We start from the raw sequence: 55,245 nt of genomic DNA, 5'->3' as shown, positions 1-55,245 counted from the left end.
TCCGCGAAGGCGGCCGCACCGTCGGCGCCGGCACCATCAGCGAGATCCTCGCTTAAGCAAGTGATTCAGCGCGCCGTGAGGCGTGAGCAGGTCAGCAAGTCAGCCGGAAAGGGTCATCTCTTTCCGGCCGGCTTGCAAAGCAGTACAGCAGTAGATTTCAGAAGCGGGAAGCCTGAAAAGATGCTTCCTGGATAGATTGCCGGGAGGAATGGCCCGGGAATCGGTTAGGATAAAAAGATGCGTGAAATCGTTACTCTCCAGTGCCCCGTGTGCAAGGAGCGGAACTACACGACGACGAAGAACAAGAAGACGACCACCGGCCGCCTCGAGTTCTCGAAGTTCTGCAACCGTTGCCGCAAGCACACCGACCACAAGGAAACGAAGTAACCCGCACCTCGCCCGGTCGTGCGAAAATAGGAGGAACGGCATCGGTCCCGCCGCCTCCTTTCAAGGCCTTAACAGGCCGCAGACTGGATGAAGTGCCGTACACAGGGGCGTAAGCTCAACGGTTAAACTGTCGGTCTCCAAAACCGAACTTCTCGGTTCGAATCCGAGCGCCCCTGCCAGATTTTTTGTAAGAGATAGAGAAGCGTAGCGCCAGGCGTAGTCTGCAGGTGGTCCCCAGCTGGTCGACCCCGCCCGGGCTCAAGAAGGTTCTAATGGCTAAGGCAATTACCGCTCCCGAGCAGAAGGACGGCAACGCGGCGTCTCAGGGTCTCCATCAGGTTGGTGGATTCGTGACCCGCAGCCGCAGCTTCCTGCAGGATGTTCGCAATGAGATGCGCAAGGTCGTCACCCCCTCGTCCGTCGAGGTGCGCACCACGACCACCGTCGTCATCGTGACCGTCTTCGCCTTTGCCGGCTTCTTTTATGTCGTGGACACCGTCCTTGACCACGCCCTGCGCGCTCTCCTGCACTCCCTGGGTGGCCAGTAAGAGCCGAATCGAGGAATTGAATGGCAGACGAACTCCAGCACGATAGCTCCGCGGAACCGACGTTCGAACCGTCGGCCGAAGCCGTGTCCGCAGAAGTGGCTTCCGGCGCGGCCGTTGAGGCTGCCGCGGAAGGCCAGGCTGCCGAGCAGCTCGAGCCGCCAGCCAACGAGAGCTTCAAGTGGTACATCATTCACGCCTACTCGGGATTCGAGCGCAAGGTGCGCGAATCGCTCGAGAGCCGCGTGCAGGCCTTCGGTCTGCAGAACCGCATCGGCCGCGTAATGATCCCCACCGAGCCCGTAACTGAGATTGTGAACGGCAAGAAGCGCACGGTAGAGCGCGTCTTCCTGCCCGGCTACGTGCTTGTCGAGATGGATCTCGACAACGATCTCTGGCACGTGATCAAGAACACGCCGCGCGTGACCGGCTTCCTTGGCACCGGCGACAAGCCGGTAGCCCTGAGCGAGCAGGAAGTCAGTTCGATCCTGTTCCGCAACGAGACTTCGAAGGAAAAGCCGCGCCTCAAGATCAAGTTCGAGAAGAACGAATCGGTGCGCATTACCGAGGGCCCGTTCGCGAACTTCAACGGCATCGTCGACGAAATCAACGAAGACCGCGAGACCCTCAAGGTCATGGTCACGATCTTCGGACGTTCGACCCCGGTCGAGCTCGAGTTCGGCAAGGTCGAAAAGGTCGTTTAAGGTTTGCCGCGGCGCTCTTCGTGAGCGACGCGGAAAAGAAGTACCGGGGCGAGGCTTCTACCGTCCCGACAAAGCGGCTTAAAGCCGCTTGGAGAAGCCGGACCGGAAACCGGATTCCCCGAAGAATTCAGAGCTATTAGCTAGAAGCTGGTAGCTGTCGTTAAGAGGAAAACATCATGGCAGCATCGACCAAGAAGATCACGACCTACGTCAAGCTCCAGATCGAAGCCGGCAAGGCGACTCCGGCTCCCCCGGTCGGCCCCGCGCTCGGCCAGGCCCAGGTCAACATCATGGAGTTCTGCAAGCAGTTCAATGCCCGCACGCAGAACAAGGAGATGGCCGGACTCATCATCCCGATCGTCATCACCGTTTACGCCGACCGCAGCTTCACCTTCATCACCAAGACGCCGCCCGCGGCTGTTCTGCTGAAGAAGGCCGCCGGCCTGGCGAAGGGCTCCGGCACCCCGAACAAGACCAAGGTCGGTACCGTGACCGAGGCCCAGGTAAAGGAAATCGCCACCCAGAAGATGCCCGATCTGAACGCCGCCTCGATCGAGACCGCGATCAAGAGCATCAAGGGTACGGCCCGCTCGATGGGCATCGACGTCGTCGCGTAAACTCCGCTCCGGCCTTCGGCCGCAGGTGTCAGAAAGGGTGTGAACCTCGTGTTCGCACCCTTTCGTGTTTCTGCGGGCAATGAAGCTGGCTTGTGAGTATGAAATTTCGCTGGGTTTCTTGCAATTCTGCCTGGACCTGTGGATAATCAAAAGACGTGCCCATATCCCTATGGGCGCATACACCACGGCCGGCATGCGGTAGCGTCCGCGCGGTGGGAGACAGAGGAAGCATGTCGAGAAAAATCAGCAAGAACGTCGCCAAGGCGCGCGCGGCCGTTGAGGCCCGCCCGTATACGCTTCAGGACGCAGTGCCGCTCCTGCAGCAGGTAAAGTTTGCAAAGTTTGATGAGACCGTTGATCTCACCCTTCGCCTGGGTGTCGATCCCCGTCACGCCGACCAGATGGTCCGCGGCACGGTGGTTCTGCCCCACGGCCTCGGCAAGACCAAGCGTGTAGCCGTAATCACCTCCGGCGACCGCCTGAAGGAAGCCGAAGCAGCCGGCGCCGAGTTTGTCGGTGGTGAGGATCTGGTCGAAAAGATCCAGAAGGAAAGCTGGACGGACTTCGATGCCCTGATCGCTACCCCGGACATGATGCGTTCGGTTGGCCGTCTCGGTAAGGTGCTCGGCCCCCGCGGCCTGATGCCGAACCCGAAGACCGGTACGGTGACCGCCGATGTGGCCGCCGCCGTGAAGGAAATCAAGGCCGGTAAGATCGAGTTCCGCACCGACAAGACTGCCCTGGTTCACGTTCCGGTGGGCAAGCTTTCGTTCCCGGTGGAGAAGCTGGTCGATAACGCCATAACGGTGATCAACAGCATCGTCCGTGCGAAGCCTTCGGCCGCCAAGGGCAAGTACATCAAGGGCATTACCCTGAGCTCGACGATGGGCCCCGGCATCCAGCTCGACAGCGCTGTCGCCGACCAGGCCGCCAAGGCTTAAGATCAAGCTCCTAGCTGCTAGCTACTAGCCACTAGCAGGTCAATAGGAGCGACGAAGGTTTTCGATTTTTCAGCTAAAGGCTAGTAGCTAGAAGCTAGAGGCTTACCATGGCATTGACCAAAGCAAAGAAGCAGGAGAAGGTCGCGGCGCTGACCGCGGAGCTCGAGAGCTCCACCAGCGCCATCATCGGCACCTTCGCCAAGCTCACCGTTGCGCAGGATTTCGAGCTGCGCAAGACTGTTCGTGCGGCCGGCGGCCGCTACCGCGTGCTGAAGAACAAGCTCGCGGCCCGCGCCTCCAAGGGCAGCAAGATCGAAGACGCTCTGCAGGGTCTGAAGGGTGTTTCGTCCGTGGCCTACACCAGCGGCGACCCGGTCGCGCTGGCCAAGGCTCTCGCAACCTTCGTTGAAGACAACGCACAGTTCACCTTCAAGCTCGGCATCGTTGACGGCAAGGTCATCAATGTCGAAGAGGTGAAGGCTCTGGCCACCATGCCGGGCAAAGAAGAGATCTTCGCGAAGCTGCTCTACCTCATCAACGCTCCGGCGCAGCGCCTGGCCACGGTCATCAACGCGACCGGCCGCGATCTCGCCGTCGTTCTTGGACAGGGCGTCGAGAAGGAAAAGTTTGCAAGCTAGTGTTTAGCTTTTAGCTGCCAGCTCCGAGCTTTTAGCTTCGGTCCTGTCACTGCCCAGCGCGGTGCTTGGGTGGGCTAAAAGCTAGAGACTAAAGGCTTCAGGCTCACTTTTAAGTGTTTTAAAGCTTTTACTTCCTCCGAAGCTGCAACAGAATGAAGCGGCTCTAAAGAAGCTAAAAGCCAGCAGCTAGAAGCTGATAGCTGCATTTCAGGATTCGCCGCAGCGTTTCTTCGGGGTGTGTCGGTCTGGGCACATCGGAAACCCCGGGGCGGTGCGAGCGGCAACCGGCAGGGTAAGACCCTCCGGCGCAGTACAAAAATTCGATTCAAAAGTGGAGAAACCATCATGGCCGATTTACAGCAGTTGGAAGATCAGATTGTCAGCCTGAGCCTGCTCGACGCAGCCGCTCTGGTCAAGAAGCTTGAAGAGCGCCTGGGCGTCTCGGCTGCGGCCGCTGCTCCGGTCGTCGTCGCGGGTGCCGGTGCTGGCGCCGCTGCTCCGGCAGCTGCCGAGCAGACCGAGTTCACCGTCATCCTGAAGGATGCCGGCGCGAACAAGATCAACACCATCAAGGCCGTTCGCGAAGTCACCGCCCTCGGTCTGAAGGAAGCCAAGGACCTCGTTGACGGCGCTCCCAAGCCGCTCAAGGAGAACGTCAGCAAGGAAGACGCCGAGGCGATCAAGAAGAAGTTTGACGGCGTCGCCACCGTCGAGATCAAGTAGTTCTAAGGGCTCAGAGCACAGGGTTCAGGCCTCAGCAGCCGCAAGGCGAAACTGAGCACTGAGCTTCGAGCCCGGATTACTGCTCTCATGCAAGTTGCATGCCAAAGCGGAACGCGCTATGCTGGAAAAGGTGCGTTCCGCTTGGCTGTCTTTTTTCTGTGGGCTTTCGGCGGCAGGGAACGCAGGTTTTGCGCTCTTCTTGGGCAATCTGGCAGGTAGAAATTCCGGACTGAGCAGGTGAGACGTCCGGCTGTCCGTGCGCGCAGGAGATTGGCGCTCAGAAATTTGCACCGGTGGAATCGTCCATCGGCCATCCATAGGATACTCGGCGGCCCTGTGGATCGGAATCGGAATCGGAAGTCAGGCGGCGAGCACGAAGTATCGGCATCAAGCGGGAAACGATAATTCTGTCAGGTTTGAGTGAACAAGTCGGTTGTTGCGCTCGTGGGACGTGCTGTCTCTACGAGCCTATTGCCGTTTTGTCGACAGAATTCCGGTCTTCCGCGAGTGCATCGCGCCTTCTGCCTTCTCTTCCCGCCCAGCCTTAACGGTTTTTGACCCTCTTGGGACGTTTCTTCGTCCCCGCAGGTTGTCCGTAGAAAACGGAAGGTTACGCCCACCGTCGCCTCCCGTGCAAGCACACCGGCCACGCCCGCTCCCCGCTGGGCACGCTGGATGAGAAACAAACGCGGCGTCTCCTCCGGACGGGGCGGAGCAGACAGATTTCGCGTGCAGTGGCAAGACAGGTCTCACCGCATGACTCGAGCGGTGCCGGCCTTTCCAGAACATCGGAACCTCGTGTCGACGAGTCTTGAGGAGTGAAGCATGTCCAACGAGAATCGCGCCCTACGCAGCCGTCTCGACTTTTCTAAGATTCCTACAGCTATCCAGATCCCTAACCTGATTGAAGTGCAGCGTCGCTCCTATGAGCGTTTCCTGCAGATGGACAAGCTGCCCTCGGAACGCGAAGACAACGGCCTTCAGTCCGTCTTCACTTCCGTGTTTCCGATTACCGACTTCCGCAATATCTCGCAGCTCGATTTCGTCGACTACTCCATCGGCAACTGGGAGTGCAAGTGCGGACACCTGAAGGGCCTGCATCACCTGCGCACCGCCTGCGTGCACTGCGGAAACATGGTCATCACCGACCCGTTCCATCCCGGCGATGTGCTCTGCTCGAAGTGCGGCACCTACAACAAGAACACCCCCGACTTCTGCAACAAGTGCGGTGACCCTGTCGGTCTGCAGCTGAAGTACGACCAGGCCGAGTGCGAAGAGCGCGGCATGACCTACTCCGCTCCGCTCAAGGTGACGGTCCGGCTCACCATCTACGACAAGGACGCCGAAACCGGCGCGAAGACGATCCGCGACATCAAGGAGCAGGAAGTCTTCTTCGGCGACATCCCGCTCATGACGCAGAACGGCACGTTCATCGTGAACGGCACCGAGCGCGTCATCGTGTCGCAGCTGCACCGTTCGCCCGGCGTCTTCTTCGAGACGGCGAACAACCGTACCTACTTCCTGGGCAAGATCATCCCCTACCGCGGCTCGTGGGTGGAGTTCGAGTACGACCAGAAGAACACGCTGTATGTCCGCATCGACCGCAAGCGTAAGTTCCTCGGCACCATCTTCCTTCGCGCGCTCGGCCTGAAGGCCGACGACGAGATCCTCAAGACCTTCTATACGGTCGACAAGATCAACGTGAAGGACGGCAAGCTGTTCTGGGCCGTCGAAGAGAACCCCGAGAAGGCGACGCACCTGCTGGGTGTGAAGCCGGCGCATGCCGTCGTGCATAACGGCGAAGAGATCGCCCATGCCGGCCGCAAGGTCAGCCCGTCTGTGCTGCGCGCGCTGCGCAACAACAAGATCGCCGAAGTCGAAGTGGAGACCACCGAGCTCGACAGCGCGGTGACCGCCTCGGACGTGATCGACACCACCACCGGCGAGGTCTTCCTCGAGGCCAACCAGGAGCTGACCGCCGACAAGCTGCACAAGATCATCGAGAGCGGCGTCACCTCGCTGGAAGTCTTCTTCCCCGAGCGCGACGACGTAGGCAACATCATCACGAACACGCTTCGCCGTGACTCGGTGCGCAAGCCGGAAGAGGCGCTCATCGAGATTTACCGCAAGCTGCGTCCGGGTGACCCGCCGACCCTCGACACCGCGACCGCCCTGTTCGAAGGCATGTTCTTCGATCCGCGCAAGTATGACTTCTCGCGCGTGGGCCGTCTCAAGTTCAACATCAAGCTCTACGAGAATGGCGAGCACACTCCTCTCGACCGTCGCACGCTGACGCCCGAGGACTTCTACTCGACCATCAAGTACCTGCTGAAGCTGCGCAAGAACATCGGCGTGGTGGACGACATCGATCACCTTGGCAACCGCCGCGTCCGCGCGGTCGGTGAGCTCATGGAGAACCAGTTCCGCATCGGTCTGGTCCGCATGGAGCGCGCCATCAAGGAAAAGATGAGCGTCTACCAGGAGATGTCGACGGCGATGCCGCACGACCTCATCAACGCCAAGCCCGTCATGGCCGCCATCCGCGAGTTCTTCGGCTCCTCGCAGCTCTCGCAGTTCATGGACCAGACCAACCCGCTGTCGGAGATCACGCACAAGCGCCGTCTCTCCGCCCTTGGGCCTGGTGGTCTGTCGCGTGAGCGCGCCGGCTTTGAAGTCCGCGACGTGCACCCGACGCACTACGGCCGTATCTGCCCGATCGAGACGCCGGAAGGCCCGAACATCGGTCTGATCAGCTCGCTGTCCTGCTTCGCGCGCATCAACGAGTACGGCTTCATCGAGTCGCCGTATCGCCGCGTGGCCGATGGCCGCGTGCTGGACTTCGTCCAGATCACCAATGCCGGTGAGAGCGGTCTGCGTGTGGGCGACCACATCGAGAAGTCCGAGGCCCGCAAGCTGAACGACAAGCTGAAGGCGGAGAAGAAGCGCTCGATCGAGTTCGATCCCTTCTCCTTCTACCTCTCGGCGTGGGAAGAAGACCGCCACACCATCGCCCAGGCCAACGTGACCATGGACGATGAGGGCAACATCACCGAAGAGCTGGTCAACGCTCGTCGTCAGGGCAACTTCGTCCTCGTCGATCGCGCTGAAGTCGACTACGTCGACGTCAGCCCCAAGCAGCTGGTTTCCGTCGCCGCCTCGCTCGTTCCGTTCCTCGAGCATGACGACGCGAACCGCGCGCTGATGGGTGCGAACATGCAGCGCCAGTCGGTGCCGCTGCTCGTTTCTGAGGCTCCGCTGGTCGGTACAGGTATGGAAGGCGTCACCGCCCGCGACTCGGGCGCTGTCATCCTTGCCCGCCGTAACGGCGTGGTCGATTCGGTCGACTCCGAGCGCATCATCATCCGCGTCGAGGGCGAGCATCACCCCACGCAGATGTCGCGTGAGGTCGGTTCCGACATCTACCAGCTGACGAAGTTCAAGCGCTCGAACCAGAACACCTGCATCAACCAGAAGCCGATCGTTCGTCACGGCGACCGTGTAGTGAAGGGTCAGGTCATCGCCGACGGTCCCTGCACGGAGCAGGGCGAGCTTGGCCTCGGCCGCAACGTGCTGGTGGCCTTCATGCCGTGGCGCGGTTACAACTTCGAGGACGCGATCCTGATCTCCGAGAAGCTGGTGCGTGAGGATTACTACACCTCCGTCCACATCGAGGAGTACGAGATCGAAGCCCGCGACACCAAGCTCGGGCCGGAAGAAATCACCCGCGACATCCCCAACGTCAGCGAGCATGCGCTGCGCGATCTCGACGAGAGCGGCATCATCCGCATCGGCGCCAAGATCAAGCACAACGACATCCTCGTTGGTAAGGTGACGCCGAAGGGCGAGACCCAGCTGACGCCGGAAGAGAAGCTGCTCCGCGCGATCTTCGGCGAAAAGGCCGGCGATGTGCGCGACGCTTCGCTGACGTGCCCTCCGGGTATCGAAGGGACCATCGTCGACGTCCGCATCTTCTCCCGCAAGGGTCAGGAGAAGGACGAGCGCGCCAAGCAGATCGAAGCCGAGCAGGTTGCCGGTCTCGAGAAGAACCTGGCCGACGAAATCCGCATTCTTACCGACGAGCGCCTCAAGCGTCTCGAAGCCATCCTCGGTGGCAAGGTTGTCCTGGCTGACCTGCACGATGAGCGCACCAACAAGCGCCTCCTCGTGAAGGATGCCGTGCTCGACCGCGACACCATCGAGCGGCTCTCGACCAAGAACCTCAAGCGCATCCGTTACAACGACAAGGATCCGCGCGTCAACGAGCAGATCGACGAGATCGAAGAGATGACCTCGCGTCAGATCGACGTTCTCCGCAAGATCACCAACGAGAAGATCAACAAGCTGCAGAAGGGTGATGAACTGGCCCCCGGCGTCATCAAGCTGGTCAAGGTCTACATCGCCATGAAGCGTAAGCTCTCGGTGGGCGACAAGATGGCCGGCCGTCACGGTAACAAGGGTGTGATCGCGCGCATTCTTCCTGAGGAAGACATGCCGTATCTGCCCGACGGTACCCCGGTTGAGATCGTGCTCAACCCGCTCGGCGTGCCTTCGCGTATGAACGTGGGTCAGATTCTCGAGACTCACCTCGGATGGGCGGCTCATGAGCTCGGCGCGCAGGTGGCCGAGATTGTGAAGACGCACCAGGACGCGAATGCCATCCGTGAGGTCTTCAAGGAGCGCTTTGCCGGCACCGCCGCCCTGCGCCAGCTGCTCGAGCTCGACGACGAACAGGTTCGTCGCGTCGGCCTCGGCATGCAGCGTGGTGTGTGGTTCGGCACCGCGGTGTTTGACGGCGCCAAGGAAACCGAGATCAAGGCGCTGCTGACGGCTGCGGGTCTTCCGACCTCCGGCAAGACGCACCTCTTTGACGGCATGACGGGTGACCAGTTCGAGCAGCCGGTAACGGTCGGTTACATCTACATGCTCAAGCTGTCGCACCTTGTCGACGACAAGATCCACGCGCGCTCCATCGGGCCGTACTCGCTCATCACCCAGCAGCCGCTGGGCGGCAAGGCGCAGTTCGGTGGCCAGCGCTTCGGAGAAATGGAAGTCTGGGCGCTGGAAGCTTACGGCGCGGCTTACATCCTCCAGGAGCTGCTCACCGCCAAGTCCGACGACGTGTATGGCCGTACGAAGATCTACGAGGCCATCGTTAAGGGCGAAGCTGCGATCGAGCCGGGCGTGCCCGAGTCGTTCAACGTGCTCATCCGCGAGCTGCAGTCGCTCTGCCTTGACGTAGAGCTGATCAAGATGACCGGCACCGGTGAAGCGAAGAAGCTTCCCCTGCCGACTCTCGCGGCCGCCGACTAAGCAAGGCAGCCGTTAGCGAGTAGCTTCCAGCTCCTAGCTAACGGCTCGCCAGCCAGGATTTACGTGGCTCATCTCGTAAGTGAGCCACGAGCAAAGAACTGAAGCAAACCGCAGCTAGCAGCTAAAAGCTAGTAGCTAGTAGCTGCAAGGAGGAACACCTTGTACCGTTCCAGCCCATTTGAACTGACAAGCCCGATCACCGACTTCGACGCGATCCGCATTCAGCTCGCCTCGCCCGAGAAGATCCGCAGCTGGTCGCACGGTGAAGTCACCAAGCCGGAAACCATCAACTACCGCACCTTCAAGCCTGAACGTGACGGTCTCTTCTGCGCCCGCATCTTTGGCCCCGTCACCGACTGGGAGTGCCTCTGCGGTAAGTACAAGCGCATGAAGCACCGTGGCGTTATCTGCGACAAGTGCGGCGTCGAAGTCACGGTCTCGAAGGTTCGCCGTGAGCGCCTCGGCCACATCGAGCTGGCTTCGCCCTGCTCGCACGTGTGGTTCTTCAAGGGACTGCCCTCGCGTATCGGTCACCTGCTCGACATCTCGCTGCGCGACCTCGAGTCGGTCCTCTACTTCGAGTCGTACGTCGTCGTCGATCCGGGCGACTCGCCCACGCGCGAGCGCGAAATCATCAAGGACGAGACCCGCTTCCGCGAGCTCGATGCCCAGTATCGCCCCACCGGTTTCAAGGGCATGATGGGCGCCGAGGCGATCAAGGAACTGCTCAAGCGCGTGGAAGTCAACGAGCTCTCGATCGAACTGCGCGAGCGCATGAAGACCGAGACCTCGCTGCAGAAGCGCCTCAAGTACTCCAAGCGCCTCAAGGTCGTCGAAGCTTTCCGCAAGTCGGGCAACAAGCCGCAGTGGATGATTCTCGACGTGATCCCGGTCATTCCGCCCGAGCTTCGCCCGCTGGTGCCGCTCGACGGTGGCCGCTTCGCGACGTCGGATCTGAACGACCTGTATCGCCGCGTGATCAACCGTAACAACCGCCTCAAGAAGCTCATGGACCTCCATGCGCCTGAGGTGATCGTGCGTAACGAAAAGCGCATGCTGCAGGAGGCCGTCGACGCACTGTTCGACAACGGCCGCCGTGGCCGCGTGCTGCGTGGCGCCAACAACCGTCCGCTCAAGTCGCTCTCCGACACGCTCAAGGGCAAGCAGGGCCGCTTCCGCCAGAACCTGCTCGGTAAGCGCGTCGACTACTCCGGCCGTTCGGTCATCGTCGTCGGTCCCGAGCTGAAGCTGAACCAGTGCGGTCTTCCCAAGAAGATGGCGCTCGAGCTCTTCAAGCCGTTCATCTATCACCGCCTCGAGCAGACCGGCCACTGCACCACCATCAAGCAGGCCAAGGAAATGGTGGAACTGCAGGAGCCCGTGGTCTGGGACATCCTCGAAGAGGTCATCAAGGATCATCCGGTTCTGCTGAACCGCGCTCCTACCCTGCACCGTCTCGGTATCCAGGCGTTTGAGCCCGTGCTCGTCGAAGGCAAGGCCATCAAGATCCATCCGCTGGTCTGCACCGCGTTCAACGCGGACTTCGACGGCGACCAGATGGCCGTGCACATCCCGCTCTCGCCCGAAGCGCAGGTGGAGGCCAGCGTGCTGATGCTCGCTGCGCACAACATCCTGTCGCCGGCCTCCGGTCAGCCGATCACCGTGCCTACCCAGGACATGGTTCTCGGTCTCTACTACCTGACCAAGGCCAAGAAGGGCACCAGGGGCGAAGGCCGTGTCTTCGCGAACATCGAGGAAGTCCTCATGGCTCTCGATGCGAAGGAAGTCGAGACCCTCACCCCGATCCGTCTGCGCTACTCCGGCTCTGTCCTCGACATGACCGTGGCGTATGACGATCAGGACATCACGCACACCGAAGCCGTGCAGTACGAGAAGCAGTACATCTCGACGACGGTCGGCCGCGCCATCCTGAACGATGCGCTGCCTGAAGGTATGCCTTACATCAACGGCCTGCTCAAGAAGAAGGGCATTGGCCAGCTGGTGAACTACTGCTACCTGAATCTCGGTCTCGAGATCACCGTGAAGATGCTCGATCGCATCAAGGAGCTGGGCTTCCAGTTCGCAACGCGCTCGGGTCTCTCCGTCGGCCTCGACGACATGGTCATTCCGGACACCAAGTACCCGGTTGTCCGCGATGCCGAGAAGCAGCGTTTCGCCGTGCAGCAGCAGTACCTCGACGGTGCGATCACCAACGGTGAGCGCAACAACAAGGTCATTCAGCTCTGGTCGACCGTGACCGAGCGCGTTGCCGACGAAATGTTCAACAACATGAAGAACGCGGACAAGGAAGGAGCCATGAACCCGATCTACATCATGGCCGACTCCGGTGCCCGTGGTTCGAAGCAGCAGATTCGTCAGCTCTCCGGCATGCGCGGCCTGATGGCCAAGCCGTCCGGTGAAATCATCGAAACACCGATCACCGCGAACTTCCGCGAAGGCCTCACCGTGCTCGAGTACTTCATCTCGACCCACGGCGCCCGTAAGGGTCTGGCTGATACCGCTCTGAAGACCGCCGACTCGGGCTACCTGACCCGCCGTCTCGTCGACGTGGCCCAGGACGTCATCGTCAGCGAGCTCGATTGCGGCACGGTGGAAGGCATCTACGTGACCCCGATCATCGAATCCGGCGAGATCATCGAGCCGCTGCGTGACCGTATCATCGGCCGCGTGACGCTCGAGAAGCTCAAGGACTTCGAGGGCAACATCATCGTTGACGTGAACCAGGAGATCAACGAAGACTCCGCTTCGGCCATCCAGGCTGCGGGTATCGAGCGCGTCAAGATCCGCTCGGTGCTCACCTGCGAATCGAAGCGCGGCGTCTGCATCCGCTGCTACGGCCGTAACCTCGGTTCGGGCCGCATGGTCGAGCTCGGTGAAGCCGTCGGCGTCATCGCAGCGCAGTCCATCGGCGAGCCGGGAACGCAGCTCACCATGCGTACCTTCCACGTCGGTGGTACCGCATCGCGAGTCTCCGATCAGTCGCGCCTCGATGCCAAGAACAACGGTACGGTCCGCTTCATCAACCTCGTCACCGTCCGCTCCAAGCAGGGTGACCTGGTCTCGATGACCCGCTCCGGCTCGATCGCCGTTGTCGATGACCGCGGCCGTGAGAAGGAGCGTTACCAGATCGTTTACGGTGCCAAGCTCAAGGTCGAAGACGGCGCTGCCGTCGAACTCGGCCAGGAGCTTGCCGAGTGGGATCCTTACACCTTCGCCATCCTTACCGAGATCGGTGGCACGGTGCAGTTCAAGGACCTGCAGGAAGGCATCACGCTCAACGAAGAAGTCGACGAAGTCACGGGCCTGTCGCGTCTGGTGGTCGCCGAGGCTCCCGATGAAAAGCGCCAGCCGGCGATCATCATCAAGGGTGCCAAGGGCAACAAGCGTTACCTGATGCCCTCGCGCGCTCACCTGATGATCCAGGACGGCGAAGAGGTCTTCCCCGGCGATATCCTTGCCAAGATCCCGCGTGACACCACGCGTACCAAGGACATCACCGGTGGTCTGCCCCGCGTCGTCGAGCTCTTCGAAGCCCGTAAGCCGCGCGAAACCGCCATCATCAGCGAGATCGATGGTGTGGTGAAGTTCGGTGAAGTCACCAAGGGTCAGCGCCGTATCTACGTCACTGCCGACAACGGAGAAGAGAAGGAATACTCCGTGCCGCGCGGTATCCACGTCAACGTCCAGGAAGGCGAGCGTCTGCGCGCAGGCGATCCGCTGATGGATGGTCCGCTCAACCCGCACGACATTCTCGCCGTTCTCGGTGAGAAGGAACTGCAGGGCTACCTGGTGAACGAAATCCAGGAAGTCTACCGGTTGCAGGGTGTGGCCATCTCGGATAAGCACATCGAGACGATCGTTCGTCAGATGCTGCGCTGGGTGAAGATCGAGGAAGTGGGCGATACGAACTTCCTGCTCGAGCAGCAGGTGGACAAGTTCCGCTTCCGCATGGAGAACGAGCGTGCGATCGCGGAAGGTGGCCGTCCGGCTATCGGCCGTCCGCTGCTGCTGGGCATCACCAAGGCCTCGCTCTCGACCGACAGCTTCATCTCCGCGGCTTCGTTCCAGGAGACCACGCGCGTACTGACCGAGGCGTCCATCAACGGCGCTATCGACAACCTGCGCGGTCTCAAGGAAAACGTCATCGTCGGCCGCCTCATCCCCGCCGGCACCGGCATGGAGTACTACCGCAACATCCAGCTCTCTCCCGAGCTCGAGGAAGCGGCAGAGCGCGTCCAGGCCGAAGTCCAGACTGCCTTCGAAGAGGCCGAGCGCGAGCTCGAACTCATGCGGCAGGAAGGCGAAGCCGAGGAAATGGCAGCTTCCGAATAGGACTGCCGTCCAGGCAATCGCGCCTTGCGGCGCACAACCAAAAAGCCCGGCCGAAAGGCCGGGCTTTTATTTGTCCGTATTCGCTGTGGCCGTAATGTATTCGCTGTGGCCGTAATGTATTCGCTGTGGCCGTAATGTATTCGCTGGGGCCGCAATGCATCGTGGTCCAAGTTATGGATGTAGTAACATTGCTACATGTAGGGCGGAATGCCCGAAGGAGGCCCGCATGGCGATTACGACTCTCTCAAGCCGGGAATTCAATCAGGACACCAGCCGGGCGAAAAAGGCATCGTTCGAGGGGCCCGTATTCATTACGGATCGAGGCAAGCCCGCTCACGTGTTACTGAGCATCGAGGAATACCGGCGGATCACCGGCCAGCGGCTGAATATCGCGGAGCTGCTTGGCATGCCGGAAGACATTGAGCTGGAGATCCCGCAGCGCACCGAGCGTGCTGTGGCGGTTGATCTGCCCTGATGTTTCTTCTGGATACCAATGTGGTCTCGGAGCTACGCAAGATCCGCGTGGGGAAGGCTGACTCTCATGTGGTGCGCTGGGCTGAGGGGCAGGACACGGCCAGCCTCTTCCTTTCCGCGATCACGATTCACGAGCTTGAGATCGGCGTCTCGCTTGCGGAACGGCGCGATAGTCAGAAGGGCGCAGCCCTGCGAACATGGCTTGAGGCGCAGGTGCTTCCAGTCTTCGAGGGGCGCATTCTGCCGGTGGATATTGCCGTGGGCCGGCGCGCCGCCCAGCTGCACATCCCCAACCCGCGCCCTATCAATGACGCCTTCTTGGCCGCAACCGCCATTGTGCATGGCATGGTTCTGGTGTCTCGCAACACCGCGGACTTTCAGGGATGCGGGGTCTCTCTTTTCAATCCGTGGCTTTAACAAGGGTTTTTATGAGGGCCATGAGCGTTGAAAATCCGCGTAGCTGGAGCTACGACTTCGCCAGTTCTCGCAGCAGATCACGCCGTTTGCGCATGACGATGCGTGCCAACTCCAGATCCTTCTCGAACTCGGCGTCATAAGGTGTGATGCGGTGGCTCATGCGTAGGCTCTCATCTGGATGCTAATGCTGGCTATTCCATTCTCCAAGCGTAAGAGGGCCGCGCAAGCGGCCCTCTCTGTGTCGTACAGAAATAGCGGTTTAGACGTGCGCGGCGACAGCCTCTTCGTAGGGCTGCAGGAAGGCGGCGCGGTCGGTGGCGGGGTTCATCAGGGCCGAGGTGCCGCCGGCGGTGAGGAACTTCACATCGGTCAGGCCGAGGAAGCCGAAGACGGCGCGGACGTAGGGCTCGACGAAGTTGTACGACGCGTAAGCCGTGCCCGGATCGTACTTGCCGCCGGTGGCCACGATGAAGGTAACCTTCTTGTTGGTCAGCAGGCCCTGCGGGCCGTTCGCGCCGTAGGCGAAGGTCTTGCCCACGCGGGCGATCTGGTCGATCCAGAGCTTGGTCACGCCGGTCACGCTGAAGTTGTGCATCGGCAGACCGATCACGAGCTCATCGGCCTTTTCGAGCTCGGCGATCAGCTCATCGGAGAGGGCCAACAGCTGCTTCTGCTCGGCGGTGCGGGCATCTTCCGGCGTGTAGGCGGCAGCCACCCACTCGGCGGTCAGCGGCTTCAGCTCGGTCTTGTTCAGGTCGCGAACCACGACCTGGCCACCGGCATGCTTGTTGGACCACTGTGCGACAAACTGGTCGGCGAGGTGGCGGGATACAGAAGCGCTGAACATCGGGCTCGAGTCAACACGAAGCAGAATGGACATGGAATTTCCTCCGGCGGATGCATTTCAGTCACACACGCCTGAGGATCATTTCACCACGACGCATGTTGCCTATTCAACAGATGACGGAAATAGGCGTGGGATGCGGAGAATTTGCCGCCGCCGGTGCAAAAGCTGTCGAAATCCTGTCTACACCCCTGCCAACACCCGGTGTCGCCGCCGGATACCTTCGGCGATCGACACAGCGGTGGCGACGAGCGCGGCCAGCGCCAGTGCGGCGGCGGAGATCGGAACAAAGCGCATGCCCAGGCCCCGCAGCAGCACCAGGCCACCCGCATAGGCGCCGAGGGCGTTGCCAATGTTGAAGGCGGAGATGTTCAGCGTCGCGGCGAGGTTGGGAGCGCGCTCGGCGAACTGCATGATGTAAACCTGCAGCGCGGGAATGCCGGCGAAGGAGAAAACCGCCCAGAGGAAGAGGGTAATCTCGGCGGGGATGAGGGAGTGCGCGGTCCAGAAGAGCGCGGCGCTCGCCGCGACCGTGGCGGCGAAGATCGTAACCAGCGCCAGGCGCAGCCGGAAGTCGGCGAAGCGGCCGCCGAGGATGTTGCCTACGGTCAACCCGGTGCCGATGAGGAAGAGTGTGAGCGTGACGCCGTGCGGCGTGAGCCCCGTGATCTGCTCGAGCAGCGGCGCGATGTAGGTGAACAGCGCGAACATCGCGGCTGCGAAGAGGATAGCCATGGTGAAGGCGATCCAGACGCCGAGATTGCGCAGCGCCTTGAGTTCGGCAAGCAGGCTCGAGCCTTCCCGGCTGAGATTCGCGGGCAGCACACGCATCAGCCCGAGGAACGCGACAACGCCGATCACCGCGATGACCCAGAAGGTGGAGCGCCAGCCTTCGGCCTGGCCGAGCGCCGTGCCGAGCGGCACGCCGAGCACGTTGGCGATGGTGAGGCCTGAGAACATCAGTGCGATGGCCGAGGCCTTGCGGTTGGGCGCGACCAGCGAGGATGCGACGACCGAACCGATGCCGAAGAAAGCGCCGTGGCAGAGCGCGGTGACCACGCGCGCGGCCATCAGCACGGCGAAGTTCGGCGAGAGCGCGCACATGGCGTTGCCCGCAATGAAGAAGCCCATCAGCAGCATGAGCGCGTGCCTGCGATTGAGATTTGTGGTCAGCATCGCCATGATCGGCGCGCCGACGGCAACGCTCAGCGCATAGCCGCTCACCAGCCAACCTGTGGTTGGCAGTGAGACGTGCAGATTCGCGGCGAGCTGCGGCAGCAATCCCATGATCACAAACTCGGTTGTTCCGATCGCAAAGGCACTCAGGGCCAATACCAGTACGGCAACAGGCATAGAACAGGCTTCTCCCTGCGCCGGGAGAGGGCCCGGACGCATTCCATCAACAACTGTCGGATTCGATATAGATGCCTGAGAGCGCGGATGGACGCAGGCTGCGTCTCAGCACGCTGTCCAGTGGTGGACAGACGCTTGTCTCTCTATATCTGCGCGTGAAGCCTCATCCGGCTTGGCAAACGAAAAAATGCTTTTTACTTCGGAGGCCTTTGGATATAAACAGTGAACACATTTTCGCAGCGCTTCCATTCGGCGCATCCGTTTCACTCCATCCCCGCACGAACTGTTGATCCACTGCTCTTTGTCGAGAGGCCGCAATGCATTTCAGGAAGTTCGTCTCCGTTCTCCTTGTTGGCGCATGCATGTTGGGCGCCTGTTGTCGCTCCATGGCTCAGGCAACGACCTCATTGGGAGGCCGGGTGGCTGACAGCAGTGGAGCCATCATCCCGGGCGCGACGGTGAAGCTCACGCTCGAATCGACCAGCGCGACGCGCGTGAATGCCACCAACAGCAGCGGCGAATTCCAGTTTTCGCAGCTCGCACCGGGGCGCTATGACCTCACTGTCTCTGCGCCGGGATTTCAGTCTGCCGAGAAGACGGGAATGGATCTGCTGGTGAGCCAGCCCGCGACGGTGAACATTACGCTGAGCGTGGCCGCGGTGACCGAGCAGGTGCAGGTGACCAGCAACGTGCAGCCGGTGCTGAATACCACCGACGCCACGATGGGCAACGCCTTCGAGGGCAAGCAGGTAGAGTCGCTGCCGATTGAAGGCCGCAACGTGCCCGATCTGCTAAGCCTGCAGCCTGGCGTTACGTACATGGGGCGCACCGACGATCAGAACGGGACCAATGCCGTCGGCAACAACGCGAGTGATTCGCGCAGCGGCGCGGTGAACGGCGGACGCAGCGATCAGTCAAACATCACGCTCGATGGCGTCGACGTAAATGACATCAACAACGGTTACGCATTCACGAGTGTGCTGCGCGTGACGCAGGATTCGGTGGCGGAATTCCGTGTGACAACGAGCAATCCGGATGCGGATGCGGGCCGCTCCTCGGGCGCGCAGGTGGCGCTGGTGACGCGCAGCGGCGGCAATACGATGCACGGCGCGCTCTACGAATACAACCGCAGCAATCTTCTCGAGGCGAATGACTTTTTCAACAAGGAACAGGAGCTTGCGGCCGGCGAGCCGAATACGCCGCCGAAGCTGATCCGGAATGTGTTTGGCGGCGCGGTGAGCGGGCCCATCTGGAAAGACAGGGCGTTCTACTTTCTGAACTACGAAGGCCAGCGCGATACCGAAGGCGAGAGCGTGAATGCAGGTGCGGTGCCGACAGCGTCGTATCGCGCGGGCAACCTGCAGTATGAGTATCTGAATGCAGCCGGCGCGGACCAGACGTATCTGCTGACGCCCGCGGATATTCAATCGATGGATCCGCAGAACATCGGCGTGAGCCAGGCGATCCTCCAGATCTATAACGCATATCCGCAGCCGAACGATCCTACGCAGGGTGATGGGCTGAACACCGAGGGCTATCGCTTTCCGTACACCATCAAGCGCAGCTACAACACGTATATCGCGCGTTTCGACTGGAACATTACGAAGGATGGCAAGCATACGGCCTTCTGGCGCGGGAATCTGCAGAATGACGATGAGCCCTCCGCGCCGGCATTTCCTGGGCAACCGCCCTCCACGAGCACGCTCACGAACAACAAGGGATTCGCAGCGGGCTATACGGTTCTGCTGACAAATAACCTGGTAAATAATTTCCGCTATGGCCTTACGCGCCAGGGTGTGGACAACGCCGGCGTCTCGAACCAGCCGGAGGTGATCCTGGCCGCGGTTGCAGAGCCCGAATCCTTCTCGCGCTCGATCTCCGCCATTATCCCGGTGCAGAATATCGTCGACGATCTTTCGTGGACGAAGAAGACGCACAACCTGCAGTTCGGCACGAATATCCGTCTCATCGACGACCGGCGCGTGAGCACGGCGAACTCCTTCCCGGACGCGCAGATGAACCAGGGCTGGCTCTCGAACGGTTCGACGGTCGCCAACAGCGGTGGTCCCTTCGACCCGCCGGTCTATGGCTTTCCAGCTGTCGATTTCTCAAATTACGGCAACGAGTACAACAGCGCGCTGCTGGGCATCACCGGCATCATCACCGAGGCCGATGCGATCTACAACTACGACAAGCAGGGCACGGCGCTGGCGATCGGCGCGCCGGTGAAGCGCGACTACGGCTGGAAGGAGTTCGAGTTCTATGCGCAGGATTCCTGGAAGGCGCTCAAGAACCTGACGCTGACCTATGGCCTGCGCTATTCCTATCTGCAAGCGCCCGCAGAGAAGAGCGGCACGCAGGTGGGCTCATGCATGATCAGCAATGGTGTCTGCCAACCCTTTTCGCTGAGCAGGTACTACGACGAGAGCGGAGCCTATGCGGCTGCGGGTGAGGCGGCGAACGATGTCGGCGAGCTGGCCTTCAATCTGAATGGCCGCTACAACCACCAGCCGGATTTCTGGAATCCGGACAAGGCCGATTTCGGCCCGCGCGTGGCCTTCGCTTTCAACCCCACGCCGGAGTCCGGCATCTTCCATCACATCTTCGGGAACGGCAAGACGAGCATTCGCGGCGGCTATTCGCTGGTCTTCGATCACTTCGGTGCAGCGACGGTGAACACCTTCGACACCAGCGGCTCGTATGGCCTGTCGTCCGATCTGTCGAACGCGCCGGGCTCGGTCTACATCGGCACCGCGCCGCGCTTCACCACACTGAACGATATTCCTTCGAGCATCCTGCCTGCTGCGCCCGCGGGCGGATTCCCGGCCATTCCCGCGAGCACGGACTTTGCAATCAGCTGGGGTCTCGACTCCGCGATCAAGACGCCATACTCGCATCTCATCGATTTCTCCATCGCGCGCGAGCTTGGCAATGGATCTTCACTCGAGATCTCGTATGTCGGGCGCCTCGCGCATCGCCTGCTGACGCAGGAAGACGTGGCCATGCCGACGAATCTTGCCGCGGCAGGCAGCACGTACTTTGCAGCGGCACGCCAGTTGGCGATACAGTCTCGCGCGGGCACGCCGGTGAGCGCGGTCGGTGAGATTCCATACTTTCAGCAGGTCTTCTCCGCGCTGAACAACGTCGACCTCGGCTACGGCGCAGGTGCGGTGACGGCGACGCAAAATGTCTACCAGCTCTTTCAGCAGAATCTGTACAACGAGACGTATGCGCTCTACGAGCTTGACGTGCCGGACTCCTTGAGTGGCGCCGGGGTGAATCCGAACCAGGCGTATCCTTCCTATCGCTTCTATCACGATCAGTATTCGGCGCTCTATGCGTGGCGCTCCATCGGCTACTCGAATTACAACGCGCTCGAGGCTGTCTATCGCCAGCGCTTTGGCGCGGGGCTCGAGGCCGACTTCAACTACACACTGTCGAAGTCCATGGATCTCACCTCGCAGTCCGAGCGCCTGAGCACGTCGGGCGCGACGAATTATGCGCAGATCATCAACAGCTGGATGCCGAACCAGCTCTACGGCGTGTCGGACTTCGATGTGCGGCACCAGATCAACTCGAACTACATCTGGGATCTGCCCTTTGGCCGCGGCAAGAAGTTCTTCTCCAGCGCGAACCGGCTGACGGATGAGATTGCGGGTGGATGGACGACGACCGGCATTCTTCGCTGGACCAGCGGCTTTCCTTTCATGATGGATAACGGCGCGTACTATCCGACGAACTGGGACATCGAGGGATGGGCGACGCAGATCTCGAAGATCCCCGGCAAGGCTGCGGCGCGAGGGCATCTCACGCAGCGCTTTGCGAATCCTTCGGCGGTCTTCAATGCCTTCGATCACGCGCTGCCCGGCGACTCAGGCACGCGCAATCCGATGCGCGGCGACGGGTATTTCTCCTGGGACACGGGCCTCGACAAGACCTTCCCTATCACGAAGAAGACCAACCTGCAGTTCCGCTGGGAGATGTTTAACATCACAAACAGTGTGCGCTTCGATTCGCATTCGATCAGCGCAACGCTCGATAATCCGCAGAACTTCGGACAGGCGACAACACTTCTCACAAACAAGCGCCTCGCGCAGTTCTCCGCAAGAATCGAATTCTAGAGAAGCAAAACGCCGACAGCCGGACGGAGTAGATATCCGTCCGGCTGTCGGCGTTTATAGCGCAGGAATCAGTGAATCTCGACAGAGACGGTGTCGATGGTTCCCGTGAAGCGGTTGGGGGATTGGTAGTCCTGGCTTACGGGCGAGCCAAGGTCGCTGCCGATATCGAGCGTCTCGTTCGATGCGGCGACGACGTTCGCGAAGTCAGCCTGTCCCGCTGCCTTGCCGTTGATGGAGAGTTGCCCGGTGCCGGCAGTCGGCGGCGGCGCGTAGAAGGCGCGGGTCACCGTGGCCTCTTTCTTCAGCGGCTCATGCGGTGTGACGTCTACGACGATGTGCGCCTTGCCCGGTGTCAGCGGATCGGATGCGACGATCTCACCGGAGCGGTTGCCGTGCGCGTTGATCTCATAGACGACGCGATTGTCTTTCACGTACAGGGTTACTCCGCCGTAGCGGCTGCCCTGAGCGAAGATCACGCCCTGCGCGCCGCTCGCGGGGATATCGACATCCGCGGTGATGGTGTAGGCGTGGCCCGAGATATTCGGCGCGATGCGAGGCACAATGCGATCGACGCCTGCGCGATAGGTGAAGACCTTCTGCCCTTTCCCCTGGCCGATGGGATAAGGCGTGACGCCGGGCAGCAGGGGATAGACGTGATTGCGTTCGGCTTCCTGCGCAAAGAGAGCCTGCAGCTCCTTGAGCTTCTCCGGATGCGTCGCAGCGAGGTTGTGCGCCTGGCTGTAGTCCTCGTTCAGGTTGTAGAGCTCCCACGGATGCGTGTCGGGATCCTGCTTGTTGCCGGACCAGAGCGCGGCGTTGTTCTCCCATGTCTCGTGGTAGAGATCGCCCGCCCACCAGCCATCCTTGTAGATGCCGCGATTGCCGCTGGTGGCGAAGTACTGCACATGATGATGCGAGGGCTCGTTCGGATGATCGAAGGTGTATGCGAGGCTGGTGCCTTCGATCGGCAACTGCTTCACGCCATCGTGCGTGGACGGCGGTGCGATGTCCGCGAGCTGATAGAGCGTCGGGGCGATGTCATTCACGTGTGCGAACTGCGAGCGCAGGCCGCCCTTGTCCGCGATGTGCCCGGCCCATGAGATCACCAGCGGATCGGTGGTGCCGCCGAGGTGCGAGGCATCCTGCTTGGTGCCCTGGAAGGGCGAGGTGAGAGCCCATGCCCAGGCCGCGGCGAAGTGATTCATATACACCTCGCTGCCTAGCGCGCCGGAGGAGTCGAGACGCGCGGCGAGATCGAGCGGCTTGCCGTTCACATCCTGCGCATCGTGTCCTTCGAATCCGCCTTCGGCACTCGCGCCGTTGTCGCCGAAGATCTCGATGAAGATGGTGTTGTCGGCCTGGCCTTCCTCGCGCACTGTATCGATCAGGCGCCCGATTTCATAGTCGGTCTGCTCGGCGAAGCCCGCGTAGACTTCGGCCTGGTGCGCCAGCAGCTTCTTCTGGTCGGGAGTGAGCGAGTCCCACGCGGGCAGCGTGGAGGGGCGCGGCGTCAGCTCTGCGTTTGCGGGGATCACTCCGAGCTTCTTCTGGCGCTCGAAGCTCTGCTGGCGGATGACATCCCATCCCTGATCGAACTTGCCCTTGTACTTCTCGATCCACTTCTGCGCTACCTGGTGCGGCTCGTGCGTGGCGCCGGTCGCGTAGTAGAGGAAGAAAGGCTTATCGTGCGCGACGGCATCGTGTTCATGCAGCCACTTGATCGCTTCGTTGGTGATGTCGGTGGTGAAGTGGTAGCCCTGCTCGGGTGTGGCTGAGGGCTCAACCGGTGTGGTGTCGCGGTAGAGGCGCGTGTAGTACTGGTTGTCGGCGCCGGACATGAAACCGTAGAAATGCTCGAAACCCCAGCGTCCCGTAGGCCAGCGATCGAACGGGCCAGCGGGGCTCACCTGCCAGGTAGGTGTGTTGTGCCACTTGCCTACGGCCGCCGTGCTGTAGCCGTTCTCCTTGAGCACTTCCGCAACGGGCGTGATCTCTTCCGGCAGCAGCGTGTTGTATCCGGGATAGTCTGTCGCCGCTTCGGCAACCGTGCCGAAGCCTACCTCGTGATTGTTGTAGCCGGTCAGCAGGGCAGAGCGCGTGGGGGAGCAGAGCGAGTTGACGTGGAAGTTGTTGTACTTGAGGCCCGATGCTGCGAGGCGATCGAAGTTCGGTGTTGCGATGGGGCCGCCGAAGGCGCTCGTGGTGCCGAAGCCAACGTCGTCAACGAGAATGAGCACGATGTTGGGCGCGCCTGCGTGCGCTGTTGGCGGCTCCGGCCATCCGGGCTGCGGCGCATGCTGCGCGTCGTGGCCGGGCTCCGCGGCCGTCGAATCCTGCTGGTGATCTTTGGGCGCCTGATCTTCGCTCGCCCATACGGCATGCCAGGATTGCGCGGCAAGCGTGCTGCTCAACAGAAGCCCGAGTTTCTTTCTTCGTCTCATGCATTGCTCCCTGATTCCAGATTGCGATTACAGATTTCCGTGTGTTGCTGCGGGGATGTGTGCCGGCCTCTGTGGCCGGGCGGAATGCTTTCGCTAAGCAGTTACGGCTTCGCGCTGGCGTTGTGTGCGAGCCCACTCCATCACCCGGGCCGGCGCGCCCTTGCGGCGAAGTTCGTTCGCCATGAAGCGCATGTACGGATCGATGTGATGAAAGAAGTGCTTGTAGCCGGCGCAGAGATAATTGAGTCCGTACTCGCCTGACGCCGTGGTCGTGAAGCGATGCTTGGGACACTCTCCATTGCAGGCGAAACGCACATCGCAGCTGCGGCACTCCGCGGGCAGTCCCGTGTCTTTTGCCTTGCCGAAGCGATCCTGTTGCGGCGAGTTGAGGATGCGCAGCAGCGGCTGTTCGGTGATGTTGCCGAGCTTGTTCTCCGGGTAGACGAAGTGATCGCAGGAGTAAAGGTCGCCGTTGTGTTCGAGCGCCAGGGCGCTGCCGCATGTGGGGGCGAAGACGCAAAGCGACTGCGGCAGTCCGGCCCATGACTCGAGTGCGACATCGAAGGCCTGCACGTACACGCGGCCGACGTCCTGAAGAACCCAGTCGTCGAAGACCTCCTGTAGGAAGCGTCCGAACTGCAGCGATTCGACAGACCACTCGGAGACCTGCGTCTGCGTGCGCGCGTATGGCTTCAGCAGGCGCAGGCCGTTGTGGTCCGGCTCGTGCGCGACCTGCTCGATGACGGGGATGAACTGCAGATAGCGGCTGCCGATCTGCTTGAGGAAGCGGTAGACCTCGCGGCCGTGGTAGGAGTTCTTGCGATTGACCACGGTGAGCGTGTTGAATTCGACGCCATGCTTCTTCAGCACATCGAGGCCGCGCATCACGCGTGCAAAGCTCGGTTTGCCGCCCTTGTCGACGCGATAGGCATCGTGCAGGTGCTCGGGGCCGTCGATGGAGAGGCCGATGAGGAAGCGGTTCTTCGCGAGAAACTCGCCCCATGCATCGTCGAGCAGCGTGCCGTTAGTCTGCAGCGCATTCTCGATGGTCTTGCCGTTTGCGTATTGCTGCTGCAGCGCGACAATGCGCTCGAAGTATTCCACGCCGAGCAGCGTCGGCTCGCCGCCCTGCCACGCGAAGCTGACGTGCGAGGAGGGGTGCGAGGCGATGTACTGGCGGATGTAGCTCTCGAGCACATCGTCCGGCATGCGGAAGCCGCGGCCGGACTTCGCGTAGAGCTTTTCCTTTTCGAGGTAATAGCAATACGTGCAGTCGAGGTTACAGATCGGGCCGTGCGGCTTGGCCATGATGTGAAACGCGTTCATCGAAGATCCTGATACGCCACAGGGATGCGGAACACAAGGGAAAAGCCCGCGAAGGCATTCTCGCAGTCGGCCATGCGCTGGATGCGGAGACGGAGTGCTGCGTCAGAAGCGCGTCGTCGCCGATGTCCACGAGAAAGACTCCGATGCCGGGGAGGCACCAGGGTGACAACAACAGCTCTCGTGATGGCTGGAACGGAGACGCATCGAGTCGATGATGCTGGCCGGATGAGGGATTGTCAAGATCATGGATGGCCGGAGCGTGAGAGCGTTTCCCGGCAATCCAGGCCGGTCTGCACAAATCCGTTGCTTTTTGAAGATCGCTATGGCTATATAGGTTCATGCGCTCCCGCACAGCACAGCGTACGGCCTGTTGTTGTCGCACTCATCTGTCTCTCGCAGATTAGGCAGCGGCGTGGCGCGCGGTTTTGCTGATAAGTAGTGCAAGAGGTCCTCGAGATCTCTCCTGCTTCACCCACGATTCCTGTCGTGGGCTTTTTTGTTTTCAATTGAAAATTTTTAAGGAGGCGGTGTGAAGACTCTTCACATACGCAGGCGCGGCAGTCTATCTGTGCGTGCCCTGATTGCAGCGATTGTTCTTCTTGGCGGTCTCGGCGCGGTCAGCGCAAGAGCGCAGAATGATGGCTCACTTACCGGTTCGGTGCAGGATGCGCAGAAGGCGCAGGTCTCGGACGCAACCGTCACCGTGACAAGGACGGAAACCGGTCTCTCGCAGTCGAAGACCACGGACAAGTCGGGCTTCTACTCTTTCCCCATCCTTCTTCCCGGCCACTACGACATCACCGTCGTAAAGGATGGCTTCGACTCGCAGACCAAGGAAGGCGTGGAGATCTTCACGGGCCAGGCTTCCGCGGTGAACTTCACGCTCAACGTGGGGCATGTCGTCGAAAAGATCGAAGTGCATAGCGATGTGGCGCAGCTTCAGTCGACCTCTTCGTCCATCACGGATGAAGTCGAGAATACGGCGATCACGAATTATCCGCTTCTCGACCGCACGGCGACGCAGCTACAGCGCCTGAGCGGCATGGTCGTAAGCAGCGGTACCGGTTCGAGCACGGAATTCACCGTGGCCGGCGGCCGCGGCGACAATGCGAACTATACGGTGGATGGCGGCACTACGCAGAACCTTCTGCAGGGCGTGCCCGAGCAGGAGTTCAACCTGCCCATCGACTCGCTGCAGGAGTTCAGCTTCAGCATCTCGGATTACAAGGCCGAGCTCGGCCGCTCCGGCGGCGGCTTCATCCAGATGACCACCAAGTCCGGCACGAATAACTTCCACGGCAGCGCGTATCTCTACTATCGCAGCCAGGGATTCCAGGCAGTTCCGGATTTCACCACCAGCAATCCGCCGCTGCAGTACAAGTTCTTCGGCGCCAGCCTCGGCGGCCCTTTGTGGAAGGGCAAGACCTACTTCTTCTTCACGTATGAAGGCCGTCGCGAGACCACCAGCTCGAGCCTGCTGCTGAATGTACCCGATGCTCTGGAGCGCACCGGCAACTTCTCCGAGGTGGCGGCCACCGTCATCGATCCGAACACCGGCGTGCAGGCCGTCTACAACGGCCAGAAGAATGTGCTGCCGCCCTCCGAGCTCGATCCGTATGGCCAGAAGCTGGCCTCGTACTATCCGCTGCCGAACGTGGCGGGCGCAACGCTGAACACCAGCAACTTCGACGGCAACGATACGACGCAGACGGTGAGCGATATCTACGTGCTTCGCATCGATCACAAGTTCTCCGATCGCGACTCGGTTTACGGCCGCCTGCTGGCCAACCCCTCGCATTCGAGCGTTCCCAACGTGTATCCCACGGCGGGAACCGATCCTTACGGCAGCAGCACGCTGAGCTACTACTACAATCCCTCGGCCACCTGGAATCACACCTTCACGCCGAATCTTCTGAACGAGGCGCGCGCGACCTTCTCCTTCCGCCAGGCGCTCGCACTCACCAATGGCACCAACTCCGCCGCTGCGGCCGATCTCGCGCTGCCGGGCATCAACTCCGACTTCTTTCCCGGTGTCACGCTGGGCAGCTTTGCCACCATCGGCAACGCTTCGCAGCAGCAGCGCCTGCAGACGCCAATTCTCGCCAACGAATACGCAGACAATCTTTCCTGGCAGATCGGCAAGCACCAGACGAAGTACGGCGTCGATTACCGCACCTCTGCGGACGGCGATCGCTACTCGCCTTCGGCCGGCGGCTTCTTCACCTTCAACTCCACCGGCATCAGCAGTAACAATGCAGCGGGCTCGCTCGCAAACCTGCTGCTGGGCCGCGTCGCTTCCGCTTCGCGCCAGGAGACGGAGCTGCTCTACTCGCTGGCCTGGAGCTGGGGTCTGTATGCCCAGGATGACTGGCATGTGAACAATCGCCTGACGGTGAACTACGGTCTGCGCTGGGACCTGGATTCGCCGCGCTACCTGAGCAACAACCGCCAGAACTCGTTCGATCCCACGGCCATCAACCCGGTTTCGCAGACGCCCGGCGTCATCACCTTTGCCGGCATCAACGGACAGAGCCGCTACGCAAACAACTTCGACCGCACGCTCTTCGGACCCCGTTTCGGATTTGCCTACTCCGCGACGGACAAGGATGTGCTCCGCGTAGGTTCGGGCATCCTGTACGAAGGCGAGTATGACCAGGCCACGCCGATCGTGCTGGCGCTCGGCTTCTCCAACTCCATCTCGCTGACCTCGCCGAACTCGGTAGCCGGAACGCCGGCCTTCCTGCTCAAGGACAATGGCACGGACGGTACGGGACAGGCATCCTACCCGACGGCCGCACAGCTGACTCCGAGCTATGGAGCGGTCGCGGTGGGCGCCACGCCGAATACCACTGTGCAATGGATCCAGAAGGATCACAAGACCGGCTATCTCTATCAGCTCCACACCGACTGGCAGCACCAGCTGCCCGGCAGCACGCTGCTCGACATCGGTTACACGGGCACGTTCGGACATCACCTGGTGAGCCCGAACGCAGAGGGTGTCGACCAGATCACGCCGTCGAATCTGGCGTTGCTGGCGGCCGATCCTACGGCCTACAAGGCACAGTCGCTGCGTCCTTTCCCGCAGTTCACGAACGTGCAGAGCCTGTATCCGGATGATGGACAATCCGGCTACAACGCGGCCAACATACAGGTGCAGAAGCGCTACAGCAGCGGCTTCCAGTACCAGGCGAATTACACCTGGTCGCACATGCGTGACAACAGCGCGGCGCGCTTTGGCGTGGCCGGCTATCCCAACGACGGCTTCACCAACTACTACGACCAGAAGGGCCGCTGGGGACTCTCCGGCAGCGACATCCGCAACCGCATCATCCTCAGCGGTCTGTATGAGCTGCCCTTCGGCCACGGCAAGCTGATTCATGCGAACTCGTACATCGTGAATCAGGTCATCGGCGGATGGAGCGTCAGCGGTCTCGAGGAAGTTCGCTCGGGCACGGCTCTCAGCCCGATCGACACCACCAACAACACCGGCAGCTACTCTGACGGTGTGCGTCCGAATCTTGTCGGCAATCCGAACGACCTGCGCTCGGGCCGTTCGCGCGCGGCAAAGGTTGCGGAGTGGTTCGATACCAGCGCCTTCGCGCAGAACGCGAACTATACCTTCGGCAACGCGCCTCGCACCTTCGGCCGAGGTCCCGGGCTGGCGGATACGGACCTGACGCTGCTCAAGACCATCGACACGGTGGAGGGGCAGAAGCTGGAGCTTCGCATGGAGGCGTTCAACGCGCTCAACCACGCGAACCTTGCGAATCCGAATACCACCTTCGGATCGACAGGCTTCGGCACCATCACCGGTCTCTCCGGCGGTGCGACGGCTTCGCGTACGCTGCAGCTTGCCGCTCACTACACCTTTTAACCGGAGCCCTTACCAGGGCACCGCGCAGAACACGGATGCGCAGTTCGCAGTAACGTTCGTCGTTCCTGCGAACTGCGCATTCCTGTTGCGATCGAGAGGGAAAAGCTTTGACAGAGAACAACGCCGCGAATCCTGAAGTGTCACGCCGTAACTTTCTCAAGGGAACGGCTGCGGCTGCGATTGCGTCGAGTATTCCGGCTGCCGCATCCGGCCTGACACGGCGTCCGAATATCATCTACCTGCATTCGCATGACACGGGCCGTTATCTCGCGCCTTACGGCTACGATGTGCCGACGCCGCACATCCAGCGGCTCGCCGATGAAGGCACACTCTTTCGCAGGGCGTTCAGCGTGGCGCCCACCTGCTCGCCCAGCCGCGCAGGATTGCTCACCGGGCTCTATCCGCACAACAGCGGCATGCTGGGGCTGGCGCATCGCGGCTTCTCGCTGAACGATTACAAACAGCACATGGTGCATACGCTGCATGACGCGGGCTATCTCACCGTGCTGGCGGGCGTTCAGCACGTGGCGAAAGTGCCGGAGACGATCGGCTACGATCGCATTCTCGCGCGGCCATCCACGAAGGCCGATCACTATGGCACGAGCGCGACGGTTGTGGCCCCGGCGGCTGTGGCGTTTCTCGACAGCAGGCCCGCGGCTCCGTTCTTCCTCGACATTGGCTTCTTCGAGACGCATCGCGAGTATCCCGACGCGACTGCCGAAGACCGCGCAAACTACCAGGCTCCGCCACGTCCCATCCCCGATGCTCCTGAGACGCGTGAAGACTTTGCGCGATACCGCGCCAGCGCGCGCATTCTCGATGACGGCGTGCGCTGGGTGCTCGAGGCGCTGGAGCGAAACGGGCAGCTCGAGAACACGCTCGTGGTCAGCACCACCGACCACGGCATCTCCTTCCCGCGCATGAAGTGCAACCTCACCGACGATGGCTGGGGTGTGTCGCTCATCCTGCGTGGTCCGGGCATCGGCAAAGGCGTGGTGCAGGACGCGATGGTCTCGCAGATCGATCTCTTCCCGACGCTCTGCGACTATCTCGGCATCGCTGCGCCTGCATGGCTGCAGGGCAAGTCGCTGCTGCCGCTGCTCAACGGCAAGGTATCCGAGGTGCATGAGGAGATCTTTGCCGAGGTGAACTATCACGCCGCCTACGAGCCGGTTCGCGCCGTGCGCACCGGGCGCTGGAAGTACATCCGGCGCTTCGGCAGCAGGACCACGCCGGTTCTGCCGAACTGCGACGATGGCCTCAGCAAGTCACTCTGGCTGCAAGCGGGATGGGCGACGCATCGCCTGCCGCAGGAAAGTCTCTACGATCTGCTCTTCGATCCGACCGAGCATGAGAACCTGGCGGGCGATCCAGCCTATGCCGCGCAGCTCGAGGATGTGCGCGGACGCCTGCACCGCTGGATGGTCGCGACGAACGATCCGCTCCTGCAGGGTTCGGTTGCCGCTCCTGCCGGCGCCGTGGTCAACGATCCGGACGGGATCTCTCCGCAGGAGCCGGTGCGGCCTGCGTAAGGCAAAAAACACAGGCCGGCAAACTTCGCCGGCCTGGCCTTCGCTGGGTTTTATGGGGTTAATCCTGTTGAAAGGGAGCAAGAAAGCGTTTATTGCACTCATCACAGCGATAGGCGCGAAGCCGGAACAGCAAGCGCTCGAGCACTCTCCTGTGGGTACGATGGGTAGCGTGCCCTCCGCACTGTTTGCAGGCGGGGCGTACGTGCGCGGGCAGGGAAGCGTTGATCTGAGAGACATCTGCCATAGCGACCATGTGACTATTGCAGCACTGGTCCATTTTTGGCGGAATCCCGCAAAAGTACCGTGCCGGTAACGCTGCCGTCTTCCGCCTCATGACATTCGTACTCATGTGCGGAGGAGAAAACGGGCACGTCAAGCTGCCGCCAGGCTGCATAGCCGGCGCGTTTACATCTGGATTAGAAAGGATTGGCCGAAGGCCTTAGATGGTCGGGGAGAGAGGATTCGAACCTCCGACCCCCTGCTCCCGAAGCAGGTGCTCTACCAGGCTGAGCCACTCCCCGAACTGCTGTTGCTGGGAACTCGCGGGCGATGGGTCCTGGTGTTCCCGGCCTTGTTGCGAGCTAGAATCAAGTGTAACAGAAAGATGCGCTTTCGGACGAAACTCGCCTCGCTGCCGCCGGATTTTCTCCGCGCCTCTGCGCGATGTTTCACCATGCTCACGGCCGAGGCCGCCCGATGAGACCCCTGACGCCAGCCCAGTTCGCGCCGGTCCGCGTGCTCGACGGCGGTATGGCCACCGAGCTCGAGCGCCATGGCCTCGATATCTCCGGCCCGCTGTGGTCGGCGCACATTCTCGATACCGTGCCCGAGCGCATTCGCGCGGTCCATCTCGACTACCTGCATGCCGGGGCCGACTGCATTTCGACCGTCAGCTACCAGGTCTCGGCGCTGGGATACGAGGAGCTGGGCCGCCCGGCGCATCACGCCCATAATGCCCTCCGTCGCTCAGTGGAAATCGCCGAGGAGGCCCGTGTTCTCTATGCCGCCGAGAGCCCGCGTCCGGTCTTTCTCGCCGCCTCGCTCGGTCCCTACGGCGCAGCGCTCCATAATGGAGCCGAATTCCACGGCAATTACGAGATCCCCTTCACAGAACTGGTCGACTTCCACGCCGGGCGCCTCGAAATCCTTGCCGACACCAAGGCGGACCTCGTCGCCTTCGAGACGGTGCCCTCGCTCGAGGAGGCGCGCGCCATCGCGGTTGCCCTCGCCGATTTTCCCAATATCTCCGCCTGGGTCTCGTTCACCTGCCGCGATGAGGCGCATGTCGCCCACGGCGAGACGCTGGCCGAGTGCGCGGCCGTCTTCGGGGATCCGGAGGACGAAGACGAGGACTGCGAGCGGGTGATCGCCGTCGGCGTCAACTGCACCCAGCCGCGATTCGTGTTGCCGCTGCTCGAGTCCGTCCGGCCGGCCACGAAAAAGGCCACGATCGCCTACCCGAACTCGGGCGAGCTCTGGAACGCCGAAACCCGCTCCTGGTATCCCTCGGCATATGGCCCTGCCGATGTCGCAGGCTATGCCGCACTGGCGAAGCAGTGGTACGCTGTCGGAGCCCAGGCCATCGGCGGATGCTGCCGGACGACCCCGGCGCACATCCGCGCGGTGCATGATATCGCCGCGGCCGCACCGAAGTAACCATTCTGCCAACAGGTTCCTGCGTGAATCCCCGTGAATCCGGCCCTGTGGCGAGCGCCGCCCCGCGCACGCATGCGACAATAGTGTTTCATCGCCATGAAATCAGAGAATGCCGTGACCCCTAAACCGGTCACCGTCACGCCCGAGCTTCTGGCTCAGCACAGCATCACGGCCGAGGAGTACGAACGCATCCTCGCCGCGCTTGGCCGCACCCCTTCCCTTACCGAACTTGGTATCTACTCCGTGATGTGGAGCGAGCACTGCTCCTATAAGTCATCTCGCGTGCACCTGAAGCGGCTGCCGACCGAGAGCGCTCGTGTCGTGCAGGGGCCGGGTGAAAACGCCGGCATCATTGACGTAGGCGACGGCTGGGCCTGCGCCTTCAAGATCGAATCGCACAACCACCCTTCGTATATCGAGCCCTTCCAGGGCGCGGCCACGGGTGTGGGCGGCATTCTGCGCGACATCTTCACCATGAACGCCCGTCCGCTGGCGGTCATGGATTCGCTGCGCTTCGGGCCCATCGAGCCGGGCTCCGCGGATGCGGCGCTGGTGAACAAGAATCACTCCGTGCTCGAGGGCGTGGTCCACGGCATCGCGGCCTACGGCAACTGCTTCGGCGTGCCGAACCTCGGCGGCGAGACGCGTTTCGAGCCCTGCTATTCCGGCAATCCGCTGGTGAACGCCTTCGCGCTCGGCCTCGTCCGTCGCGATGAGATCTTCTACGCCAAGGCGACCGGCGTCGGCAATCCGGTGATCTATGTCGGGGCCAAGACGGGCCGCGACGGTATCCACGGCGCGACCATGGCGTCGGAAGAGTTCAAGGAAGGCTCCGAGCAGAAGCGCCCCAACGTGCAGGTGGGCGATCCGTTCATGGAGAAGCTGCTTCTCGAGGCCTGCATCGAGGCCATGAAGACCGGCGCGATCGTCGGCATCCAGGACATGGGTGCTGCCGGCCTCACCTCTTCGAGCTGCGAGATGGGCGCGCGCGGCGGTGTCGGCGTCGAGATGAACCTCGACCAGATTCCCCAGCGCGAAACCAACATGACCGCCTACGAGATGATGCTCTCCGAGTCGCAGGAGCGCATGCTCCTCGTCGCCGAGAAGGGCCGCGAGCAGGAAGTGCTCGACGTCTTCTATAAGTGGGGGCTCGACGCCACCATCGTCGGCACCGTCATTGCCGACCCGCGCATGCGCATCGTCCACAAGGGCGAGCTGATGGCGGATATCCCGAATACCTCGCTGACCGACGACGCGCCGCGTTATCACCGTCCCGTCGGTACGTGGAAGGCTCCGGTTCCGGTCGATGCTCCGGCGGAGGTGCTTGCCGAGTTAAGCAAACCGCGCGACTACACGGCCGATCTCAAGACGCTGCTCTCGTCCTCGAACGTTTGCGACAAGCGCTGGGTCTTCGAGCAGTATGACTCGATGGTGCAGACCAACACCGTGCAGGGCCCCGGCGCAGAAGCCGGCGTCATGCGCATCAAGGGCACGGGCACTCCGGGCCACGAGCGCGGTATTGCCATGGCGCTCGCCGGCAATGGCCGCTGGTGTTATCTGAACCCCGAGCTGGGCGCGCAGCACGCCGTCGCCGAAGCCGCCCGCAAGGTGGCCTGTAGCGGCGCGACGCCCGTCGCCACCACCAACTGCCTCAACTTCGGCAACCCGGAAAAGCCGGAGATTATGGCGCAGCTCTCCACCGCCATCGACGGCATCGCCGCGGCCTGCAACGCTCTGGGCACGCCGGTCACCGGCGGCAATGTCTCGCTCTACAACGAGACCAAGGGCGAGGGCATATACCCCACCCCTGTCCTCGGCATCGTCGGCGTAATCGACGACGTGACCAAGGCCGTGGGCTCGGACTTCCGCAAGGCGGGCGATGCGATCCTCTGGCTCTGGCCCAATACTTCGGAAGAGACCGAAGCCGCGGACGATCAGGATGCCTATCGCAAGCTCGGCTCGACCGAGTTCGCGAAGACTCTCCTGAAGTCGTTCTGGGGCGAAGTGCCGCAGCTGGACCTCGAAGCCGAAGCGAACCTGCACAAGCTGCTCGCCGAGCTCTCCGAGCGCGGCCTGATCCACTCGGCCAGCGACATTGGAGACGGCGGCATGGCCGTTACGCTGGCCGAAGGCGGCTTCGCCAACAAGCTCGGTGTCGATGTCGATATCCTCGACAACTCCGCCGAGACCGCAGACCAGCTCAAGCCCTACTTCAATCTCTTCTCCGAGTACGGCGACGTGCTCATCACCTGCGATGAAGCGCAGATCGTCGAGATCGAGTCGCTGGCCGAAGAGTTCGGCTACTTTGCCGACAAGCTCGGTCACGTCACCGGCGGTGCGTTCAAGGTCAGCATCAATGAGACCCCGGTCATCGACAGCACCGTTGCCGATCTCCGCGCGCCGTGGTCGCAGTCGCTCGAACAGACCCTGCACGACCACTCCGCGAACGAGGTGCTCGCGTGAACCCGCTGTTGATGGAAGGTTTCCCCGGCCAGTCCACCCAGATCCTCGGCATAAGCGAAGCCGAGTACATGCGTGCACGCGGTCTGGACAACGAAGAAGACCCCAAGCTCCGCGAGGAGTGCGGTGTCGCCGCCGTCTACAACCATCCCGAGGCCGCGCGCCAGGTGTATCTCAGCCTGTACGCGCTGCAGCATCGCGGACAGGAGTCGGCCGGTATTGCCACTGCCGACGGCAAGACGCTCTCGAACATCAAGGGCATGGGCCTGGTTGCGGACATCTTCACCGAAGATGTGCTCGCCAAGCTGCAGGGCGACATGTCCATCGGCCACACCCGCTACTCGACCACCGGCGACTCGGCTCTGCTCAACGCGCAGCCCATTCGCGTGGAGTCGACCAAGGGCCTCATCGCGATTGCCCACAACGGCAACCTGGTGAACCTGGGCAACATCCGCACGCGCCTCGAGCGCGAAGGCGCGTACTTCCAGACCACCAGCGACTCGGAGATCATCGTCCAGCTCATCGCGCACTCGAAGGCGGGCACGCTGGTCGACGCTATCGCCGACTCGCTCTCGCAGGTCGACGGCGCCTTCTCGATCGTGATGATGACGCGCGACCGCATCTTCGCGGCCCGCGATCCGCGCGGCTTCCGTCCGCTCTCGATGGGCGTCATCGAAAACCCCGACGGTCCCGATACGGTCGTCTTCGCCTCCGAGACCTGCGCCTTCGATCTGCTTCGCGCCAAGTACGTGCGCGATGTGGAGCCGGGCGAGCTGGTGATGGTTTCAAAGGATGGCGTGACCTCGCGCCGCTACTCGACCGGCGTCAAGCAGGCGAGCTGCGTCTTCGAGCATGTCTACTTCGCGCGTCCGGACAGCAAGATCTTCAATCGCTGGGTGCAGGAGAGCCGCGAAGAGATGGGCCGCCAGCTGGCCCGCGAATCCGGCGTGCCTGCCGACTTGGTTGTGCCGGTGCCTGATTCCGGCGTGACGGCGGCGATCGGCTACGCGGCGGAGAGTGGCATCCCGTTCCGCTTCGGCCTCATCCGCAACCACTACGTGGGCCGCACCTTCATCGAGCCCGAGCAGCGCGTGCGTGACTTCGGCGTGAAGCTCAAGCTCAACCCGGTGCGCAATCTGCTGCAGGGCAAGCGCATCATCCTGGTCGATGACTCGATCATCCGCGGCACCACCAGCCGTAAGATCGTGCGCATGGTGCGCGCCGCCGGTGCGAAGGAAGTGCATCTCCGCATCAGCTGCCCGCCGACGATTTCGCCCTGCCACTACGGCATCGATACGCCCCGCAAGTCGGAGCTGATCGCGGCGAACCAGTCGATCGAGGAGATCCGCAGCTTCATCGAAGCTGACACGCTGGCGTACCTCTCGCTCGACGGCATGCAGCACGCCTGCGCGGGCGACACCGGCAACCAGTTCTGCGTGGCCTGCTTCACCGGCAACTACCCCACCGAGTGGGTCGACGTAGACAGTATCCTTCCCGCCACAGCCTCGCTCTAAGCCACTACGCGTGGGAGCGGATCGCCTTCGGCATCCGCTCCGGCTGGTCGCGCCCCGGCACTCTTCTTATTGCACACGTGAACTGTCATTCCGACCGCCGCGAGCCGCAAGGCTCGCGCGGCGGAGGAGCCTGCGGCTCTTCGCGTATAGCGAGGATGCGGGTGCCCCATCCAAGCTCCGCTTGGGTGGGAGGCGCTTGTCATTCAACGACCGGCATCCCAGATCCCACGTCTCAGAAGCGAGACGTGGGGCACCCGGATTTCCGCTGCAGTGAAGGGCTCTTCTTTCGCTACGGCGCGCCCCTGCATCCCAAAGCGTAGGAGGCACGTCATGAGCACTTCCAGTTCGATTCCGCCCGATGATCTGAGCCGCAAGCTGGTCCTGGCCGATGCGGAGACGCTGCCGCACATCGGTCTTGCCGGAAATACGTATACGACGCTGCTCACTGGCAAGGACACGGCCGGGCAGTACTGTCTTATCGATATGCATGTGCTGCCGGGCGGCGGACCGCCTCCGCACCGTCATGATTTCGAGGAGACTTTCCTCGTGCAGGAGGGCGAGATCGAAGCGACTTTTCGCGGCGAGACCTCCACCGTGCGTGCCGGGCAGACCATCCACATTCCGGCCAATGCGCCGCATCGCTTTCGCAATGCCAGCGATAAACCCGCGCGCCTGCTTTGCATCTGCTCGCCCGCCATGCAGGAGGAGTTCTTCGCCGAGGTTGGCATCCCTGTCGCCACGCGCACCACGCCGCCGCCAAAACTCGACGAGGCGGCGCAGGCCGGGTTGAAGGCGAAGTCCGAGGCGCTCGCGGCGAAATACCGGACGGAATTTCTGCCGCCGGCGTAGCTTGCAGTCTGCGTACCCATTACCTCGGTGATATGCCGCTGTTTGCGCGTTGAGCCTATCCTGCGTGCGTGCTGCCGCGCCTTCAAGTTTTGCCGCTGCTTGTCCTCATTCTTCTGCCGGGGATGCTGTGCGCTGCTCCGGCGAAGGGGCACACGGTCTCACTTGGCGGTTTGAAGAAAGTGCCGTATTCAGTCGAGGGCGACCCCGCCGGTGCGACCGGCGATGAGCACGATCTCGCCGTCCGGCCGCTGGTAGTCGATGGCAAGGTGAAGGAGTGGACCACCGGTCCGGCGCATGACATCACCGATCGCAGCTTTGTCGTCCGCCGCGCCATCCGCCTGAACGACGCTCTCCCGGCGGACGCGTCGACTCCATCGCCGGGGCAGAAGAGTGGTCCTCGCGCCCCGAGCTGGGTGTGGCAGAAGGGCCCGTGGCTGCTGGTCGACCGCGTCTCGGGGAAGATCACGGCGCTCCATCTCGCCGACTACGACCCTGCGGTGAGCGAGGTGGTCTGGTTTCGCGATTATGCCGCGTACTGCGGGCTCAACAGCAGCGGACGGCAGCTCTATGCCGTCGTGGCGCAGCTCGCCGCGCGGCGGCCGCTGCTTGCGAAGAAGCTCGGCCCGTGGGATCCGCAGCATCATCCCACCCCGGCCTGCGCGCCCGCGGCATGGCAGCGCGAGCCGCTTCGCGTCGCCTTCGCCGTCAGCGGAGCCCAACCTGTCAGCTTTGACCTGGTCGGGCTCTCCGCCGTATTGGTGGAAGATGGCGACGCCGATGCGCCTGCGGCCGAAGCGGCTAACGCAAGCGGTCCTCAGCGCTAAGAGCTTAGGAACAAGCCGCTTAGATCGTATTCAGCCAGCCGAGGTGAGCCCTGACGAGGATGCCGGCCTCTTTTGCGAACTCCTTGTAGGGGCCCGATCCATCCTGGGCTTCTTTCACGAACAGGGCCTCGTCCTTGTTGTGAATGTCCTTCATGTCCTCAATGTAATAGGAGTCGAACTGGTCGTCCGGCACCGCCTTCAGCTTCACCAGCCTCGCGGTGAACTGGGCGTTCAGGCCGGGCTCGATCTTCTCCCCGGTGGCATCGGCGATGTGTTTCAGCTGCGCATTCACGCCGTCGTGGTCATGCGCGTCCAGTGCGCCGAAGTCTTTGACTGCGAGATATTTGCCGCGCTCGGCGGCCACTTCTCCGGCTTCCACTTCGTAGAGCCCGCCCTGCGAGACGTTGCTGAGGAAGGTCTTGTCTGCCGCCGAGGCTGTCAGCGTTTTTCCGTTGGCCGGAGCTGCCAGCAGCCGGAGCAATGATCCACATACCAGTACCGCGGCGAGCATGGCCGCGTGCTTCATCCTTGCCTTCCTCATTCCTGTCTGTCTCCCTGCTTTGTCTATCGGCTACGTTCAGGGGCGGCCCACACTGGCCCCTGATGATCCATAACCCGCGTTCTATGAGTTCGATGCGAGTTGGACGCTAATTTCACGGGATTCAGCTTCATGGGGGCGGTGGTAGCGCTATCCGCGAAATTTCTTTGACATGGCGCAGGGGGTGGATGATACTGTTGCCACACACTGTGTACTGCACAGTGTATGGCAACAGAGTGCAGCGATGGAAAACGAAATCTTTGAAAATCTCAGGCTCGAACTCCGCCGCGGCAGCCTTACGCTCGCCGTCCTCGCGGAGCTGCGCCGGGAGCATTATGGCTATGCCCTGCGGAAGGCGCTGAGCGACCAGGGGCTGGCCATCGACGAAAACACGCTGTACCCGCTGTTGCGGCGGCTCGAGGCGCAGGGGCTGCTCGAGAGCCACTGGCGCGAGGAGGAAAAGCGCAACAAGCGCTTTTACCGGCTTTCGGCCACTGGCGGAGAGGTGCTGGCCCAGCTGCTCCGCGAGCATGAGGCGATTGGCGCGGCGCTGCGGCGCATCGTCTTTGGGAAGAGGCTGGAAGGCGGCTCGGGGCACGTGGCTGAACTTGCGGGCACAGACGAAGCGAGCACGAAGCCGGAGGCAGAGCCGGCAGGAACGAGGGAAGGATGAACAGCAACGGTCTGATTCAGCGGTACCTGCAGGCGGTCGGGTTCTGGCTGCCGCGCGCCTCGAAGGACGACATTCTCGCCGAGATCGAGGCGGACCTGGCAGCACAGATGGAGGACCGCGCCGAGGAGCTTGGCCGCCCGCTCGCCGATGCCGAAGTTGCCGAGATCCTGCGCCGCCGAGGGCGTCCGGCGGTGGTTGCGGCCGGCTATCTCCCGCAGCGCAGCCTTATCGGGCCGGGACTCTACCCGATGTATATGTGGGTGCTGAAGATCCCGCTGGGTATCAACCTTGGCGTCTGGATGTTGGTCACGGCGCTGAGTCTGTTCACGCATGGATGGGGCGTAGCAGGAATGGAGCACTCCCTGTCGCACTCCGTATCTCTCATCGTGGAAGTGCTTGTGTTACAGGTTGGAATCATCACGGCGATTTTCGCAGCGCTCGAGCGCTTTGGGGTGAGCGCCTCCTGTATCGACGGAACAGGTTCGCATGGATGGGATCCGATGAAGCTGCCGCCTGTGCGTCCTCCGCAGGCACAGCGCCGCCGTCGCAAGGCGCTCACGGATGCGGTCTTCCACGGCGTCGGCCTGATGTGGCTGCTGGCTGTGCCGCATTACCCATTCCTGGTGATCGGACCTGCGGCGTATGTACTGCATGCGGCTCCGGTATGGCATACGGTCTATCCATTTCTGATCGGCGCCGCGCTGCTGGGCATGGTGGAGTCGGGACTGGTGCTGGCTCGGCCTGAATTGCCATGGCTTCCGCCGGTAGCTGCGCTGGCGACGCGCATGTACAGTGCCGGCATCGCGGTTTTCATCGTGCGTGCTTCGGTCTTCGTTATTGCAGATGGTCCGCATGCGGTCGAGTACACGCAGCTTGCGAACCTGGTGGTCCGGCTCTCGGTGGGCTTCGCGCTCGTGGGCCTTGCCATTGCCATGGTGACGTATGTGTGGCGGGCGGTGCGGGCCTTCCGTGAGAGCGCGCGGCCCGGCTCCGGTTCCGGCCTCGGGCCGGGCATGCCTGCACGTGCAGGCCGAATTTGATTCGATTCCATCAACAGGCGGGATACAATCCCGCCAAGCACGACGCGCCGCTGGCGCGATCATCCGGAGGAAGTATGGCCGACGCTCTTTCTGTTCCCCAGCCGAATACCGCACCGCTGAGTGAAGTGCAGCGCGTGGTGGATACCTTTACCGCGCCTTCGAAGACCTTTACCGATATCCTGCGCAGCTCAGCCTTTCTCGGGCCGCTGGTCATCATGATCCTCGTCAGCGTGAGCTTCGCCTTTGCCGTGCAGCAGAAGGTTGGCTGGCAGAAGGTGTATGAGAACATCCTGCACCAGACCCCGGCGACCGAAGAGAAGTTCGCGCAGATGAAGCCGGAGCAGGCCGAAAATACCAAGGCGGTGGCGGCGAAGGTCACCGGGGTCACGACCTACGCCTATACCGTCGTCGTGCTTATCTTCACGGCGATCAACGGGCTGCTGGTCTGGGTGACGGCGAATTTCATCTTCGGCGGCAAGGCCACCTTCGGCCAGATCTTCGCGGTGAATCTGTATGCGTCGCTGGTGATGAACATCAAGTACCTGCTGGCGATCGTGTCGCTCTTTGCGGGTCTCGCGCCGGACTCATTTCTGCTGCAGAATCCGGTCGGAACCAACATCGGTTTCTATCTCAGCCAGGATGCGCCCAAGGCGCTGACGGCGCTTTGCATGCACCTGGATCTCTTTGAGATCTGGTCTCTGGTGCTGGCCTCGATCGGTGTTGCGATCGTTGCGAAGATCTCGACCGCCAAGGCCGCGACGGCTGTGGTGGGGTGGTGGGCGATCTTTGTGCTGATCGGTGTGGCGAGCGCTGCTCTGTCGAGCTAGGCGCAACAGAGAGGTATCCCATGTCTCAGAAGCGAGACATGGGGCACCCGGAGTTCGTACTCTCCCGCACAGGCGAAGCTTGGACGGGGCACCCGAATCCTCGAGGTGCGTAGAGGGCCGCAGGTTCCTCCACTTCGCGAGATGATGAAGCGGTCTCGCTCCGGTCAGAATGACAATGCAAATAAAAACAGGAAGGGCGCTCGCAAGAGCGCCCTTCCTGTTTTCGTCTTTCGATTGAAAGCTACTGAAGCAGCGTTCCGTTCTCCAGCTCTTCCTTTGCTTCTTCCGGCGGGATGACGACGGCTGCGGCTACCTTGTCCTCTTCCTCGAGGTTCAGCAGCTTTACGCCCTGCGTCGAGCGGCCGGCGGCGCGCACGGTCTTGGTGTCGATGCGGATGATCTTGCCGTACTGGCTGATGATCATCAGCTCCGAGGTATCGTCGACCAGGTGGATGCCCGTCACCTTGCCGTTGCGGGAAGTCGTCTTCAGATTGATGACGCCCTTGCCGCCGCGGGTCTGGAGGCGGTACTCGTCCACATCGGTGCGCTTGCCGAAGCCCTGTTCCGTCACCGTCAGAATGAGGCAGGCGCAGTTGATGCCTTCGCCATCCTTGGCGCGTTCCTTGGGAGTCGCGGCGAGTCCGACGAGGTAATCCTTCTTGCCGAGGTCGATGCCGCGTACGCCGCGGGCCGGGCGGCCCATGGAGCGGACATCGTTCTCGTCGAAGCGGATGGCCATGCCGTCGTGCGTCGCGAGGAAGACAACCTGGTTGCCGTCGGTGATGCGTGCGCCGATCAGCTCGTCCTCGCCCTCGATGCCGATGGCGATGATGCCGCGGGCCATCACGTTCGAGAAGTCCTTGAGAGGCGTCTTCTTGACCGTGCCCTCGCGCGTCGCGAAGAAGATGAACTTGCCTTCTTCGGTCAGGTTGCGGACAGGCAGGATGGTGCGGACATTCTCGCCCGGCTGCAGGTTGAGCAGGCTGGCCATGGACTTGCCCTTGCCGGCTGCGCCTACGTCGGGGACTTCGTAGACCTTGAGCCAGTAGACGCGGCCCGTGTTGGTGAAGCAGAGCAGGTAGGCGTGCGTCGAGTCGATGATGAGCTGCGAGACGAAATCTTCCTCGCGGGTCTTCATGCCCAAACGGCCCTGTCCGCCACGGCGCTGCTGGCGGTAGGTCGAGATCGGCGTGCGCTTCAGGTAGCCGGAGTGCGAGACGGTGACCGCGACCTGCTCGTCGGCGATCAGGTCTTCAAGCTGAAGCTCGGCCGTCTCGTCGAGGATCTGGGTGCGGCGCTCGTCGCCGTATTCCTTCTTGACCTGCTCGAGCTCCTTCACGATGACCGAGCGCAACTTCTTCTCCGAGGCGAGAATGGACTCGTACTCGGCGATGCGGTCGCGGACTTCAGCCAGCTCCTTCAGCAGCTCGTCGATCGAGAGCTGGGTCAGGCGATAGAGCTGCAGTTCAAGGATGGCGTCGATCTGACGGTAGCTCAGCGTGAGCGTCGGGTTGATTAGCGTCGCCGGATCGATGGCATACTTCGCCGGATCGAGCGTGACGCCGGCCAGCGCCTGGTCGCGCACGGTGATCGTGCGTCCCGAGAAGAACTGGAAGAGGTTCTCGCGGGCATCGGCGCGGGAAGACGATCCGCGGATGATCTTGATGACGTTATCGAGGTGATCGAGCGCGATCTGGTAGCCGAGCAGAATGTGCTCGCGCTCGCGCGCCTTGCGCAGCTGGTAGGCTGTGCGGCGGCGCACTACTTCGATACGGTGATCGATGAAGGCGCGGATCGCATCGGGCAGCGCGAGTTCCTTCGGCTGGCCGTTGACCACGGCCAGGAAGATCATCGAGAAGCCTTCCTGCATCTGCGTGTGCTTGTAGAGCTGGTTCAGCACGATCTGCGCTTCGGCGCCGCGCTTCAGCTCGATGACGATGCGCATGCCGTCGCGGTCGCTCTCGTCGCGCACGTCGCTGATGTCGTCGATCGTCTTTTCGTTTACCAGCGAAGCGATGCGCTCGATGAGGCGCGCCTTGTTCACCTGGTAAGGAATCTCGTTGACGATGATCGCCTGGCGATTGTTGTTGATGTTCTCGATGGCGCACTTGGCGCGCATGAGGAAGCGGCCGCGGCCGGTGCGGTAGGCATTCGCGATGCCGCTGCGACCGTAGATGAAGCCGCCCGTCGGGAAATCCGGACCCTGCACGTGCCGGAGGACGTCTTCCAGCCCGGCATGCGGGTTGTTCACCATCTCGATGGCCGCGTTCACGACCTCGGTGAGGTTATGGGGCGGGATGTTGGTCGCCATGCCCACGGCGATGCCGCTCGAACCGTTCACGATCAGGTTCGGGATGCGCGTCGGCAGCACGGTCGGCTCGAGGGTCGATTCGTCGTAGTTCGGCGAAAAGTCGACCGTCTCCATTTCGATGTCGGCAACCAGCTCGCCTGCGACCTTGAGCAGACGGCATTCGGTGTAACGCATGGCCGCCGGCGGATCGCCGTCGACCGAACCGAAGTTGCCCTGGCCGTCGATCAGCGGATAGCGCAGGCTGAAGGGCTGGGCGAGGCGGACGAGGGTGTCATAGATGGCCGAGTCGCCGTGCGGGTGGTACACACCCATGGCCTGACCGACGACCTTGGCGCACTTGGTGTACTTCTTGTTGTGCTGCAGGCCCATCTCGTGCATCGTGTAGAGCACGCGGCGATGCACCGGCTTGAGTCCGTCGCGCACGTCTGGCAGCGCGCGGCCGATGATGACCGACATCGAATAGTCGAGATACGACCGGCGCATCTCCTCTTCAATGTTGATGGGAACAAGGTTCGCAGCGCCCGTGGGGCCGCCCGATCCGTCGCCGAGGGGAAGTTGAGGATTCTGATCGTCTGCCATAGTCGAAAGGGGTCACTGCAGGGACTTGCGGATGACTCGCGAGCAACGGCGAGAAGAAAAGCGGGAAAACGCCCGGCGGAAATGACCTAAATCTATGATACTGCTTTAGTTAGTTCGCAGCAATGCAGGTTAGGCCAATGGATTCAGCGAGTTGCGGCGAGGTGCCGAGGTGGTCACCGGCTGAGCTCTGATTGGGGCCTTCCGAAGAGCTGAAAAATGCGTCCGCAAAGCCTTCCGAGAGTGGGTATTCTTCGTCCTGATAAGGCGTTGGCTTGCGCTCCTCGCATGTCCAACCGCAGGGACACGAGGCACCGGGAGGGATTCTGATGGCGGCCCATCCATGCCTGATTCTGGCTTGGGTGGGGTGAGCAAATCTCTCTGATCGCAGAAGGGTTTGTACCTCCCGCCCAAGCGAAGCTTAGACGGGGCACCCAGCCATACTTCCCGCCCTGTCCTCTCGCTGCGTGCTCCGGTCGGAATGACAGGCATTGCGGATGCGCGCATGGGGTAATTCCCTTAAGTCATCCGCATGCGCTTTCATCGCCGTGATGCGGCTCGCGTTTACACTGGGGCAGAACGCCCGATGTCTCATTCCAGCCAGCGACTGCGCAAGTTCCGTTTCAATCGTCCGCAACAGGTTGCAGCCGTGCTGCTGGCGCTGCTGCTGGGCCAGTGCCTGTGGGTGGCCGCGCGCTGCACGCTCTCCGAGCAGGACTATCGCTTTGCCCGCTGCGGCCGCGAAATGTGGGAGAAGCCCTCGCCGCTGGCCGGCTACTTCACCAGCTGCGGCAATATTCATGACGGCACGCTGGCCTATCGCGCCGCGGGACTGCCGCTCACCATTGAGCGCATCTTCGCCGGGCAGGCATCGAACACCTCCACCTGGGAGATGCGCCACGAGCTGCGCTGGGTCGGGCTGCTGCTGCGCCTGCCGTTTATCGGCGCCGCGCTGGCTCTCGGAGGATGCCTCTGGTGGGTGACGCGCCGGCTCTTCGGCAACGTGGGCGGCTATATCGCGCTTTCACTCTACTGCTTTTCGCCGCCGGTGATTGCCGCGGCTGTCGCGCCGAACAACGAGATCTGGGCGGCCTACGGCCTCTTCGCCGCCGTCTACACGGCGATCGGCGTCTCGCACGCCATGCAGGGACCGCGCCGGAAGTGGCGTCCGCGGATCGTGCTGCTTACGGTGATCTTCGGCATCACGGCTGCCGCGCATCTTTCCGCGTTCCTGATTGCGCTGCTGCTCTCGCTGGCCTTCATGGCGTATCTTGCCGAGGGCAAGCGGGCGTACCTGCCCACGCTGCTCATTCTCTGGACGCTCGGCGCCTTCGCTATTCTCTTCGCGTTCTATGGCTTCCGGCCGGAGGCGTTCAGCTATGCCTTCCGCAGCGATGTGGCCGCGATCCGGCCGTCGCTCGACGCCGCCCGTGCCCTGTTCCGGCCGATGACGGATGCCGGAATTGCTCTGGCCGCTGCCGCCGCTGTCGCCCTGTGGGCGGCGATGCGCCGCTCCCGCTACTTCGGCAACTCGACGCCGCTGGCCGTGGCGGTGCTGCTGCTCTGCATTACGACGACCGGCGTGCCGACGCTGACGTCGCTGTGGGCGCTGCCCTTCGTGCTCACCTTCGTGGGCGGTGTCTTCGCCGATGTGCTCGAGCTTGAGAAACCCCGCAGCGCGGCTCGCGCATGGCGGTGGATCACCGTGGCGATCGTCCTTTGCCAGGCGGCGCTATGTGTCGCCGGGCTGCCGCTGCTGGTGCAGTAAGAGAGGCTGCTTTACATCCCGCTATCCGAGCGGCGATCCTAAACCCTGTTATGGCAGCGATCAGTGTCTCCAAGGAGGACTACCTCAAAGCTGTGCTTGAGGCGGAGAGCGAGGGCGAGACAGTGATCTCGGCCACGCTCGCGCACTGGCTCGGGGTCTCGCCTGCGGCTGTCTCCATGGCGCTGCGCCGGCTCAAGCGCGATGGCTTTGTCCAGGTGCAGGAGGATGGCGTCATCCACCTGACCGAGAGCGGGCGCGAGGCCGCGCATCGCACACTGCTGCGCCATCACCTGATCGAGCGCATGCTGGCCGAGGTCTTCGGCATGCCCTGGTACGAGGTTCACGACGAGGCCGAGCGGCTGGAGCATGCTGTCTCGCCGGCCTTTGAAGCACGCCTGCTCGAAAAGCTGGGCGACACGGGTATCTGTCCGCATGGCAATGCGGTTTTGCCGGAGAGCCCTGCCCATCGTTCGCGCCGTGGCCTCACCACGCTCGCCGAGAGCCCCGAAGGCGGCATGTACACCGTGGCCAGCCTCTATGAGCGCGACCCGCAGCTGCTGCGCTTCCTGCACGAGACCGGCATCGCCCCGGGCGGTGCCGTGCGCGTGCTGCGCCGGAACTACGACCAGACCCTCGCCATCGAGACGCCTGCCGGCAGCTTTACGCTCGGCGCTCCCGCAGCGGAGAAGGTCTGGGTGAAGGCCGTCAGCGCGGGCTGAAGAGGGTTCGTGCTTTCGCCCAGGCGAAGCCAGGACCCCGGTGGCCCATACAAGCCTGCCGTTGGCTTGTGTGGGGAGGTAAGAGCTCCATCTTTGTCCTCTATAGGCGAATAAGTTGTATTTCCCCCACTCAAGCCAAAACCAGGCTTGAATGGGCCACCGTCGGCATCTTCGGAGAACGGACATACACCGCAGGTTCCTTCGTTCTGCGCATCTGCGGCCGCTCCGGTCGGGATGACAGAAATCGGACAAGCGTGCGTCGAGAGCGCTCGGCTCGCTTTTCTTCTGCTTCCACCTTTCGATGGATTCTGCACTCAGCCGCCCGATGTGTACCATTCCCAACGGGACGGTAATGGGTTCTTTTTCGGCCGCAAGTCAACGCGCGATGCTTCTGTGTCTGCTTCTGGCAGCCGCTCTGTCCCCGTGGCGCGCCCGCGCGCTCGATCCGCATCAGCCGCCGCGCCACTATGGGTATCAGTCCTGGCAGACGGACAGCGGCCTGCCGCAGAACACGGTGCATGCCATTGCGCAGGATCGTCAGGGCTATCTCTGGATCGCGACCGAGGCCGGGCTGGTTCGCTTCGATGGCGCGCAGTTCCGCATCTTTACGCAGCAGGACACGCCTGCGCTCGGCAGCGACATCATTGACAGCCTCTGTCTCGACCGCGATGGCTGGCTCTGGATCGGCACTTCGCAGGGAGTCGCGCGTTATCGCGATGGGCGCTTTGCAAGCTCCGCGCAGATTGCCGGTGAGGTGGTCGCTCCGGTGCCTGCCCGCTCCGCCATCTGGCGCATCGCGCAGGATGCGGGCGGGCGCATCTGGCTGCTTACTTCCGCGGGGCTCGAATCGTATGACGGCCACGGCTTTGCGCAGGCCGATGGCGTCCCGCCGCTCGATGAAGATGCGACGATGGTGGTGGGGGTACAGGGAGATCTCTGGCTGTCCACCATGCAGGGCCTTGCGTATACCGCCGCAGGCTCGATCCACTTCCGCATCGCCGGAATTCCATCGAGCGGCGCCGCGAGCGCCATCCATGCGCTCGCCGTCGATAGCCACGGACAGGCATGGGCCGCGGTGAGCGCGGGCGTGGAGATCTGCGCCGCTTCCGACTGCCGCATGCTTGAGGCCGCGTCTCCGCTGGGCAACGTGCATGCGATCGCCTTCGACGCCGAGGGGCGCGCATGGCTGGGCGCGGACAATGGCCTTGCGATGTATGACGGCCGCACTCTCACGCGCTGGTCGACCGGCGAAGGACTGCCCGCCGCGCGGGTGGAGCGGCTCTTCTTCGATCGCGAAGGCGCGCTCTGGATCGCCACGCCGGTGGGGCCTGCGCGGTTCTATCGCGGCCGCCTCGAAGCGATGCCCGCGCATGAAGGCCTGGTGGGAGGCAGCCTGCTCTCATGGCTTGAAGATCGCGAAGGCAATCTCTGGCTGGGCAGCGAGTCGGCAGGTGTCACCGTGCTGCGCGATCGCGCCTTCACGACGTGGGATATGGCGAGCGGCCTCAGCAGCGACCACATCCGCGCCGTCGCAGGCGATCAGGGCGGCACCCTCTGGCTCGGCACAGATGGCGGCGGCCTCAATCAGAGGCATGTCGATGCGCAGGGCCGCATCAGCTTCACCGCGCTCACCACGGCGCAGGGGCTCTCGAGCAACATCGTCCTTTCGATTGCAGCCGCGCCCGATGGCTCGTTGTGGCTAGGGACGCCGGATGGTCTGAACCATATTGAGAATGGCCGGGTGACGCGCGTCTTCACCTCCGCGGATGGCCTTGCGGATGACTTCGTGCGCTCCATTTACTTCGACCGCGAAGGCAACGAATGGATTGGTACGCGGCGTGGTCTCTCGCGGTGGAAAGATGGCGTATTCACGACGTGGACCAGCCTCGATGGCCTGGGCAGCGACCTGGTCGGCGCGATGGTGGAAGATCGCGAAGGCGCGCTCTGGATCGCCACACTCGGCGGCCTCACGCGCTTCGCGCATGGCAGTTTTCATAACTTCACTCCGCAGGACGGTCTCTCGAGCCGCGTCATCACCGCGCTCCATGAAGATGCGCAGGGCGATCTCTGGATTGGCACAGCAGGAGGCGGCATCGATCTGCTGCATGACGGCCGCTTCTATGCGGCACGCGGTCGCGTCCCGTTGTCGCCGCGTTCGGCTGCGCTGCCGGACGACGTGGCCGGCCTCCTTGAGGATGCGGCCGGCGGTTTGTGGATCAGCTCCGGTCAGGGCATCTTTCATGTCGAGCGCGATGCGCTTGCCGCTGCGCTCGAAAGTGCGCATCCTGCGCCGGTGACGGTCGAGGGTTATGGCGTTGCCGACGGCCTGCGCGTGCGCGAGGCCAGCAGCGGCGGCCATCCCGCGGCATGGCGCATGCCGGACGGAACGCTCTGGTTCGCGACGCCGAAGGGCGTGGCCACCGCCGATCCTGCGCATCTCGCCCGCAACCCGACTCCGCCGCTGGTGGCCATCGAGCAGGTGAGCATCGACGACGTTCCGCAAATTGCAACCGATGCGGTTACGATTCCGGCAGGCAGGCGCCGCGTGGAGATCGCCTATGCCGCGCTCTCCTTTGCCGCTCCGCAGAAAGTCCGATTCGCCTATCGTCTCGCGGGCTTCGATCGAAGCTGGATCGATGCGGGCTCGCGCCGTGTGGCGTATTACACGAATCTGCCGCCCGGCCATTATCGCTTCGAGGTGCAGGCCTGGAATAACAGCGGCGTGCCCGGCGCTGCGCCCGCGGTGCTCGCGCTGCGCATGCGGCCTTACTTCTACCAGACGCTCTGGTTCTACCTGCTGCTTGCGTTGGCCGCTGCGCTTGCCGCGTACGGCATCTATCTCGCGCGGCTGCGCCAGATCGAATCGCGCTTTCAGGTGGTGCTTGCCGAGCGCAATCGTATCGCGCGGGAGATTCACGACACGCTCGCGCAGGGCCTGGTCGGCGTGAACATGCAGCTGCAGGTCGCTGGGCGTCTGCTTGCCGCCTCGCCCGAGGTGGCGAAGCAGCATCTCGCGCAGGCGCAGGAGCTTGTCCGCACCGGGCTGGAAGATGCTCGCCGCGCGATCTGGGAGCTGCGCTCGCAGGCCGAGACGGAGAGCGACTTCGCCAGCCGCCTGCTGCGCACGGTGCAACAGACGGCGAACGGCAGCGGCGTAGAGACGCAGGTGCTCGTGCTGGGATCGTACCGTCCTCTCTCTGCGCAGATGGAAAGCGAGCTGCTGCGCATTGCGCAGGAAGCGGTGACGAATGCAGTGCGGCACGCGCAGGCGGCGAAGATCGAGGTCACGCTGCGTTACGCAGAGCGGCAGGCGGCGCTTACTATCGAGGACAACGGCCTGGGCTTCGCGTCCGCCGAGCAGCCGCTCCAGCAGGCGCATTCGCCAAAGAACGGGCATTATGGGCTCACCGGTATTCGCGAGCGGGCGCAGAGGATCGGCGGCCGCGCTGTTGTCGAAAGTCATCCTGGACGCGGCACCACGATCCGCGTCGAGCTGCCGCTGCGCGGAGTCCCGGCGAAGGATGGCGCAGGGAGCAAGGAAATCGCCGCGGGCGAGAAGGTCGAGAAGGAGAATCATGGCTGAAACAATCCGCATCCTGGTCGTTGATGACCACAAGATCGTGCGCCAGGGACTGGTCGCATTGCTGAACACGGTAAGCGATTTTGAGGTTATCGCCGAAGCCTCCGACGGTCTTGAGGCTGTCGAGGTATGGCGCCAGCACAAACCCGATGTGACGCTGATGGATCTCCGCCTGCCGGGACTTGGCGGCGCCGATTCGATTTCGCGTATCCGGGAGTTCGCGCCTGCCGCACGCATCATCGTGCTCACCACCTTCGATGGCGATGAGGACATCTATCGCGCGCTGCAGGCCGGCGCCCGCGGATATCTGCTTAAGGGCATGGACCTCGATGAGCTGACCGAGGCCATTCACGCGGTGCATTCCGGGCGCTCGCGCATCCCCGCGCAGGTGGCCGAGAAGCTGGCTGAGCGCATGGGCGGACCCGGGCTTACGACGCGCGAGCTCGAGGTGCTGAAGCGCATCGTCGCCGGCCGCAGCAATAAGGAGATCGCATCCGACCTCTTCATCTCCGAAGCGACCGTGAAGACGCATGTGAACAGCATCCTGGGCAAGCTTGGCGTGGCCGATCGCACGCACGCCGCCACCACCGCGTTGCAGCGCGGCATTGTGCATCTCGATTGACGCCGGAGTTCTCCATGGTCACACTCGCTCGGGTCGCATTCACTCGCCGCCGCATGATCCTGCTCTCGGTCCTTGCGCTCGCCGCTGTCCTTTCGCCGGGACTGCTGCGCGCCGAGACGCACTGGCGCGCGGCTACCGATGACGAGCTGAAATCGCTGCTGCCTGCGCGTGCGCCCGTCGAGCAGGAGCGTATCGAGATCGAGATGCGCACGGCCTCCGGCATCACGGACGGGCAGGGGCACTTCATCGCGGGCGTCGTGCTGATCACCGCAGGGTATTCGGCGGACGGCAAGTACTCGCACTTCTTCCTTACACAGGTGCCGCTGCGCGTGGGCGGCTTCGCGCTGGAGCCGGGTTCGTATGTCATCGGCTGGCAGCATGTGGGCGAAGCGCTTGAGGTGAAGTTCTATGAGGCTGCGACCGGTCGCCCCGTGGGCACCGTTGCGGCGGCGCTGAATCCTGCCATCACACGGGTCGAATCGTTCAAGGTATGGCCTCCCGCGGACCGCTCGGTGATGCAGATTGGCCGTTTCAGCTTTCCGTACCGGATTGGCGATACTCTCTAATGCATGTACGACTCGCACGACCCACGGCTCCGTAAGCTGCTCGCCGCACTCGAGGCGAACTGGCAGGCCGAGATGACCGGCCATTACACCTACCTCGCGCTGGCCCGCGAGGATTCCGACCCCATCCGCAAGCGCACGCTCGAGCATATGGCTGAGTCCGAGGCTGAGCACGCCGAGGCATGGGCCGGGCGCATCGCCGAGCTGGGCGGTGAGCCGCCGCGCTACAAGGGCAAGCCCAACGGCGATGCCGACTCGCTGGCCAATCGTCTCGGCGGAAAGCGCATGGCGCTGCGCCGCCTGGAGATCGACGAGAGCCGCGCCATTGCGCACTACGGCCAGCAGCTCAAAGAGCTGAACGACGAGCCGAGCCTCGCCATCCTGCGCCGTGTGATCGACGAGGAGCGCGAGCACTACATCGAGCTGGGCACGCTCATCCGTGAGCACTATCCGCGCAGGCAGGCCGCGGCCCCGGTGAATCCGCAGGCGCTGCTGGAGGAATTGCTGGCCAAGCGCTCGGGCTCGGGGCGGCAGGCAGCGGGCTGGATCGGCGATGCGATTTACGGCGTGAATGACGGTCTCGGCGCCATCTTCGGTATCGTCTCCGGAGTGTCGGGCGCGACGGTGGGCAACAGCCACTACGTGCTGCTCGCCGGCATCGCCGGCATGATCGCCAGCGCGCTCTCCATGGGCTCGGGCGCGTATCTCGCGGCGAAGAGCGAACGCGAGATCTACGAGGCCGAGGTCGAACGCGAGCGCGAGTCCATCGAGATGAACGCGCCGGAATCGCGCGAGCTGCTTTCGCTTTATTACCAGGTGAAGGGGTTGCCCGAGGATGACGCCGATCGCGTCGTCGACCACATCGCCCGCGACAAGAAGCAGTTCCTGCGTGCGCTCTCGGCCGAGCGGCTGAATGCAACTGAAGATGCGCTGCCGAATCCGATCACCTCGGCAGTGAGCGGAGCCATCTCGACCGCCGTAGGCGCGTTCGTGCCCATCATCCCATTCTTTTTCCTGCGCGGATACGAGGCCATCCTCGTCTCCGCTGTTGTGTCCCTGCTGGCGCATTTTGCGGTCGGCGCGGCCAAATCCCTCATCACGGTGCGAAGCTGGTGGTCGAGCGGCCTGGAGATGACGCTGGTGGGCGCTCTCGAAGGCGTGGTCACGTATGTGATCGGTATCGGGCTGGGTCACGTGGGGGCGTGAGCGAGCCCAATGCCTCATTGCTTGCGCGCGTAGTAATCCTGCAGAACGGAAAAGGACTGTTTCTTCACGCCCTTGTCGGAGACCAGCCCTTTGCGATTGAAGCCATCCTGGATATCGGGTAGCTGACGTGTGGGTGAGCGGAAGTCCATCAGCAGCCATGCGGAGAGCCCGGCAAGAAACGGCATCTTGTCGAACATGGCGAACTGCCCTTGGTAAACGGCGGCCTGGTACTCCTCGGTGAAGCGCCGTGTTGCCGGTCCGTGCAGGCCGGCTTTCGCTTCCGCACCGAACTCGCTCAGGATGACCGGCTTGTGAAGAGGGTCTTCCCATGTATACGCGGGCGCGTCTTCAGGCTTGCCCATGTACCAGCCGATGTACTCGTTGTAGCCCAGCACATCGAGATCCGGCGCGATCGGATCGTCGAGCACGGCTGTCTTGTCGTGGAATTTTGTAACAATCGCGGATGTAATTAATCGCGTCGGGTCTTCCTTGCGCGCCTGCGCGATGAGCTCGCGTAGAAACGCGGTGCGCTCAGGGCCGGGCGGCGTTTCATTCGACATCGACCAGAGGATCACCGAGGCCTTGTTGTGGTCCCGGTGGATCATCGCGTCGAGCTGTTGGCGGGCTACGGCCAGCGTATCGGGATTGCTCCAGTCGATCGACCAGTAGACGGGGATCTCCGACCACACCAGTATTCCCAGCCGATCCGCCAGCCGGGTCATCCTCTCGTCATGCGGGTAATGCGCGAGCCGAACGAAGTTGCAATGCAGCTCTTTCGCCCAGCCGAGCAGCGTCTGCGCGTCGGCGTCGGAATAGGCGCGGCCATCGCGGAATGGCGCCTCGCCCTGGATATTCACGCCGCGCAGAAAGATGGGCTTGCCATTCAGCAGGATGCGGTCGCCTTCCACGGCAATGGTCCGGAAGCCGACATCGTCCTGCAGGCGGTCTGCGCCTGCGGCGTATTCCACGCGATAAAGCCGAGGATGCTCAGGGGACCATCGCTCCAGATGCGCGGGCTCCAGATGGAAGTGCGCGCGCCCCTTGTCATCGGTCTTTGCAGAAACGTCGATCTTGAGCTCAGCGATGCGCACGGTCACATCGCGGCCCGCCTCCTCGCCGGCCACATGCACCTCGCCATCGATCGTGCCGTCGTTGTTGAGATGCAGCCATGCATCGTCGATGTACTGCTCGGGCACGTCGAGCACGGAGACATCGCGTGTCAGGCCGCCGTAGTTCCACCAGTCGGTCTTCAGCGTGGGCACATCTTCCTTCGCGCGCTGGTTATCCACGGCGATGACAACTGAATTTTGCCCTTCGCGGATCGCGCTCGTGATCTCGCAGTCGAAGGGGGTAAAGCCTCCCACGTGATCGCACACGCGCACACCGTTCACAAACGCGTGCGTCTCGTAGTTGCTCGCGCCGACGTGCAGTATTGTGTGCGCGTGTGTGCGGGGATGGTAGTCGAAGATGCGCTCATACCAAAGCAGCCCCTCGTAATAGAACAGGTCCGGGCGCTGCGTGTTCCAGTCTCCGGGCACATGGATTGTGGGCGACGCGACAAAGCTGTACTCCTGCAGCGGCCCGTCGGGCGAGGGCTGCCGATCCGCGCCGTAGCCATGCGCTCCGGGAGGCTTTCCCTCCGCGCCCCAGCCGCCCTTATACGGGTCGACGATGATGTGCCATGGGCCGTTCAGGCTCATCGCCGGGCGGTGGTCGATATCGGCGAGCAGAGTCGGCTGGATCGGCTGCGCGTCTTCGGCATGCGCCAGGGTAGAGGTCGTTGCGAGCAACAGGAGAAATCGGAACAGAGAGACAGAGAGGCGTCGACGCGGCATGCACACCATCCTAGTCCGGACATGCGAAGGAATTCAGGGGTTATTGCTGTGAGGCGGAGTGGCGCCTCTTTGTTGCTGGGTTTGCCGATCTGCTAAGAAGCCTCTGATGTGTTCGTATGCGAGCGCTCTTTGCTTCTCTGGGGTACTTGACCGGAAATCGAAGAGATCTTCCAGAGACCCAAGAGGGTATAGCTCCTCTGTATATCCAGCTTCGAATACGAGTCGGTAGAAGTATGAAAGCGAAGGCAATGGATCTTCACCCGTGGCCAGGATTCGCTTGGCGCGCTTCTCAGCTAAGTGTAGCGCTGCTTCTTTCGGTGCGAAGTGATGGCAGCCGAGCTCATCGAGCATTCGGGGTAATACTTGGTCGATTGCCCATCCATCGGCAGGGTCCAGGATCGCCATCCGAACGATGTGTGGCCCGTTGAATCCTGCCTCTAACGCATCCAGCGCAAATGACGGCATCTGCCCTGAAGAGATTAGCTTCAGAATCGCTTCTGCTTCAAAATCAGCGGGATCAAATGGCATAGTTGCCAATGCAGGGTCTTTCATTAAGGTGGGTGAGGCAGATCGTTTAACTAGCCAAGTCTTACAGACCTTAAGTGCAAAATGCCGATATACGCACTACAGCCCTTCGCGAAACTGATTCGCGCGTGCGAACTCTTCTCTTAGCTCTGGTGTCTTCAGGTTCTCGCGCAGGTGCTGCAGACGCTGTTCCAGCGCGAGGATGCTTGCGGCTACGGCCTCCGTGTTCGTATGGGCGATGTCGCGCCACATGGAGAAGGGGCTCGATCCCAGGCGCGTCATCTCGCGCAGGGCGCGGCCTCCGATAGCCTGGATCTCTTCCTTCGACGGGAACTCGTCTTCGAGCAGCGCGGAGAGCGCCGTGGCGAGATACTGCGGCAGATGGCTCACCCATGCGCAGATCTCATCGTGCCGTTCGGGCGTGAGGTCGAGGACGCGGCTGCCGAAGCGTGCTGTCCACTCTCTCCATTCCTGTTTGAGCGCGCTGGAGGGTAGCCCCATCGCTTGGGTCTCTGCGCTCTTCCGCAATGCGGCCTGGCTTTTTACTGAGACCGCAGAG

General features: G+C 62.4%; 37 protein-coding genes and 2 tRNA genes. 29 read left to right on the top strand and 10 right to left on the bottom strand.

Annotated features, from left to right (window positions below; translation table 11 throughout):
* The first annotated feature begins 237 nt into the window (after positions 1 to 237).
* The 12 genes from rpmG (at position 238) to QM649_RS13450 (ending at position 15,109) form a co-directional block, all read left to right on the top strand.
* Positions 238 to 387 carry a 50S ribosomal protein L33 gene (gene rpmG / locus QM649_RS13505; protein WP_129209746.1) on the top strand — a complete coding sequence of 50 codons (150 nt, stop codon included), beginning with the start codon at positions 238 to 240 and terminating at the stop codon, positions 385 to 387.
* 103 nt (positions 388 to 490) lie between these two features.
* Positions 491 to 566, top strand: a tRNA-Trp gene (locus QM649_RS13500).
* 93 nt (positions 567 to 659) lie between these two features.
* Positions 660 to 935, top strand: a complete 276-nt coding sequence (secE, locus tag QM649_RS13495) for a preprotein translocase subunit SecE (protein ID WP_415199572.1) — start codon at positions 660 to 662, stop codon at positions 933 to 935.
* 20 nt (positions 936 to 955) lie between these two features.
* Positions 956 to 1,636, top strand: a complete 681-nt coding sequence (gene nusG / locus QM649_RS13490; protein WP_415199571.1) for a transcription termination/antitermination protein NusG — start codon at positions 956 to 958, stop codon at positions 1,634 to 1,636.
* 176 nt (positions 1,637 to 1,812) lie between these two features.
* Positions 1,813 to 2,253, top strand: coding sequence for a 50S ribosomal protein L11 (rplK, locus tag QM649_RS13485; protein WP_415199570.1), 441 nt, complete (start codon positions 1,813 to 1,815; stop codon positions 2,251 to 2,253).
* Between the two features lie 230 nt (positions 2,254 to 2,483).
* Positions 2,484 to 3,194: a 50S ribosomal protein L1 gene (gene rplA / locus QM649_RS13480; protein ID WP_415199569.1), complete on the top strand. Its 711-nt coding sequence runs from the start codon at positions 2,484 to 2,486 to the stop codon at positions 3,192 to 3,194.
* A 107-nt stretch (positions 3,195 to 3,301) separates the two neighbouring features.
* Positions 3,302 to 3,832: a 50S ribosomal protein L10 gene (gene rplJ / locus QM649_RS13475; RefSeq protein WP_415199568.1), complete on the top strand. Its 531-nt coding sequence runs from the start codon at positions 3,302 to 3,304 to the stop codon at positions 3,830 to 3,832.
* 345 nt (positions 3,833 to 4,177) lie between these two features.
* Complete coding sequence (rplL, locus tag QM649_RS13470; protein WP_415199567.1) at positions 4,178 to 4,555, top strand: 50S ribosomal protein L7/L12; 378 nt, start codon at positions 4,178 to 4,180, stop codon at positions 4,553 to 4,555.
* Positions 4,556 to 5,380: 825 nt separating this feature from the next.
* Positions 5,381 to 9,865 carry a DNA-directed RNA polymerase subunit beta gene (gene rpoB, locus QM649_RS13465; protein WP_415199566.1) on the top strand — a complete coding sequence of 1,495 codons (4,485 nt, stop codon included), beginning with the start codon at positions 5,381 to 5,383 and terminating at the stop codon, positions 9,863 to 9,865.
* Between the two features lie 159 nt (positions 9,866 to 10,024).
* A complete protein-coding gene (rpoC, locus tag QM649_RS13460) occupies positions 10,025 to 14,218 on the top strand; it encodes a DNA-directed RNA polymerase subunit beta' (protein WP_415199565.1) in 4,194 nt (1,397 codons plus the stop codon).
* A 226-nt stretch (positions 14,219 to 14,444) separates the two neighbouring features.
* Positions 14,445 to 14,693 (top strand): type II toxin-antitoxin system Phd/YefM family antitoxin, encoded by a 249-nt coding sequence (locus tag QM649_RS13455; protein ID WP_415199564.1) that lies wholly within the window; start codon positions 14,445 to 14,447, stop codon positions 14,691 to 14,693.
* Positions 14,693 to 15,109, top strand: coding sequence for a type II toxin-antitoxin system VapC family toxin (locus QM649_RS13450; protein ID WP_415199563.1), 417 nt, complete (start codon positions 14,693 to 14,695; stop codon positions 15,107 to 15,109). The genes QM649_RS13455 and QM649_RS13450 overlap by 1 nt, the downstream gene beginning before the upstream one ends.
* 259 nt (positions 15,110 to 15,368) lie before the next feature.
* On the opposite strand, the gene QM649_RS13445 is transcribed toward QM649_RS13450, so the two are convergent.
* Positions 15,369 to 15,989 carry an FMN-dependent NADH-azoreductase gene (locus tag QM649_RS13445; protein ID WP_415199562.1) on the bottom strand — a complete coding sequence of 207 codons (621 nt, stop codon included), beginning with the start codon at positions 15,987 to 15,989 and terminating at the stop codon, positions 15,369 to 15,371.
* Positions 15,990 to 16,136: 147 nt separating this feature from the next.
* Positions 16,137 to 17,306, bottom strand: a complete 1,170-nt coding sequence (locus tag QM649_RS13440; protein WP_415199561.1) for an MFS transporter — start codon at positions 17,304 to 17,306, stop codon at positions 16,137 to 16,139.
* A 419-nt stretch (positions 17,307 to 17,725) separates the two neighbouring features.
* Between QM649_RS13440 and QM649_RS13435 the strand changes: the two genes are divergently transcribed.
* A complete protein-coding gene (locus QM649_RS13435) occupies positions 17,726 to 21,427 on the top strand; it encodes a carboxypeptidase regulatory-like domain-containing protein (RefSeq protein WP_415199560.1) in 3,702 nt (1,233 codons plus the stop codon).
* A 68-nt stretch (positions 21,428 to 21,495) separates the two neighbouring features.
* Here the strand turns inward: QM649_RS13435 and QM649_RS13430 are convergent, their stop codons facing one another.
* Positions 21,496 to 23,868, bottom strand: coding sequence for an arylsulfatase (locus QM649_RS13430; protein ID WP_415199559.1), 2,373 nt, complete (start codon positions 23,866 to 23,868; stop codon positions 21,496 to 21,498).
* 93 nt (positions 23,869 to 23,961) lie between these two features.
* Positions 23,962 to 25,194 carry an anaerobic sulfatase maturase gene (locus QM649_RS13425; protein WP_415199558.1) on the bottom strand — a complete coding sequence of 411 codons (1,233 nt, stop codon included), beginning with the start codon at positions 25,192 to 25,194 and terminating at the stop codon, positions 23,962 to 23,964.
* Positions 25,195 to 25,723: 529 nt separating this feature from the next.
* Here QM649_RS13425 and QM649_RS13420 point away from each other — a divergent pair.
* Positions 25,724 to 29,068 (top strand): carboxypeptidase regulatory-like domain-containing protein, encoded by a 3,345-nt coding sequence (locus tag QM649_RS13420; protein WP_415199557.1) that lies wholly within the window; start codon positions 25,724 to 25,726, stop codon positions 29,066 to 29,068.
* Positions 29,069 to 29,175: 107 nt separating this feature from the next.
* Positions 29,176 to 30,600 (top strand): sulfatase, encoded by a 1,425-nt coding sequence (locus QM649_RS13415; protein WP_415199556.1) that lies wholly within the window; start codon positions 29,176 to 29,178, stop codon positions 30,598 to 30,600.
* Between the two features lie 444 nt (positions 30,601 to 31,044).
* Here QM649_RS13415 and QM649_RS13410 read toward each other — a convergent pair.
* Positions 31,045 to 31,121: transfer RNA gene (locus tag QM649_RS13410), tRNA-Pro, on the bottom strand.
* Positions 31,122 to 31,296: 175 nt separating this feature from the next.
* On the opposite strand from QM649_RS13410, the gene mmuM reads away from it, so the two are divergent.
* From mmuM to QM649_RS13385, 5 genes are all read left to right on the top strand, one after another.
* Complete coding sequence (gene mmuM / locus QM649_RS13405) at positions 31,297 to 32,256, top strand: homocysteine S-methyltransferase (protein WP_415199555.1); 960 nt, start codon at positions 31,297 to 31,299, stop codon at positions 32,254 to 32,256.
* Between the two features lie 96 nt (positions 32,257 to 32,352).
* On the top strand, positions 32,353 to 34,719 hold the full coding sequence (gene purL, locus QM649_RS13400) for a phosphoribosylformylglycinamidine synthase subunit PurL (protein ID WP_415199554.1): 2,367 nt from the start codon (positions 32,353 to 32,355) through the stop codon (positions 34,717 to 34,719).
* 68 nt (positions 34,720 to 34,787) lie between these two features.
* Entirely contained in the window at positions 34,788 to 36,230 is a 1,443-nt protein-coding gene (gene purF / locus QM649_RS13395; RefSeq protein ID WP_415199573.1) for an amidophosphoribosyltransferase, read from the top strand.
* 330 nt (positions 36,231 to 36,560) lie between these two features.
* Positions 36,561 to 37,079 (top strand): cupin domain-containing protein, encoded by a 519-nt coding sequence (locus QM649_RS13390; RefSeq protein WP_415199553.1) that lies wholly within the window; start codon positions 36,561 to 36,563, stop codon positions 37,077 to 37,079.
* A gap of 68 nt (positions 37,080 to 37,147) precedes the next feature.
* On the top strand, positions 37,148 to 37,903 hold the full coding sequence (locus QM649_RS13385; protein ID WP_415199552.1) for a hypothetical protein: 756 nt from the start codon (positions 37,148 to 37,150) through the stop codon (positions 37,901 to 37,903).
* Positions 37,904 to 37,922: 19 nt separating this feature from the next.
* On the opposite strand, the gene QM649_RS13380 is transcribed toward QM649_RS13385, so the two are convergent.
* Positions 37,923 to 38,444 carry a DUF4142 domain-containing protein gene (locus QM649_RS13380; RefSeq protein ID WP_415199551.1) on the bottom strand — a complete coding sequence of 174 codons (522 nt, stop codon included), beginning with the start codon at positions 38,442 to 38,444 and terminating at the stop codon, positions 37,923 to 37,925.
* A 241-nt stretch (positions 38,445 to 38,685) separates the two neighbouring features.
* Here QM649_RS13380 and QM649_RS13375 point away from each other — a divergent pair, with 241 nt between their 5' ends.
* From QM649_RS13375 to QM649_RS13365, 3 genes are all read left to right on the top strand, one after another.
* Positions 38,686 to 39,114 (top strand): PadR family transcriptional regulator, encoded by a 429-nt coding sequence (locus QM649_RS13375; RefSeq protein ID WP_415199550.1) that lies wholly within the window; start codon positions 38,686 to 38,688, stop codon positions 39,112 to 39,114.
* Positions 39,111 to 40,154, top strand: a complete 1,044-nt coding sequence (locus tag QM649_RS13370) for a hypothetical protein (RefSeq protein WP_415199549.1) — start codon at positions 39,111 to 39,113, stop codon at positions 40,152 to 40,154. Before QM649_RS13375 ends, QM649_RS13370 begins: the two co-directional genes overlap by 4 nt.
* 74 nt (positions 40,155 to 40,228) lie before the next feature.
* Positions 40,229 to 40,981 carry a YIP1 family protein gene (locus tag QM649_RS13365; protein WP_415199548.1) on the top strand — a complete coding sequence of 251 codons (753 nt, stop codon included), beginning with the start codon at positions 40,229 to 40,231 and terminating at the stop codon, positions 40,979 to 40,981.
* 241 nt (positions 40,982 to 41,222) lie between these two features.
* Here the strand turns inward: QM649_RS13365 and gyrA are convergent, their stop codons facing one another.
* Positions 41,223 to 43,871, bottom strand: coding sequence for a DNA gyrase subunit A (gyrA, locus tag QM649_RS13360; RefSeq protein ID WP_415199547.1), 2,649 nt, complete (start codon positions 43,869 to 43,871; stop codon positions 41,223 to 41,225).
* Positions 43,872 to 44,454: 583 nt separating this feature from the next.
* Between gyrA and QM649_RS13355 the strand changes: the two genes are divergently transcribed.
* The 6 genes from QM649_RS13355 (at position 44,455) to QM649_RS13330 (ending at position 52,326) form a co-directional block, all read left to right on the top strand.
* Entirely contained in the window at positions 44,455 to 45,636 is a 1,182-nt protein-coding gene (locus tag QM649_RS13355) for a hypothetical protein (protein WP_415199546.1), read from the top strand.
* A gap of 50 nt (positions 45,637 to 45,686) precedes the next feature.
* Positions 45,687 to 46,355, top strand: coding sequence for a metal-dependent transcriptional regulator (locus tag QM649_RS13350; protein WP_415199545.1), 669 nt, complete (start codon positions 45,687 to 45,689; stop codon positions 46,353 to 46,355).
* 385 nt (positions 46,356 to 46,740) lie between these two features.
* Positions 46,741 to 49,938 carry a two-component regulator propeller domain-containing protein gene (locus QM649_RS13345; protein ID WP_415199544.1) on the top strand — a complete coding sequence of 1,066 codons (3,198 nt, stop codon included), beginning with the start codon at positions 46,741 to 46,743 and terminating at the stop codon, positions 49,936 to 49,938.
* A complete protein-coding gene (locus QM649_RS13340; RefSeq protein WP_415199543.1) occupies positions 49,931 to 50,557 on the top strand; it encodes a response regulator in 627 nt (208 codons plus the stop codon). The genes QM649_RS13345 and QM649_RS13340 overlap by 8 nt, the downstream gene beginning before the upstream one ends.
* A 14-nt stretch (positions 50,558 to 50,571) precedes the next feature.
* Positions 50,572 to 51,123, top strand: a complete 552-nt coding sequence (locus QM649_RS13335; protein WP_415199542.1) for a hypothetical protein — start codon at positions 50,572 to 50,574, stop codon at positions 51,121 to 51,123.
* A gap of 3 nt (positions 51,124 to 51,126) precedes the next feature.
* The gene (locus tag QM649_RS13330; RefSeq protein WP_415199541.1) at positions 51,127 to 52,326 is read left to right on the top strand and encodes a VIT1/CCC1 transporter family protein; all 1,200 of its coding nucleotides are present in this window, start codon (positions 51,127 to 51,129) and stop codon (positions 52,324 to 52,326) included.
* Positions 52,327 to 52,340: 14 nt separating this feature from the next.
* On the opposite strand, the gene QM649_RS13325 is transcribed toward QM649_RS13330, so the two are convergent.
* The 3 genes from QM649_RS13325 to QM649_RS13315 form a co-directional block, all read right to left on the bottom strand.
* Complete coding sequence (locus tag QM649_RS13325) at positions 52,341 to 54,161, bottom strand: glycoside hydrolase family 2 protein (RefSeq protein ID WP_415199540.1); 1,821 nt, start codon at positions 54,159 to 54,161, stop codon at positions 52,341 to 52,343.
* 33 nt (positions 54,162 to 54,194) lie between these two features.
* Positions 54,195 to 54,698: a hypothetical protein gene (locus QM649_RS13320; RefSeq protein ID WP_415199539.1), complete on the bottom strand. Its 504-nt coding sequence runs from the start codon at positions 54,696 to 54,698 to the stop codon at positions 54,195 to 54,197.
* A gap of 87 nt (positions 54,699 to 54,785) precedes the next feature.
* Positions 54,786 to 55,245, bottom strand: a 460-nt coding sequence (locus QM649_RS13315; RefSeq protein ID WP_415199538.1) for a prephenate dehydrogenase dimerization domain-containing protein, incomplete at its 5' end; no start/stop codon positions are given.

Source organism: Silvibacterium sp. (assembly GCF_047605705.1).
Lineage (GTDB): Bacteria > Acidobacteriota > Terriglobia > Terriglobales > Acidobacteriaceae > Silvibacterium.
Note: the sequence above shows the minus strand (reverse complement) of the source record. Positions and strands in the feature narration are given on the sequence as shown.

Bases quoted from the DNA above. Each gene is read 5' to 3' on its own strand.
- rplK (WP_415199570.1), top strand. From the start codon at position 1,813: ATGGCAGCATCGACCAAGAAGATCACGACCTACGTCAAGCTCCAGATC.
- purL (WP_415199554.1), top strand. From the start codon at position 32,353: ATGAAATCAGAGAATGCCGTGACCCCTAAACCGGTCACCGTCACGCCC.
- QM649_RS13440 (WP_415199561.1), bottom strand. From the start codon at position 17,306: ATGCCTGTTGCCGTACTGGTATTGGCCCTGAGTGCCTTTGCGATCGGA.
- QM649_RS13455 (WP_415199564.1), top strand. From the start codon at position 14,445: ATGGCGATTACGACTCTCTCAAGCCGGGAATTCAATCAGGACACCAGC.
- QM649_RS13345 (WP_415199544.1), top strand. From the start codon at position 46,741: ATGCTTCTGTGTCTGCTTCTGGCAGCCGCTCTGTCCCCGTGGCGCGCC.
- QM649_RS13365 (WP_415199548.1), top strand. From the start codon at position 40,229: ATGGCCGACGCTCTTTCTGTTCCCCAGCCGAATACCGCACCGCTGAGT.
- QM649_RS13390 (WP_415199553.1), top strand. From the start codon at position 36,561: ATGAGCACTTCCAGTTCGATTCCGCCCGATGATCTGAGCCGCAAGCTG.
- QM649_RS13335 (WP_415199542.1), top strand. From the start codon at position 50,572: ATGGTCACACTCGCTCGGGTCGCATTCACTCGCCGCCGCATGATCCTG.
- QM649_RS13450 (WP_415199563.1), top strand. From the start codon at position 14,693: ATGTTTCTTCTGGATACCAATGTGGTCTCGGAGCTACGCAAGATCCGC.
- gyrA (WP_415199547.1), bottom strand. From the start codon at position 43,871: ATGGCAGACGATCAGAATCCTCAACTTCCCCTCGGCGACGGATCGGGC.
- rplA (WP_415199569.1), top strand. From the start codon at position 2,484: ATGTCGAGAAAAATCAGCAAGAACGTCGCCAAGGCGCGCGCGGCCGTT.
- QM649_RS13340 (WP_415199543.1), top strand. From the start codon at position 49,931: ATGGCTGAAACAATCCGCATCCTGGTCGTTGATGACCACAAGATCGTG.
- mmuM (WP_415199555.1), top strand. From the start codon at position 31,297: ATGAGACCCCTGACGCCAGCCCAGTTCGCGCCGGTCCGCGTGCTCGAC.
- purF (WP_415199573.1), top strand. From the start codon at position 34,788: ATGCGTGCACGCGGTCTGGACAACGAAGAAGACCCCAAGCTCCGCGAG.
- QM649_RS13375 (WP_415199550.1), top strand. From the start codon at position 38,686: ATGGAAAACGAAATCTTTGAAAATCTCAGGCTCGAACTCCGCCGCGGC.
- secE (WP_415199572.1), top strand. From the start codon at position 660: ATGGCTAAGGCAATTACCGCTCCCGAGCAGAAGGACGGCAACGCGGCG.
- rplL (WP_415199567.1), top strand. From the start codon at position 4,178: ATGGCCGATTTACAGCAGTTGGAAGATCAGATTGTCAGCCTGAGCCTG.
- QM649_RS13430 (WP_415199559.1), bottom strand. From the start codon at position 23,868: ATGAGACGAAGAAAGAAACTCGGGCTTCTGTTGAGCAGCACGCTTGCC.
- rpmG (WP_129209746.1), top strand. From the start codon at position 238: ATGCGTGAAATCGTTACTCTCCAGTGCCCCGTGTGCAAGGAGCGGAAC.
- QM649_RS13380 (WP_415199551.1), bottom strand. From the start codon at position 38,444: ATGAGGAAGGCAAGGATGAAGCACGCGGCCATGCTCGCCGCGGTACTG.
- QM649_RS13325 (WP_415199540.1), bottom strand. From the start codon at position 54,161: ATGCCGCGTCGACGCCTCTCTGTCTCTCTGTTCCGATTTCTCCTGTTG.
- QM649_RS13425 (WP_415199558.1), bottom strand. From the start codon at position 25,194: ATGAACGCGTTTCACATCATGGCCAAGCCGCACGGCCCGATCTGTAAC.
- rplJ (WP_415199568.1), top strand. From the start codon at position 3,302: ATGGCATTGACCAAAGCAAAGAAGCAGGAGAAGGTCGCGGCGCTGACC.
- QM649_RS13355 (WP_415199546.1), top strand. From the start codon at position 44,455: ATGTCTCATTCCAGCCAGCGACTGCGCAAGTTCCGTTTCAATCGTCCG.
- QM649_RS13330 (WP_415199541.1), top strand. From the start codon at position 51,127: ATGTACGACTCGCACGACCCACGGCTCCGTAAGCTGCTCGCCGCACTC.
- rpoB (WP_415199566.1), top strand. From the start codon at position 5,381: ATGTCCAACGAGAATCGCGCCCTACGCAGCCGTCTCGACTTTTCTAAG.
- nusG (WP_415199571.1), top strand. From the start codon at position 956: ATGGCAGACGAACTCCAGCACGATAGCTCCGCGGAACCGACGTTCGAA.
- QM649_RS13350 (WP_415199545.1), top strand. From the start codon at position 45,687: ATGGCAGCGATCAGTGTCTCCAAGGAGGACTACCTCAAAGCTGTGCTT.
- QM649_RS13445 (WP_415199562.1), bottom strand. From the start codon at position 15,989: ATGTCCATTCTGCTTCGTGTTGACTCGAGCCCGATGTTCAGCGCTTCT.
- QM649_RS13370 (WP_415199549.1), top strand. From the start codon at position 39,111: ATGAACAGCAACGGTCTGATTCAGCGGTACCTGCAGGCGGTCGGGTTC.